Source organism: Streptomyces roseifaciens, from assembly GCF_001445655.1.
GTDB lineage: Bacteria > Actinomycetota > Actinomycetes > Streptomycetales > Streptomycetaceae > Streptomyces > Streptomyces aureoversilis.
The window spans coordinates 170,961-225,876 of record NZ_LNBE01000002.1 but is presented as its reverse complement, the minus strand read 5'-3'; the positions used below and the strand labels follow the sequence as shown (position 1 = coordinate 225,876).

Sequence of the window (54,916 nt, the reverse complement as noted above, 5' to 3'; positions counted from 1 at the left end):
CACACGGGGACGAGGACGGCCGTGAAGCCCACGTCGAGGAGGTTGGTGATGCCTGCCGTGACGATGATCGTGAGCAGCAGGGGTTCGCCGCGCAGGAAGGCGAAGCCTTCGCCGAAACGGCGCCAGTAGCCTGCCGGTTCGCCCGTACCGCCGTCCGTGGGCGCGTCGCCCGACGGCACCGCGAGGCCCATGCCGCGCGGGAGCGCGAGCGCGATCACGAGCGAACCCAGGGCGAAGCAGACGGCGTTGACGACCAGGCCGGCCATCGGGCCGAGCAGCGCCACCAGCACGCCGCCGGCCGCTGGGCCGACCGTGGAGGCGAGGCGCTCGGTGACGCCGGAAAGGCCGGTAGCCCGTTCCAGGGAGACCCGGCTGCGCTCCGCCGCCTCCGGCACCATGATCGCTTTGGCCAGGTCGCCGGGCCCGCGCACGGCGCCGATCACCGCGACGAGGCCGAGCAGCAGCCAGAACGGCAGCAGGTCCAGGGCATGGAGCAGGGGGATCAGCGCGGCAGCGGCGGCGCTGAGGGAGTCGGTCGCCCAGGAGACGACGCGCGGTCCGACGCGGTCAACCAGGGGGCCGGTGAGCATCTTGACCACGACGTACGGGGTCATCTCGCAGAAGGCGACGAGCCCGGTCTGCGCGGCGCTGCCGGTGGTGACGAGCACGAACCACGGCAGGGCGACCGCCGAGACGCGCGTGCCCGTCAGGGAGACGGCCGTTGCCGCGAGGACTCCAGCGAGCGGGCGGACGCTGCGACCTGCGGAGGGGCCGCCGAGGGCTCCGCCCGGGCGTCGGGGGTACGGAAGACGGCCGGATATCCGGCCACGCCGCGGCGCCGGCGGGGTCACGCTCCTTCCCGCCTGTCCGCGCCGGCTCCCGCGCCGCCTTCCGTACGGCCCTCCGCGACTGCAGGGTCGGGCAGGAGGTGCAGGGTGAGCGCGACGGGCTCGCTGTCCGCGGGGGCGTCCGCGCCGGACGCGTACTGCCGGTAGCGCTCGACGACCGCCCGGAGCTCCCCGGTCAGCTCCGCGGCTTCCTGCGGGGTGAGCCGCAGGTTCCAGTCGCTCATGTCGAACGCGTCCCGCCAGGGCTTCGGCAGGGCCGGGTACGCGGCGACGGCCAGCTGGGTGCGGAGGGTGTGGGCGGCCACGACGCCCTGGACGTAGCCGAGCATGGCCTCGGGCTCCTGCTCGGCGAGCTCGTCGTCGTCGATCACCGTGGCCTCGTGGACGGCACGCCACCAGCGCTCGCGGGCATTGCCCAGCGACGCGTCCTCCGCGACGAAGCCCGCGGCGGCGAGCTGCCGGAGGTGGTAACTGGTCGCCCCGGAGGCCAGGCCGAGGCGCTCGGCGAGCCGGGTCGCCGTCGAGGGGCCGTACAGCCGCAGCAGGCCCACGAGTTGCACGCGTACGGGGTGAGCCAGGGCACGCAGGCCCTTGGCGTCGAGAACGACATGGGTCATTCCCCCGACTCTAGACTGCCAAGGTTTCTTTGCAAAGAAACCTTGGCAGTCAAATCTTGGCGGTCCAGGTCTAGGCGTAGGCGCCGAGGGCGATGTCCGCGAAGTTGCGCAGGGAGTCCGTGCCGGGGGCGAAGTAGCCGGTGTGGCCGTGGGCGCCGTGTGTGGGGACGACGCGGGCGCCGAACTCCGCGGACGTGGGGTCGGTGCCGTGGCCGAGGCCGAAGAGGTCGACGTTGGGGACGTTGCCTATCCAGTCCGAGGAGTTGCGCGCGGCGGCCCAGACGCGGGCGCCGGTGTGCAGTCCGGCCACCGAGTCGGCGCGCATGCCGGGGCTGCCGAGCGCCACGAGGTCGGCGGCCTCGGTGCGGTCGACGGACGGGGCGGCCAGGCCGCAGACCACCGAGCCGTAGCTGTGGCAGAACACGGAGGGCGGCGGTGCGGCGGGAGAGGCGGCGGCCGCCGCCAGCCCGGCGAGCAGGCGCTCCAGGCGCACGGCCCCGGCTTGCGCGAGGCGCCCGGTGGCGGCGTCAAGGCCGAGGCCCACGGGCGTGGTGTAGCCGGCCCAGGCGATGACGGCGGTCGGGGTGCCGGGTGCCCTGCGCTCCATCTCGGCCCGCAGGGAGGCGGCCATCCCGGTGGGGGTGCCGTAGCGGTCCTTCGTCCGGTCGAAGGTGCGGAGGTCGATGTCCGAGCCGGGCACGATCACGGCGGTGTGCCGGGCGGCCGCCAGATCGCCGTACACCTCGGCGACCTGGCCGCGGCCGCGCGGGTCGAAGGCCAGGATGCGGCGGCCCGGCGCGAGCAGCCGCTCGCAGCGGTCGGCCCGCTCGCGGGCCTCTTCCCGCGCGGCGCGGGTCAGGCCGGGGTCCGCGGCCCGGGCCTGCATCTTCTCCCGCTCGGCGGCTATCGCCCGGGCGTTGGCCTCGTACCGCAGGGGCACGGGCGCACCGTCGAGGTTGCCGACGACCAGCGCGTGACGGGCCGCCAGGTCCTTGCGCTGGGCCTCGGTGAGACCGGCGAAGAACGCGGCGACCGTACGCGGTGCCGCCGTCGCCGGGTCCGGCAGCTCGCGGTGGAGGGAGTGGTCCGCACGCCAGGCCTCGGCGCCGGCGGGCGGGCCGCTGACCACGGCCTGCTCGTCGCTGACGGCCCAGCCGGCCGTGCCGGCCACGACCGTGGCGGCCAGAGCTGCGGCGATCAGCGTGCGCTTGAAGCGGCCCATGACTGTCTCTCCCTCGTCCCGTTCCGTGACTGAGGGAAAGCTAGAAAGAGGGTGTCCGAACCTGCGTCACCCCAGGGAGCCAACCCTGGGGTGATACCTCAGTAGGGGGTGGGCGAGGGCGCCGTCACCCCCTCGCGGAATCCTCGGGATCCTCGGAGTCCTCGAAGTCCTCGTAGTCGAAGCCCGGTGCGACCACGCACGTCACCAGCACCGGCTCGTCCCCCGCGGGACCGGCCGACTGCCACACGCCGCCGGGCACCAGGAACTGCGGTTGCTCGCCGCGCTCGACGCCGGGTCCGACGACCACTTCGGCGGCATCCTTCCCGTCGGGCGTATCGCCGGAGCCGCCGAGCCGCATCAGCAGTGGGCCGCCGCGGTGCCACAGCCACAGCTCGTCGGAGCGCACGCGGTGCCAGCGGGAGACCTCACCGGGGTGGAGGAGGTAGTAGATGCCGGTGGCGAAGGCCCGCGGGCCGCCGTAGCCGTCGGGGACCGCCTCGCGCGAGGTCCTCCACGTCTCGCGGAACCACCCTCCCTCGACGTGCGGTTGGAGACCGAGGAGCTCGACCAGTTCCGAAGTGCCGGAAGTCCTGTCAGCCATGGGGTCATTCTCGCGCGGACTCGGCCTCGACGCTGTCCGAGGCTATGACCAAAGCCGTACCGATGACGGCGAGGACGATGCTCGCGTACATCTCGTAGCCGTCGAGGAAACCGAGGTAACGCACGACCACCCAGTAGTGGAACCAGCCGGTGAGTCCGTGGACGACGCCGCCCAGCCCCTGCAGGACGAGGATGACGCCGACGCCTTCGAGCAGCTTCTTCATACCCGCCATGCTCCTGCCGCCGCCCCGCCCCGGTCATCGCCCGGAAGGCTGCGCGGCGCCGACCGAAGTAGCAGCCCGCAGGCCCCCGGATCATCCAAGGTCCCGCCTCGTACAACTTTGGTATCGGCCCTCCGTCCGGCGCCTCCGGTCCGCCCGCCGCATCGGTAAATTGGCTGCTCATGGACGTGAAGACCGAGGAGACGGCGGAGGTGCAGCCCCGCACGGCGCGCAGTGTGCGCGACTGGGCGGTCGACATCCTCTGCATCGCCCTCGCCGCCGTGATCGGGATACTGGCCGCCGAGGCGCTGCGCAAGGACCCGGGCGCCTCGCCCGCGCTCCTCTTCTTCGACCAGATCGTGGGCGCCCTGGCCTGCGTCGCGCTGTGGATGCGCCGCCGGTGGCCGGTGCCGCTCGCCGTGGTCCTGGTGGTGGTGAGCACCCCCGTGCCGCCCGCCGCAGGGGCGATGCTGGTGGCGGTGTTCACGGTCGCCGTGCACCGGCCGTTCCGGACCGTGGCCGCCGTGGGAGGGCTCGCGCTGATCAGCGAGCCGCTGCAGGCGGCGATCCGTCCCGACCCGGACCTGCCGTTCCCCGCCGCGACCGCCACGGGCCTGCTGCTGGTCCTCACCGTCATCGGCTGGGGCATGTTCGTCCGGTCCCGGCGCCAGCTGGTCCTGTCGCTGCGCGAGCGCGCCCGGCGGGCCGAGGCGGAGGCGCAGTTGCGGGCTGAGCAGGCCCAGCGCCTGGCCCGCGAGCGCATCGCCCGGGAGATGCACGACGTCCTGGCGCACCGGCTGTCGCTGCTGTGCGTGCACGCGGGGGCGCTGGAGTTCCGTCCGGACGCGCCGCCCGCGGAGGTCGCCCGGGCCGCCGGGGTGATCCGTGACAGTGCGCATCAGGCCCTGGAGGATCTGCGCGAGGTGATCGGGGTGCTGCGCGCCCCCGGCGCGGAGGGCGGAGGGGACCGCCCGCAGCCCACCCTGGCGGCGCTGGAGGAGCTGGTGGAGGAGTCCCGGCAGGCGGGCACGGAGGTGGTGCTCGACCAGCGGGTGGCCGACGCCCCGTCGGTTCCGGAGGCCACGGGCCGCACGGTGTACCGGATCGTGCAGGAGGCGCTGACCAATGCCCGTAAGCACGCCGGAGGGGCGGCGGTGAGGATCACGGTCGAGGGCTCCCCGGAGGCGGGGCTGACGGTCGGGATCACCAATCCGCCGGGGGACGGCAGCGGAGCATCCGTGCCCGGGTCCGGGCAGGGTCTCATCGGGCTGGCCGAGCGCGCCGCCCTCGCCGGCGGCCGGCTCTCGCACGGCCCCACCCCCGACGGCGGCTTCCGCGTCGACGGCTGGCTACCGTGGCGGCCATGAACGCCCCGCAGCCGCCGCACGGCCCCGAGCCCTCGCACTCCCCCGGGGCCCAGGCCCAGCGGTCCCCGGAGGCCCGGCCGATCCGGGTCCTGCTCGTGGACGACGACCCCCTGGTGCGGGCCGGGCTGTCGTTCATGCTGGGCGGCCTGCCCGACATCCGCATCGTCGGAGAGGCCGCCGACGGCTCGGAGGTCACCGCCCTCGTCGACCGGCACGCGCCCGACGTGGTGCTGATGGACATCCGCATGCCGTCGGTCGACGGCCTGGCCGCCACGGAGGAGCTGCGCCGCCGCGAAGGCGCCCCGGAGGTCGTCGTCCTGACGACCTTCCACGCCGACGAGCAGGTGCTGCGGGCCCTGCGCGCCGGAGCGGCGGGCTTCGTCCTCAAGGACACCCCTCCGGCGGAGATCGTCGCGGCGGTGCGCAGGGTCGCCGCCGGCGAGCCGGTCCTCTCCCCCGCCGTCACGCAGCAGCTGATCACCCGGGTCACGGAGCGGGAGCGGGACACCCGGGGCGACCGGGCCCGGGCGCTGCTGGCCGCGCTCAACGACCGGGAGCGGGAGGTCGCGGGCTGTGTCGGGCGCGGGCAGTCGAACGCGGAGATCGCCGGCGCGCTCTATATGAGCGTGGCGACGGTCAAGACGCACGTCTCGCGCATCCTCACCAAGCTGGGCCTCAACAACCGGGTGCAGATCGCCCTGCTCGTCCACGACGCGGGCGGGCCCGGCGCGGAGGCCTGAGGCACTCCCCGCCCGGAGCCCGTCCGTCCGGAACCGGCCCCGGGCGGGCCCGGCGTCCGCCGCGGACCGGTCCCGGGGCCGCCCCGGCACAGCTCCGTGAGCAGCTCCCCGAACGGACCGGACCGGCGCTTTCCATAAGCCGCTCCGCTACCGCCACGCGACCGTCGGTCACCCTGGCACGCCCGTAGGGCGGTGTTGCGCAACCGCCTACGAAACTACATGCGGCCGACGTACGGCTGTTACAAAACAGCGGGGAAACAGCAGGTTGCCGGTCATAGGATCGAACTCATGATCCATGGGCGATTAGTTCTAATCGCCCCTTTGCTTTTCTACCCGCGCATCACGCGCAGGAGAGTGGGGGGAAACCTGTGCCTGGGCACATACCGCGCCGACGTGTACTCCAGGTCGCGGGCGGCGGCATCGTCGTCGGAGCCGGTGCGGTGGGTGCCTGGCAGTGGCTGTCCCCGGAGGCGAAGAAGAAGGCCACGCAGGACGGCGCCCCGGTGCGCCCCGCGAAGGCCACGACGTCCGAGTCGTTCGTCCACGTCATCGCCCACCCCGACGACTCCCTCTACTTCATGAACCCGGAGCTGGAGCAGTCGATCCTCGGCGGCGGCCCCTCCGTGACGGTCTGTCTCACCGGCGGCGAGTCCGACGGCCGCAACGAGCTGTCGGGCGCCCGCGGCTACAAGCGGCTGCCCGAGAAGCGGGGCGAGTTCGTCCGCGCCCGGCTCAACGGCTTCCGCGAGGCGACGGCCCAGATGGCCACCGGCGACTGGCTCAGCCCTTGGACCGTGGAGGCCCTGTCCCTCCTGCCCGGCATCCAGGTCGAGCTGCACACCCTGCGCGCGGCCCCCCAGGTCCAGCTGATCTTCCTGGAGCTGGTCGAGGCCCGCACCCTGCGCAACCCGCGCAAGGAGAGCCTGCGCGGCCTGTGGCTCGAGGCGACCCCGCAGCTGACGACGCTCCGGCCGGCCGGCAGCCCGGTCAGGAGCACCTTCCAGTACGGCCGCAAGCAGCTCATCGACACCCTCGTCGCGATATTCGAGCGCTACCAGCCGACCGTCGTCCGCACCCTGGACCCGAACCCCACGCACCTGCCGAAGCCGCCGGAGTTCCCGAACACCCCGCCCGTCCTGCGCGGCATAGCCAAGTACGACCACCAGGACCACACGACGTCCGCGTTCTTCGCCCAGGCCGCGCTCGCCGAGTACTGGGGCCGCAAGCACGCCCGGCCCACGGCCGTGGACAGCTACGTCGGCTACGAGGTCACCCACCTCCCCAGCAACCTCGACAAGGTCACCACCGACCACAAGCTCAAGTTCCTCGACACCTACGGCTGGGCCGACGGCAAGGACTGCGGCGACACCGCGGGCTGCGGCGACCGCAAGGTGGGCCGTACCTCCGGGACGAAGTACCACGGCTGGTCGAGCAACTGCCGGCACCGCGCGCCCGGCACGATGCGCTGGGTGCAGCCGCTGTCCGACGGCCGCCTCGCGGCGTTCGCGGTCCTCGACGGTGCGGCGCAGTGCTGGACCGAGGCCAAGGCCGGCAGCGGCATCTGGTCCACCCCCACCTCCCTCGGCGGCTCGATGCTGGAGGGCCAGGTGCAGGCGCTGCGCCACTCCGACGGCACCCTGCAGCTGTTCTCCATACGCACGGTGCTGCCCGCGAAGGACACGCCGCACCGGCGCGAGGTCGTCACCGCGCTGCAGAGCGGCGGCGACTCCGGCGGCACCCCGTCGTTCGGCCCCTGGGAGTCGCTGGGCTCGCCCGAGCAGGATCCCGCCCGCTCGATGGAGATGGGCTACCCGGTCGCCGTGGCCGGCACCGACGGCACGGTCCACGTCTTCGTCCGCACCTTCGAGGGCGAGGTGAGCCGGCGCAGCGGCGCCGGCGGCAAGGACTTCTCCGAGTGGGAGACGCTCCCCTCGGCCGACCCCCGGGTGAAGATCGAGGACGGGCTCGACGCGGCCCTCGACAGCCAGGGCCGGATCCACCTCGTCGCCGCCGACACGAAGACCGTGCACCACTGGATGTCGCAGGGCCCCGGCGGCCCGCTGCAGCCGGCCGAGCCGACGAAGCTCCCCGCTGTCACCGGCCCGCTGAGCCTCGCCCCCCTCCCGAGCGGCGGCATGCGCATGGCCGTGCGGCAGCCGAACACCTCCCGGGTGCTCGTCGTCGACCGGATCGGCGACGACAAGGGCTGGCGCGTCTCGGCCCAGTGCGACCCGCTCAGCGGCCACGGCCGCGTCGCCGTCGGACAGGCCGGCAACACCACCGTGCTCACCGACCACGACGGCAAAGGCCGCGTGCGGCTGTCCGCCGGGTCCGGCCGACCGGGTCCGTGGGGCAAGGACGGCATTCCGTTCCGGGGTGTCCCCGGCGTCGCGCTCGACGCCAAGGGCAATGCGGTCGCGGTCGTCGTCATGGGCCTGGACAACAAGCTGAGCAGCGCGCGGCTGCGCGGCTCGGGCAAGGGCGCGTTCACGGACTGGATCGCCCACGACGGGAAGGCGCGGACGAACGTCCAGTCGTAGGACGTCGTACGGGGGCGGGGCGACGTACGGGGGCGGGGCGACGTACAGGGGTGGGGCGACGTACAGGGGTGGGGCGCCCGGTGCCGGCGCCCCGGCAGCGCGGCGGCCCGCCGCGCGACGCCCCGGGCCTATCGCGCGATGTCCTCGGCGAGGACCCGTTCGACGTTCCGCTCGGCCAGCGCCGTGATGGTCACGAACGGGTTCACCCCGATGGAGCCCGGGATCAGCGCCCCGTCGTTCACGTACAGGTGCCGGTACCCGGCGACCCGCCCGTAGGCGTCGGTGGCCCGGCCCAGGACGCAGCCGCCGAGCGGGTGGTAGCAGAAGTCGTCCCCGAAGGCCTTGGGCCGCGGGCCGAAGAGGTCGTAGCGGTAGTCGGTGCCGTTCGCCTTGTTCATCCGGTCGAAGAAGGACTTCGCCGCGGCGACGGCGGGGGCGTTCTGCTCCCGCTCCCAGCGCAGCCGTACGCGGTCCGTGGCGCGGTCGTGGACGAACGTGCCGCGCTCGGGGTTCCTGGTGACGGCCAGGTACATGCTGATCCCGGTCTCGAAGCCCGCGGGCAGCGGGGCGACGTCGGCGAAGACGGGCGCCGCGGGATCGTCCCAGTCGTCGATGCACGTCGCGGCGATGGCCGACTGGCGGGCGCCCGTGGGGTGCAGCAGCGTGTTGGCGCGGCCGGCCATGACGTTGCCGTTCGGCCCCCAGCCCGCGCCGACCTCCGCGCCGAGGTCCGGCAGGGTGCCGGTGTCGCGGGCCCGGACGAGCAGCTCCGTGGAGCCGAGGCTGCCGGCGCCGAGGAAGAGGTAGCGGCAGCCGATCTCCTTGGGGGCGAGCCGCCGCCCCTCCGCGTCGATCGGCTCGGCGGTCAGGACGTACGTGCCGTCCTTCTCGCGGCGGACCTTCGTGACGCGGTGCAGGGTCTCGATGGTGACCTTGCCGGTGCCGAGGGCGGCGGCGAGGTAAGTCTTGTCCAGGCTCTGCTTGCCGTGGTTGTTGCCGTACATGACCTCGGCGGCCAGGGCGGACCTCGGCACCTCGCCCGCGGCCTCGCGCCGCATGTAGGCGAAGTCGTAGACGTTGGGGACGAACCTCGTCCTCATCCCCGCCTTCGTGGCCGCCTCGCGCGCGACCCGGGCGAAGCGGTACCACTCCGTCTGCTCGAACCAGTCCGCGGCCACCTCGTTCGCCCTGAGCATCGCGAGGGCGCGCGGGAAGTGACGGCCGTACATCTCGCCGGCGTCGACCTGCGGGAGCACTTCTTCGAAGTAGGAGCGCCGGGGCGTCGCGGCGATGCCGCCGTTGACGAGCGAGCCGCCGCCCACCCCGCGCCCCACGTACACGCCCATCTGCCCGAAGTTCACGCGGTCGAGGACGCCCGCGTACGGCTGGACCGGGCGGTTGACGACGTCGAGCCAGAGGAAGGAGGCGATCGGCGCCTCGGTGCGGTTCTTGAACCAGGTGGAGCGCCGGTCGGGGTCGAGCATCCCGCAGAAGACCTTGCCGTCCGGCCCGGGCCGGTTCCACAGCTGTCCCGTCTCCAGCATCAGCGTCCCGATGCCGGCCTCCGCCAGCCGCAGCGCGGTGACGGCCGCCCCGTAGCCGGTGCCGACGACCACGGCCGGCACGAAGGCGCCGCTTCCGGCCGGGCCGGGTGCGGACGGCCGCGGTCCGGCCGCAGCCGTGATCGTGGTCGCCCCCGTGAGAGAGGCGGCGCCGAAGGCGGCCCAGCCCAGCAGACGGCGGCGCGAGAGGGAGATGTTTCCGGCGCTGGTGGCGTGATCCGGTCTCTTCGACACCGCACCCAAGGTAGCAGCGCGTCAGAAGGTGACTACAGGGCGTACGTGACCGGGGTGCGGTGAAATGGGGTGGCGGCACGGCGCACGGCGCGTGTTGGATGCCTGTCGTGATCTCTGCCGACTCTTCCGCACAGACCTCCGACTTTCCCGGCCCCGGGCTGCTCGACCGGCTGGAGGGCTATTACGACAGCGTGCCGCGCAGCACCGCCCGGGCCGAGGACTTCGGCCCGCTCACCCTGTTCGTCCGCGAGGGGGACGGCTGGCCGTACTACGCCCGCCCCTCCCGGGGCCCGGCAGGCGCCGGGCCGGTGACCGCCGCCGACGTGCTGCGGGTCCTGGCCCGCCAGCGCGAACTCGGCCTTCCGGAAAGCTTCGAGTGGGTGGCCGAGACGACGCCCGCGCTGCGGGCGGCCGCCGAGGAGGCGGGGCTGACCGTGCACGAGCACCCCCTGATGGTGCTCGAACCGGGCAGCACCACGGCCGTGCCGGCGCTGCCCGAGGGCCTGGCCGTGCGGCTGCTCGGCCCGGAGGACCCCGCGCTGCCGAGCGCGGCGGCCCTCGGCCCGCTCGCCTTCTCCCAGCTCGGCACCGCGGTGGGCACCACGGGCACCGAGGAACTGGCGGCGGCGGAGCGGCGCGCCGCCCGGGACGGCACGGCGGACCGCCTGGCTGCGCGCATCCGCGCGGGCCTGACGGTGGCCGCCGCGGCCGTCCGCGGGGACACGGCCCTGTGTTCGGGCATGCACCAGCCCGTCGGCGCGGTCACCGAACTGGTCGGCATCGGGACGCTGCCCGCCATGCGCCGGCAGGGCCTGGGGCTCGCGGTCACCGCGGCCCTCGTCGCCGACGCGCGGTCGAGGGGCGCGGAGACCGTCTTCCTCTCCGCCGGCGACGACGACGTGGCCCGGATCTACGCCCGGGCCGGCTTCCGCCGCGCGGGCACGGCACTGATCGCCGAGCCCGCCGAGCCGGAGGCACCGCAAGCCTGACCCGAGGCACCGCAGGCCCGAACCGAGGAACCGCAGGCCTGACCCGAGGCGCCGCAAGCCCGAACCGGGACGCCGCAAGCCTGACCCGAGGCACCGCAATCCTGACCCGAGACGCCGCGAGCCCGAACCAGGACGCCGCAAGCCCGAACCAGAACAACCGCAACCGGCTCCCGACGCCGGGTCAGGTCCAGTACAAGCCGCGCGCCCGCGAGGTGGAGACCGTGCCCGGGTCGCGCACGCCCGGCGCGGGCGGGTCGTAGCACGCCTCGAAGCGGACGGTCTCCCCTTCGGAGACGGACCCGTGGTGGGTGAAGTCGACGAAGGACGCGCCCACCGTCGCGATGCGCTCGACGATCGGGCCGTTCCAGCGGGAGCCGTCCGCCCGCTGGTGGTAGAAGCGGCCCTGGAGCGTACTGCCCGCCGGGACGCTCACGGTCAGGAAGACCGTGGCCGTGTACGCCGTCGCGCCGCTGATCAGGGTCTCGCCGTTGACCGAGAGCGTCGTCCACGCGCCGGGGACGAGCGCGGTCTGCGCGTCGGTGTACTCGCCGAGCGTCCGCGGCGCCGCCCCGCCCGGCTTCGGGTCGGCGGGCCTGCTGGAGGCCCGGGCCACGATGGCGGGGAAGACCACGTCGTGGAACTGCCCCACGCGGGCGTCGCCCGGGCAGGCCGTACCGCCCGAGGACCACTGCGGGAACAGGCGGTGGTAGCCGTATCCGGGTTCGTCCCAGGAGCGGCAGACCCGTAACGGCAGGCCGTGGTACTGGTGCAGCCACACCCCGACCTCGACGAGTCTGTCGACCTGCCGGCCGGTCCACGGGTCGGTGTGCTCCAGGTTGGAGGCGGTCTCTATGCTCACCGCACCGCTGCCGTCCGGGCGCAGGTTGGCCCGGTAGTTGGCGTCGGCGCGGGTCTGGGTGCCGATGTACTGCGCGAGGTCGCCTCCGTAGCCGAGGCCGAAGTGCGACTCGAGGTTGGTGCTGTCGCGCCAGAACTCGTAGAGGCGGCGCGCGGTCCACGGCGCGCCGACGCTGTGCAGGATGAACTGGGTGGGACGGATCGCCGGCTGGTCGTCCGACTCCGGCTGGAGCTCCATCTTCGTGGCGCCCGGATACCAGGCCATCACGACTCCTCGGGGCTGGGGGGTGGGGGTGCGCGCCGCACCGCACGGCGACACGCACGTCTGTTCGCGGTATGCCCGTTCCCATGCCGTGCGCCACCGGGAACGAGTGCCTCCGGTGGTGAATGCCCTCCAGGAATCTCTGGAGACTATTGATGCTCTTTGCGGTATTACTTCTGATATGTCACGAAGCTTTGACGACCTGGTGGCCGAGGCCGAGGCCGCCCCCGTGGCCGGCTGGGACTTCTCCTGGCTGGACGGCCGGGCCACCGAGGAGCGTCCCTCCTGGGGCTATCAGCGCACCATGAGCGAGCGCCTGGCCCTCGCGGACGCGGCCCTCGACATCCAGACGGGCGGCGGGGAGGTCCTCGCCGGCGCGCGGAAGCTGCCCCGCACGATGGTGGCCACGGAGTCCTGGCCGCCCAACGTCGCCAAGGCGACGAGGCTGCTGCACCCCCTCGGGGCGGTCGTGGTCGCCGATGCCGACGAGCCTCCCCTGCCCTTCGCCGACGAGGCGTTCGACCTCGTGACCAGCCGTCACCCGGCGACCGTGTGGTGGGAGGAGATCGCCCGGGTGCTGCGGCCGGGCGGCACGTACCTGGCGCAGCACGTGGGCCCGGCCAGCGCCTTCGAGCTGGTCGAGTACTTCCTGGGCCCGCAGCCGGAGGAGGTGCGGCGCAGGCGCCACCCCGACGACGAGCGGCGGGACGCGGAGGCCGCGGGGCTCGGCGTCGTCGACCTGCGCGCCGAGACGCTGCGGATGGAGTTCCGCGACGTCGGCGCGGTGATCTACTTCCTGCGGAAGGTGATCTGGATGGTCCCCGGGTTCACCGTCGGCCAGTACCGCGACCGGCTGCGCGAACTGCACGAACGCATCACGGCCGAAGGCCCCTTCGTCGCCCGCTCGGCGCGCTTCCTCATCGAGGCCCGCAAGCCCGTGTGACCCGCAAGCCCGTGACCCGCAGCCCGTGACCCTCAAGCCCGCAAGCCCGTGACCCGGCGGGAGGCCACGCGGCCTCCCGCCGAGCGCGACCCGCCGCCGCGCCACCCGCATGCCGGTCTCAGGCCGAGGACACCAGATCCAGGTAGCCGTCGTCCCACAGGTCCTCCGTGCCGTCCGGCAGCAGGAGGACCCGGTCCGGGCGCAGCGCCTCGACGGCGCCCTCGTCGTGCGTCACCATCACGAGGGCGCCGGGGTAGGCGCCGACCGCACCGAGCACCTCGTCGCGCGAGGCCGGGTCGAGGTTGTTGGTCGGCTCGTCCAGCAGCAGCACGTTGGCGCCGGAGTGCACCAGGCCGGCCAGGGCCAGCCTGGTCCTCTCGCCTCCGGAGAGCACCCCGGCCGGCTTGTCGGCGTCGTCGCCGCCGAAGAGGAAGGCTCCGAGCACGTGCCGGGCCTCCCCGTCGCTCAGATGGGGAGCGGCCGCGGCCAGGTTCTGCCGCACCGTCAGCGCGGGGTCGAGCGTCTCGTGCTCCTGGGCGAAGTAGCCGAGGCGCAGGCCGTGGCCGTGGACGACGCGGCCGCTGTCGGGGGCCTCGCGCCCGGCGAGGATCTTCAGCAGCGTGGTCTTGCCGGCGCCGTTGAGGCCGAGGACGGCGAGGCGGCTGCCCCGGTCGACGGCGAGGTCGACGCCGCCGAGGACGCTCCGGCCGCCGTAGGCCTTGACGAGGCTGACGGCTCCCAGGGGGGTGCGCCCGCAGGGGGCGGGCTCGGGCAGCCGGATCCGGGCCGTCCGCTCCGTCCGGCGGGCCGGTTCGAGGGCGGCGAGCATCCGGTCGGCGCGGCGGACCATGTTCTTCGCCGCGACGGCGGTCGCGACGTTCGCGCGCATCCGGTCCGCCTGGGTGCGCAGCGCGGCCGCCTTGCGTTCGGCGTTCGCCCGTTCCCGGGTGCGGCGCCGCTCGTCGGCCCCGCGCCGGGCCAGGTACGCGCTCCAGCCGGTGTTGTGGACGTCGACGGTGGCGCGGTGCGCGTCGAGGTGGAAGACGCGGTTGACGGTGTCGGCCAGCAGGCCGGTGTCGTGGCTGATCAGCACCAGTCCGCCTTGGTGGGACGTCAGGAAGGTGCGCAGCCAGGCGGTCGCGTCGGCGTCCAGGTGGTTGGTCGGCTCGTCGAGCAGCAGGGTGCCGTGGCCGGCGAAGAGGATGCGGGCCAGCTCGGCCCGCCGCCGCTGCCCGCCGGACAGGGCGCCCAGCGGTTCGCCCATGCTGCGGGCGGGCAGCCCCACCCCGGCGGCGACGCGGGCGGCCTCGGCCTCGGCGGCGTATCCGCCGCGGGCCTGGAAGTCGGCCTCCGCCCGGGCGTACGCGGCCATGGCCCGCTCCTGGGCGGCCGCGCCGCCGGCCTTCGCCATGGCGTCTTCGGCGGCCCGCAGCGCGCGGACGGCCCGGTCCATGCCGCGGGCGGAGAGGATCCGGTCGGTGAGGAGGGTGGCGGGGTCGGCGGCTTGCGCGTCCTGCGGGAGGTAGCCGAGGGAGCCGGTGACGGTGATGTCTCCGGCGGCGGGCCGGAGCTCGCCGGCCAGGGTCCTCATCAGGGTCGTCTTGCCGGCGCCGTTGCGGCCGACCAGGCCGATGCGGTCGCCGGGGGCGATGTGGAAGGAGACGTCGGACATCAGGAGGCGGGCGCCGGCACGGATGCCGGCACCGCGAACGGTGATCATGGGATTACGCTCCGGAACAGCTCAAGGACACACGGGTGGCGTGGAGTGGGGTCCTTGAGCTAAGAAATGCGGGGCGTAGACATGGGGCCGAGGGTAGCCGCGCGAGCGCGGCGTGCGCATCCGGATTACGTGCGCGCCCGGACCGGCGAACGCCCCGTGCAGCGAGCCCGGATCGCGAAAGCGAAGGAGAGAGGCCCATGCGCATGCGTTCGAGACTCTGGATCCTTCCCGTAATCACCGCCCTGGTGGCGGTCGCGGTGGCACTGCCCGCGCTGTCGCAGCCGTCGGCCCGGCCGGAGGATGCCGCCGCGGTGGCCGCCGGCCCCGGCCGAGGGACCCCTCCCCGGCCGGAGGCGACCGACGTGGTGCTGGCCGTGCACGGCGGCGCCGGTACGGCGTTGCGGCGGGAGGACACCGACGCCCGTACGGAGAAGGCCTACCGCGACGGGCTGGCCGACGCCCTGCGCGCCGGCCGGAAGGTTCTGCGGGACGGCGGCGGCAGCGTGGCCGCGGTCGAGGCGGCCGTGCGGTCGCTGGAGGACAACGCCCTGTTCAACGCGGGCAAGGGCGCGGTGTTCACCGAGGACGCGGGGCACGAGCTGGACGCGTCGGTCATGCGCGGCTCGGACCTGGCGGCCGGTGCCGTGGCCGGCGTGCGCCACGTGCGCAACCCCGTCTCCGCCGCCCGCCTCGTGATGGAGCGCACGCCGCACGTGCTGCTGGCGGGCGAGGGCGCCGACAGCTTCGCCGTGCGCAACGGCCTGCCGGCGGTCACCCAGGACTACTACTGGACGCAGGCGCGTTGGGACAGCCTCATGAAGGCCAAGGAGCAGAGCAGGGGCGGAACTTCGCCGTCCGCGAGCGGGAAAGCCGTCGATGGGAGGGCCGTCGGCAGCAAGGCCGTCGGCGAGTCCGCGATGGGTACGGTCGGCGCCGTGGCCGTCGACCGCAAGCACGACCTCGCCGCCGCGACCTCCACGGGCGGGATGACCAACAAGATGGCCGGCCGCGTGGGCGACTCCCCTCTCGTGGGAGCAGGGACGTACGCGAAGAACGGAACGGTGGCGGCCAGCGCGACCGGGCACGGCGAGGTGTTCATCCGCGGTGCCGCCACGTCCACCATCTCGCACCTGATCGAGTTCGGAGGCAGGGACGTGGCCGCGGCCGCCCACGAAGTGGTGCACGAGCGGCTCACCCGGCTGGGCGGCACGGGCGGCGTGATCGCACTCGGCCCCGACGGGGTGCTCGCCGCCCCGCACAGCAGCGAGGGCATGCTCTACGGCTATCTGACGGCCGACGGCGAGATCGTCACGAGGGTGTTCCCCGACGAGTCGCGCACCGGCCGGTGACGGCTCACCGCGCGTACGGGTACATGGGCAGGCACTCAGGGGACCGCCGCACCGCCCGCACCGCCGGATCGGGTGCCCCCGGCGGGGAACGGGGCTGCGGTCAGCGGGCGGGGGACGGCGTGGTGGTGGCCGCCGCGGTGACGTCGGAGACCAGTTCCACCATGTCCGGCCCGTACGCGTCCGAGTTCACGACCTTCAGCAGGAGGCAGAACGTGCCGTCGAGCCCGTAACGGTGGGCGAGCCGTCTGTGGTGCCGGGCCAGGTACCCTATGGCCGCCTGGTTGGTGACGCTGCGCTGGCCGGAGGCGAGGAAGACCGGCCGGCTGCCGCCGGGCCCGGTCAGCCGGGCGAGCAGGACGTACTCGGTCTTCCCCTTGTCCACCCGGTACGTCTCGCCGCCGACGGTGAGCGCGCCCTCCTCCGGCCCGCCGTGGCCGGTGGCCACCGCAACGCCGGGCAGCAGCGAGCGCAGGTGGGCCTCGGTGCGCCGGTTCGACACGGGAGCACCGACGCAGAACTCGGTGCGCACGCCGATCCCCTGGCGGGCGGCGTCGTGCACCACGATGTCCGCGTGCGCCCCGCACTCCTTGATCAGCGCGGATATCTCCAGCAGCGCGAAGGCGTCGTGCCGCGCGACGCCCCAGCCGGTCGCGGTCGGGTCCTGGTTGACCACGAGCAGGCACTCCGAGCCCGCCGGCAGGCCGAAGAAGATCTGCTTGCGCCGGAGTTGGCGCCGCCACAGCAGGGTCCTGACGAACCAGCCCGCGGCGGCGCTGATCCCGCTGACGACCAGTCCCAGCACGATGTTGCGCACGTCGTCGTTCATGAGCGGGCAGCCTACGGGCCCGGGCCGGGTCGGTCGACGGCCCTACGGCCACAGCCCGAGGCGCCTGGAAGCCCGTGCGGGTAGCGTCCGGGCATGAAGATCGAATCGAAGCCGGCCGGGCAGGACGGGCAGACCCCGGAGGCGGCACGGGACCCGCGGACGCCCGGGATCCGCAGCGGAGCGCAGCGCAAGCGGGACGTCCTGGAGCGGCTGGGGCGGGAGCTGGACATCTGGGTCGCCTCGGCCGGCGCCGACGGGGTGCCGTGCCTGGTGCCGCTGTGGTTCCTGTGGGACGGGGAGGCGATCTGGATGTCGACCCGGCCGGCCAACCCGACGGGCCGCAACCTGCGCGACGGCGGCCGGGCCCGGCTCGCCCTCGGGCACACGCGCGACGTCGTCCTGATCGACGGCGACGTCGAGACGTACGGCACGCACGAGGTGCCGGCCGCGGCGGCCGACGCGTTCGCCCGGAACTCGGGCTGGGACCCCCGCAAGGAGGGCGGCGCGTACGCCTACTTCAAGGTGGTGCCGCGCGCCGTGCAGGCGTGGCACGAGGAACCCGAGCTCCGTGGCCGCCATTTGATGCGCGACGGCGAGTGGCTCGTCTGAGCGGCGGGCGGAGGCGGGCCCGCCCGGGGGACGGACGGCGGCCGGCGCCGGAGGGCGCGGCCGCGCGGTCCGGCGGATCTCCTGCCGGCCGCCCGGCGCGCCCGCCCCCACGGATGTGCGTCCCTACGCCGCGGTGCGGTCCTCTCCGGGAGCCGCGCGGTCCGGGCCGGGAGCGAACCGCGTGCTCCCCAGGACCTCGGCGCCGGCCGGGCCCGAACCGAGGGCGCTCAGCCGGGCCCTGGCGTCGACGGCGTACACGTCGACGTACTCCTGCTCCGACAGCTTCAGGATCGCGTACATGATCTCGTCGGTGACCGCGCGCAGCACGTGCCGCTGGTCCGCCATGCCCGCGTAGCGGGAGAAGTCCAGGGGTTCGCCGAAGCGGACCGTGACGGGCACCAGGCGCGGCAGCCGCCGCCCCGCGGGCTGGGCCTCGAACGTGCCGATCATCGCGCACGGCACGACGGGCGCGCCGGAGCGGATGGCCATCTCGGCGACGCCGACCTTGCCCTTGTACAGCCGTCCGTCGTGCGAGCGCGTGCCCTCGGGGAAGATGCCGAGGAGTTCGCCGCGGCCGAGCACCTTCACGCCCTCCTCGACGGCGGCCTGGCCCGCGCCGCGGCCGGAGCGGTCGACGGGTATCGCGCCGAGGCCGCGGAAGAAGGCGGCGGCGAGCCTGCCCTTGATGCCGCGGCCGGTGAAGTACTCCTGCTTGGCGAGGAAGCTGATCCGGCGCCGGAGGGTCACGCCCATCAGGAACTGGTCGGTGAACGACTGGTGGTTGCCCGCGACGATCGCCGCGCCGTGCTGCGGGACCCGTCCCAGCCCCTCCACCCTCGGCCGGAAGAGCCACCGCAGCAGCGGGACCAGCACCACGGCCTTGAACGCGCAATAGAACATGCAAACGCCCTTCTCCCAGAGACCCCCGCGCCCGGGCACGCTACTCGCGGGTATGGATCAGCGGGAGAAGGCCGATTGAGCCAGACCGTGGCCGGTTGGTTACGGACGGCGTCCGTACAGGACGCCCCACTGCAGCCGTCCGCGGCGCGCGGCGTCCACCCATACGGGCAGGTTCTCCTGCAGGTGGCCGAGGTAGGCGGCGCCGATGCGCCCGCCGAGCTCCGCCGCGCGCGCCGCCGTCTCCTCGGTCAGCCGAACATAATGGTTGACCAGTTGGCCGCTGTGGTCGTCGAATCCGACGCCGGACAGGCCGAGGCGGGCGAGCCGGTCGCGGTAGAAGGACACGGTGGCCAGGGCGTCCACGCCCAGGCGGGAGACGGCCGGGCGCAGCGCCTCCGCGGGGGCGTCCTCGGCGGCCATCAGGTCGGTGAAGGCCAGCACGCCCCCGGGCTTGAGCACGCGGGCCGCCTCGCTCAGCACCTTCGGCCGGTCATTGCTGTGGCAGAAGGCCTCCAGGGAGCACACGGCGTCGAAGTGGCCGTCGGGGAACGGTATGTCGTGGAAGGACCCGGTGACGACCTCGACGAGACCGGCGAGGCCGCGCTCGGCGTTGACGGCGCGGTGCCGCTCGTTCTGGGCGGCGCTGAGGTTGAGGGCGACGACGCGGCAGCCGAAGCGCTCGGCGAGCCGGCGGGCGGTCCCTCCGTATCCGGAACCGAGGTCGATGACGGTGCCGCCGGGGCCGAGGCCGCCGGCGAGCCGGTCCGCGACCCGCTCGACGGTACGGCGGGAGGCCTCGGCTATCGGCTCGCCGGGGCGGGTGTAGATGCCGGTGTGGATGTCCTCGCCGCCCCAGACCGCGTCGTAGAAGGCGTCCACGTCGCCGGAGTCGTAGTAGCTGCGCGTCGCTTCCTCGTTCGCTTCCTGGCTCGTTTCCTTGTGCACAGGTGCTCCTCTCGTCCGCAGGACCGGTCGGGATCAGCCTCACCTCCGCACGGCGGTGAACACAGGGACGAACCAGCCATGATCGGGCCGCGTCGCCTGTAGGCGGGCGAGGACCTCCCGGCCACGCGGAGGAGCCGGCCGAGGAGTGCACGCGGCACCCCTTGGCCGAGGGACGCCCGTGCGCCTAGTGCGCGGCCGCGCCCGCCCGCAGCTTCTCCAGGACGCGTTCGCGCAGGAGCTCGTACTCCTCGCGGAGGCGCTTGATCTCGGGCGGGCGCGGTATGACCAGGCCGCCGGTGACGATCTCTTCGGGGGAGAACTGCTCGCGGGTGAGGTCGATCTCCACGCCCTCGCCGAGCCGGTTCCACCAGTGGAAGTCGGTCTGCACGCCGTCGACGCGGACCTCGCCCCGGATGAGCTCACCGCCCAGCAGGTCGTTGAGGACCATCGCGGTGACGCCGCATTGATCGCGCGCCGGATTGTCCGGGGTCCAGCGAGACCGGTACTCGGGGGTGCACGTGTCGGCGCCCCAGCTGCTGCGGACGGCGCGCTCGACGTCGGTGAGAAGCCACGGTTCCATGCTGCGCATCCTGGCAGTGACCACTGACAATCCCGGAGAGCCTGCGAACCGACGCCTGCCGGCGCCCACGACGTACAGTCCTCCGTGGCCCGCAGCGGCCGGAACCAGCCGATGGGAAAAGGGATCCATGACGAGCACGTGGAACAAGGCGCTCGACGTCGCCGGCGTCCATGACCGGCAACTGCGCGACGACTACACGCGGCAGCGCGACCTCGTCGCACGCTACCGGCGCCACGCCTACGCGGCGGTCCGGCTGCTGCTGCCCGGCGCGACCGTCCCGCACGTCATCGCCATGACCGCGTTCATGCACCACACGGACAACGTGCTCGACAGCGGCAGCACCCTGGCCGAGCGCGCCTCCGCCTACGCCGTGTGGGAGAAGGACGTACGCGAGGCCCTGGCCGGCGGGCGCGCGGACCATCCGGTGATCCGGCCGGTGCTCCACACCGTCGCCGCCCGGCCCGGGCTCACCGGAGCGGTCGAGGACTTCCTGAAGGCCGCGCCGGCCGATCTCGACTTCACCGGGTTCGCGACGGAAGGCGCCTACCAGGACTACGTCGACGCCTACTCGCTGCCGGCGTTCATGCTCGTCGCCGGCCTGCTCGACCCGGGCACCGACCCCGGCGCGTACCGCGCGGCCTGCCGTTCGTACATCGACGGCAGCCAGCGCCTGGACTTCGTCAACGACCTCGCCGAGGACCTGGAGGGCGGGCGCCTGGCCCTCCCCCGGGAGACCCTGGAGCAGCACGGCGTCTCCCGCGGCGACCTGGAGTCGGCACGCGACACCCCGGCCGTACGGGTGCTCCTGGCCGGTCAGTTGCGCCGCGCGCGCCACGACCTGCTGGCCGCCCGCCGCCTGGCCGGCCTCACCTCACCGGTGGACCGTCCGTTCGTGCGGGCGATGGTTGAGCTGGAGGTGCTCACTGCGGACGCCGCGGCGGCGAAGGGCTGCGGCCTGCTGCGGGGGCCGGCGCGCCCTTCGGCCGGTCCCGCGCTGCGGATGTTCCTCCGGGAGTTCGGCCGTGCGCTGGCCGCCCGGCGCCGCGCCCTCTGAGGGCGTTCCGAGCATCGCCGGTGGCCACTTGGGAGCTTCTTGACCGGGATTCACCCGTAGCAGCGATCACCCGTTGGTGTTCGGGCTGCGGCCGCCGCGCGCGGCCACCTAGGGTGCTTGCACGTGACCGGCTGACGGACGAATCGAGGACACGTGGACGAGGAAGAGGACCGGAGGCTGCGGGCGATCGCACCGGAGATCTCGCACACCACCATCGGGCTGATGCGCACCATCGTCGGCCTCGAACCGGCGGAACGGGTGCCCGAAGAAGCGCTCAAGGTGGCGGACCGGGTGCTCGCCAAGCACGGTACGGACGGGCTGCGGGTGCTCGTCATGAGCCTGTCGGGGTGGATGGCGGTCGGCATCGAGAACGTCGCGCACCTGAAGGGCCAGACGAACGAGGCCATCATCGACGACATCGAACTGACCTGTCTGGAGGCCAACCCCGACGGCTGAGGCGGACCGGCCGAGTGGTCAACGTCTCGCCCGCCGCGGGGAAGCCGCCCCCTACTGTGGAGTACGTCGGCGTGACGCCCCCGGGAGGACACCATGACCAGCTCGGTCGAGCACCGCTTCGTCGAGGTCAACGGAGTAACGCTGCACATCGCCGAGCAGGGGCGCGGGCCCCTGGTCGTCCTGCTGCACGGCTTCCCGGAGTGCTGGTACTCCTGGCGGCACCAGTTCGGGCCGCTGGCCGGAGCCGGGTACCGGGTCGTCGCCGTCGATCAGCGCGGGTATGCGCGCAGCGAACAGCCGGACGACACCGGCGCGTACAGCCTGCTGCACCTCGCCGGTGACGTGATCGCCCTGATCCACGCCCTCGGCGAGGAGAGCGCGGTCGTCGTCGGGCACGACTGGGGCGCGCCGGTCGCCTGGACCACGGCGCTGCTGCGGCCCGACGTCGTCCGCGGCGTGGCCGGCCTGAGCGTGCCGCCGCAGCCGCACGGCCCGGCGGCCCCGCTGCCGGCGCTGCGCTCCGTGTTCGGCGACGGCTTCTACCAGCTCTACTTCCAGGAACCCGGCGTCGCCGACGCGGAGTTGGCGCGGGATCCGGCGACGTCGTTCCGCCGGATCCTGTTCAGCGGCTCGGGTGACAGCCCGCAGACCGACCCGCCGCGCCCGTGGGTCGTCCCGGCCGGCCGCACGCTCCTGGACACGATGGCGGAGCCCGAGGAGCTGCCGGGCTGGTTCACCGATGAGGACGTGGACGTCTTCGTGCGCGAGTTCTCCGCGCACGGCGACCGCGCCTTCACCGGCGGCCTGAACTGGTACCGCAACCTCGACCGGAACTGGGAGCTCCTCGCGCCCTTCCACGGCCTCCGCATCGAGGTGCCCGCGCTGTACGTCGGGGGCGACCGCGACCCTGTCCGGGCCTTCCCCGGCATGGAGCGGCTGCTGGCGTCCCTGGAGGAGACGGTGCCGGGGCTGCGCCGCAGCGTGACCCTGCCGGGCTGCGGTCACTGGACGCAGCAGGAGCGGCCGGAGGAAGTCAACGCCGAGCTCCTCGAGTTCCTGTCGTCCCTGAACGCGTAGCCGGGAGGCCCCTGCCATGAGTGACACGATGCTCGCCGGAAGACTCGACCTGCGCTCCGGCGCGTTCGCCGTCGAGGAGATACCCGTCCCCCGGCCGGGGCCGGGGCAGGTCCGCGTCAAGGTCGAGGCCGCCGGCATCTGCCTGTCCGACGTGCACCTCATCGACGGCAGCCTCAAGCCCGTCCGCACACAGGCCGACAAGATCACGCTCGGCCACGAGACCGCCGGCGTCGTCGACGCCCTGGGCCCCGGCGTGCCGGCGGAGTGGACCGTGGGCCGCCGCGTCCTGCTGCAGGCGGGCGAGCGCTGCGGCACCTGCCGTTCCTGCGAGCGCTTCACCGCGCCGTGCCTGCGCCTGCTGACCCGCGGAGTGGACTACGACGGCGGCTGGGCCGAGTACGCCCTGGCCGGTCACCACACGCTGGTCGCCCTCCCCGACGACCTGCCGTTCGAGCAGGCCGCGATCATCCCGGACGCCGTCTCCACGCCGTGGTCCGCGATCACCCTGACGGGCCGGGCCCGCGCCGCCCGCCCGGCGGGAGTGTGGGGCACGGGCGGCCTCGGCGCGCACGCCGTGCAGCTGCTGCGCCTCGTCGGGGCCGCGCCGGTCATCGCCGTCGACCCCCTGGAGGCGGCCCGGCGGCGGGCGCTCGACTTCGGCGCCGACCTCGCCCTCGACCCCGCCGACCCCGGCCTGCGCGCGCGCATCCTGGCGGCGACCGACGGCCACGGGCTGGACCTCGCGCTCGACACTGCCGGGGTGCCCGCCGTGCGCGAGCAGGCCGCCGGCTGTCTGGCGGCGGACGGCCGCCTGGTCCTCGTCGGCCTCGGCCCCGGGCCGCTGACGGTCGGCAACAGCATCGCCTTCAGCGTCCGGCACCAGCAGATCCTCGGGCACTACGGCTCGGAGCCCGGGCACGTCGACGAACTGGTCACCCTCGCCCGCCTGGGCCGCCTCGACCTCGGCCGCTCCATCAGCGGCACGCTGCCGCTGGCGGAGGCCGCCGCCGGGGTCGAGCGGCTCCGCAAGAAGGAGGGCGACCCGATCCGGCTGGTCCTCACCCCGTGATGCCGACCCTCACTTGGTGACGGCGGCCTTCCGCGAGCGCCTGGCCCGCACCAGGAGCACCGCGGCGGCCGCAGCCACGACGACGGCCGCGCAGGCGCCGACGACGAGGCCCGTACGGGAGGAGGACGCGGGGGCCTGCGCGGTCTCCTCGGCCTCCGTGGGCACCGCTTCCCGCCGGGCGGCCGCCGGGCCGGCCGGCGCGGACCGCTCCGACGCGGTGGCGCTCCCGGCCGGAGCAGGACCGTGCCCGGCCTCCGCGGTCCCGGCCGCGACCGTGACCGTCCCCTCCCCGTGGCCGAGGTCCGGGAAGCCGCAGTGGACGACGACCTTCCACGTGCCCTCCGGCAGGGTCTCGCGGGTGGTGTAGGCCCCCTTCCCGCCCTCGGCGGCCACGAGCTGCCACGGGCCCGCGGTGCGCCCGTCCGGGCCGGTGGCCGTCAGGGTGCCGGCGACGGGCTCGTCCACGGGGTCGCCGTCGTTCTCCCAGGTCGCCACGGTCCGTACGTGGCCGCCCCGCTGCTCGCCGCCGACGGCGAAGTGGATGGTGTCGCCGTGCGCGGCGGCCGTTCCGGGCGTGCCCAGGACGAGCAGGGCGGCGGCGCATCCGAGCGCCGGGGCCAGGGTGGTGGGGCGCAGCTTCATCGTGACGGTTCCTCAGGGGGTGTCGGGAGGGGCGGGGCAGAAGGGGCCGGCGACCGCCGGTGGGGGGGGAAGAAGAAGCAGCGGTCGCCGGCCCGGTTCAATGGGCGGCCGTCAGGAGGCGGCGGCCTTCGACAGGGTCCAGCTCTGGTATCCCTGGTCGTTCTTCTGCTGGAGTTCGAGCAGGCGGCCGCCGTAGTACGAGCGCTTGCTGATGCCCAGTACCAGGGACGAGCCCTCGGGCTGCAGGACGTACGACCCGCCGCCTGCGGCGTTCAGCCGCCACTTCTGCGCGGCGGTGTCCCGGCAGGGCTGCTGGGCCACGTACTGGCCGGCCACAGGCCTGTCTCCGCCGCCCAGCTGGAGGCACTTGCCGCTCTGGACCGACTTCACGCGCAGAGCGCCGCCGCCGGCGTTCTCGAAGGACCACTGCTGGTTGGCGTAGCCGTGGCGCTGGTAGGCGATGGCGACGGTGCCGTCCGCCGCGGAGCCGCCCCACAGGTCGAGGGCCTCGCCGGTGAGGCCGTTGACCATCACGTACGCGGTGCCCGGCCGGGTCGTGGAGCCGCCGTCGGTGGAGAGGGTGCGGAAGGACGCGGCGCGGCCCGGTGCGGAGGCCTTGCCGTCGGCGCCGCGCGCGGCGAGGGCGACCTTGTAGGAGGTGCCGGGGGCCAGGCCCGTGAGGCGGACGACGGCGTCCTTCACGTCGGCCGTCCTCTTCCCGTTGACCAGCAGGTCGTAGCCGGTGGCCGAGGGAACCTTCGGCCAGCTGACGACGGCCGAGTTCGGGGTGATCTGGCTGACCTGGGCGTCGGGCCCGGCCGCCGGCGGCCGCGTCGGGTCGGGGGTGCGGGTCGGCGTGGGGCCGGGGTCGGGGTTCGTGCTGCCCCCGCCCGCCATCAGGAAGCGGTTGTTGGCGATGTTCCAGTGGGTGGCCAGGTAGCTGCCGGGCTTGGGCGAGGTGTGGAAGTAGTCGTCGTGGCCGCAGTCCAGCCGCTGGTCCCCCGTGCGCTCGGGGCACAGGACCTGCATCTTGGGGTAGTGCGGGGCGTCCGAGTAGCACATGATGTCCCACTCGTCGACGCAGTGCGCGGCCCTGCTGGTGTGCGGGGCGCTGTTGTTGACGGCGCCGAGGTTGTGGCCCAGTTCGTGGGCGGGGGTGCTGCCGCCCCAGCAGCCGGAGTCCGTACGGCCGTAGGACGGGCCGAAGTTGCTGAGGTTGTCCTGGCCGGGCCGCTCGTCGCCGTTGAAGGTGCCGATGCCGCAGTAGACCTGGGCGTCGGCGAAGACCATGTACTTGCGGTCGCGGCGGTTGAAGCCCTTGGCGGCCAGGGCGTTGTTCATGGCCCCGAACTCCTGCAGGTCGCCCGCGGAGACCTCGACGTTCAGGACGGAGGCGGTGCAGTCGGCCTCGGTGACGTAGCGGACGTGCCGCTCGCCGCCGGTCTCCTTGGCGCTGGCGTTGTAGATGACGTCGGTCTCGGCCGCCCACTGCTTGAAGGAGGCGGCGTACTGGCCGAACCGGTCGCGCCCGGGTGCGTGGACGTACAGGACCTGGACGCGGTTGCCGCTCGAACCGTCGCCCTCGCAGACGACCTTGGAGCCGGAGCCCGCCTGCGGGTTCGCGGGCGTGCCCGGGCCCGTGGCGGCGGCCGCCGCCACGCCGCCCTTGCGGGCGTCGACCACGGACGGCGCTCCGCCGAGGGCCTCGGAGGCCGAGGGTGCCTGGGCGCCGTCACCGGTCAGGGAGGAGGGGGCGGCCGTCTTCCCCGCCACGGGCGGGGTGTCCTTGGTGATGTCGACGCCCTTGGGCGGGGCGTCGGGGCCGTGGGTGCACAGGCCGGCCCGCGAGACGCTGTAGACGCCGACGCAGCGGTCGCCCTTGGGGGCGGGCTTGAGGCCGTCGTAGACGAGACCGCGTTGCTTGTCGGCGCGGGGGGTCGAGGTGAGGGGGGCGGGCGGCTTCTTTTGCACCGGCTGCGCGGCGGGGGCGTTCGCCGCCTCCGGCTGCGGGCCCGGGGTGGAGGTGGCGGATCCGGTGCTCAGGACGCCGAAGGCGATTCCGGCGGCCGCGGCGGCTGCGGCCGCCGTGAGTATCACGCGGCGACCGGTTCTGCTGCGGCGGTGGGAGTGTTTGCGCGGCAAAGGAGTTCCTATCGGTGGGGGTTACGGAACGGCCGGGCGGGGCGCTGGCCGGCCCGGCGGAGGGGGGTGGCTCGGGGCGGCGCTCAGCGCGCCGCGAAGACCTGCATCCAGCGCGGGCCGTCGTAGGCGAAGGAGACGCCGACGCCCAGCTCCGTGTAGGCGCAATTGAGGATGGTCCGGCGGTGCCCGGGGTCGTTCATCCACACGGACACGACGGCGGAGGCGCTGCTCTGCCCGGTGGCGGCGTTCACCCCGTACGAGCTCCAGTGGTGGCCGGGCACGGCCGCCCGGCGGGCGAAGGCGGACCACTGGCCGGCGGGGGTGCGCGAGGCGGTGTCGCCGGTGTGGCGCTGGGCGACGGCCACGAGCTCGGCGCTGAAGTGCACGGGCCCGCATCCGGCCTTGGCGCGTTCGGTGTTGACGATGCGGACGACCTCCTGGGCGGGGCCCGCGCCCGGGGCGGCCGGCGGCGGTGTCCGCCGGGGCGTGGCTCCGGCTCCGGCTCCGGTTCCGGCGGGGGGCGCGCTCGGGGCGGTCTGCTTCTCGGCGGCGGGCCTGGAGGGGCTCTTGGCCGCGGCGGGGGTCGCGACGGGTGCCGGGGCCGGCGGTACGGCGGGGGCGGAGGCGCGCACGGGGGCGCGGCCGTCGGTGTCGGAGCGGGCGACGGCCGTGGCGTCGGTGCGGTCCGGTCCGGCCGGCGCGGGGTCGCCGGCGGTGACCGGGACGACCTGGACCGGGGCGCCGGGGGTCTGCGGACGGGCGCTCTCGGGCGCGGCGTTGAAGAGGTGCGGGCCGCCCAGCGTGCCGCCCACGACGACGGCCACGACACCGGCGGCGACGACGGCCCGGCGCGCCAGGCGCCCCAAGTCGGCGGGGGTGCCCGGCGCCTGCTCCCCGGGTGGTGCCGCCTCCCCAGACGGCTCCGGGGCCCCGGCGGAGGCGCTGCCGGGAGCGGTGGCGGGAGTAGTGGCGGGAGTGTTGGCGGCGCAGGCCGTCATGGGGCCGCCGGGGACCGCTCCGCTCACCCGGGCGAGCAGGGCGGCGCCGACGGGGACGAGCCCGAGGCCGGCCAGCAGCCCTTCCGCGGGCACGAGCGCGGACCAGTGCCCGCCGCACTCCGCGCAGCCGCGCGCGTGCCGGGCGATGCGCTTGCGCCACAGCGGGCTCGGCGCGCCGTCCCAGTCGCCGATGACGTCCGTGAGTTCGGGGCAGCGCGGGTCCGTGGCGAGCGCGCGGACGACGACGCGGGCGGTCTCCAGCTGGCCCTTGGTGCGCTGGACCCGGACGGCGGTGTACTGCGGCGAGCGGCCCAGGGCCGCGGCGACCTCGGCGCGGCTCAGCTCGCCCGCGGCCTCCTGCCACCACAGGGCCATGACGACCTGGTCGTCGCCGTCGAGCCAGCGCGTGGCCTGCGCGGCCTGTCTGCGCTGTCCCTGCAGACCGAGGCGGATGATCGACCACTCGACGAAGTCGGGCTCGGGGGCGGCGGCTTCGCCGACCTCCTGCAGGCCGCCGGACGGCGCGTCCTTGCGGTCCTTGAGCTCCTTGCGCCAGTGGCTGCGTATCTGGTTCATGGTGATCGCGACGAGCCACGAGCGGAACCCTTCGGGGTCCCGCAGGGCGTGCAGGCCGCCGACCATCCGGATCATGGTCTCCTGCACGACGTCGTCGACGTCCGCGTGCCCGTTCAGGGCGCGGCCGACGATGTTGTAGACCAACGGAAGGCAGGCTGCGACCAGCTGGTCCTGCGCGGCGTCGTCCCCGCCGCGCGCCGCCTCGACCACACCGGCCGTGCTGTCCAAGTTCACGTTCCGCCCACCTCTTTCCGCTCCACCGCATCGGCGGTCTTACGCATGGGAGACCTGGGGGCGCGATGCGGATAACAGAAAAATCTGTGGTTCGGCGGAATCTTTTTTGCCGGGGTGGGTATGACGGGTGCTCAAACCCCGGCGGCGACGAGTTCGGCCTCGAAGCCGTCCTCGTTCTCCAGGTACGCGGCGTAGTGGTCGGGCCCGCCGGCGAACGGGTGCCTGCCGGAGAACATCAGCTGCCAGCCGTGCTCCGGGGCCTCTTCCACGAGCGCGTCGACGGCAGCCCGGCTCTCCACGGGGAAGGCGACGTGGTTCATGCCCGGCCGGCATCGCTCGTGGGTGCCGGCCGCGAGCGCGGGCGACTGCTCGACGACGAGGTAGAAGGCGCCGAGCCGCCAGCTGCGGCCGTTCTCCCAGTGCTGGTGGGGTGTGTAGCCCAGGGCGCCGAGCAGCCAGCCGAAGCTCTTCTCGGCGCGCTGCAGGTCGGGCACCCACAGTTCGAGATGGTGAAGCACGCCCCACGCCCCCCGGCGGTCAGGTGGTCGGTCCGGCCGGGCCGGGGCTCACCGGATCGGCACGTCGGAGATCGTACGGGCGATCACCAGCCGCTGGATCTCGCTCGTGCCCTCAAAAATGGTGTAAATGGCCGCATCCCGGTGCATCCGTTCCACCGGATACTCGCGCGTGTAGCCGTTCCCGCCGAGGATCTGCATGGCCTGGGCCGTGACGGCCTTCGCCGTCTCGCCCGCGAACAGCTTGGACATCGAGCCCTCCGCCGCGGTGAAGGGCTTGCCCGCGCTGGCCATCCAGGACGCGCGCCACACCAGCAGCCGGGCCGCGTCGATGCGGGTGCGCATGTCCGCGAGCTGGAAGGCGACGCCCTGGTTGTCGATGACGGGCCGGCCGAACTGGTGGCGCGTCTGGGCGTAGTCGAGCGCCACCTCGTACGCGGCGCGGGCGATGCCGACGGCCTGGGCGCCGACCGTGGGGCGGGAGGCCTCGAAGGTGGCCATGGCGGCGTTGTGCGTACGGGCACCGCCGGTGCGCACGCGCTCGCGGGCGCGGGCCAGGCGCTCGTCCAGCTTGTCCTTGCCGCCGAGGAGGCAGTGGCCGGGCAGGCGGACGCCGTCGAGGACGACCTCGGCGGTGTGCGAGGCGCGGATGCCGTGCTTCTTGAACTTCTGCCCCTGGGAGAGCCCCGGGGTGCCCGGCGGGACGACGAAGGAGGCGTGGCCGCGCGCGCCCAGCCCGGGGTCGACGACCGCGACGACGACGTGCACGTTCGCGATGCCGCCGTTCGTCGCCCAGGTCTTCGTCCCGTCGAGGACCCATTCGTCCTTGGCCTCGTCGTAGACGGCGCGGGTGCGCATGGCCGAGACGTCCGAGCCCGCGTCCGGCTCGGAGGAGCAGAAGGCGGCGATCTTCACGTCGTCGGCGTCGCCGTACATCTGCGGGAGCCAGGTGCCGATCTGCTCCTCGGTGCCGTTGGTGAGGACGCCGATGGCGGCGAGCCCGGTCCCGGTGATGGCGAGGCCGAGGCCGGCGTCGCCCCAGAAGAGCTCCTCCATGGCCATGGGGACGCCGAGGCCGGTGGGGTCGAAGAACTGCTGGGCGTAGAAGTCGAGCGAGTACAGCCCGATGCGGGCGGCCTCCTGGACGACCGGCCACGGGAACTCCTCGCGCTCGTCCCACTCGGCGGCGGCCGGGCGCATCACCTCGGCCGCGAAGCCGTGGATCCAGTCGCGCACCCCCCGCTGGTCCTCGTTGAGCTCCATCGTGAATTCGGCCATGGCCTCTCCCACCCCTGCGGAAAACCCTTACTCGCGGTAACATGAGTATGTTACCGACCGGTAGTAGTGTCAACCGTCCCGCCTCCCGGATTCGCTGGGTGGAGCGGGTGTTACGTTGCGCAGGCGTCAGGAATCACAGGGGCGGGGAGGCAGGTCATATGGAAACCAGTCAGCGGGAGGACCAGCAGCATGCGGCGGAGCGGCGCCGCAAGGAGCTGCTCGAGGCGGCGGACCGGGTGGTGCTGCGCGAGGGGCCCGGTGCGTCGATGAACGCCATCGCGGCCGAGGCGGGCATCACCAAGCCCATCCTCTACCGGCACTTCGGCGACAAGGGCGGGCTCTACCGCGCCCTGGCGGCCCGGCACACCGACGCGCTGCTCGTGGGGCTGCGGGCCGCGCTGGACGCCCCCGCCGAGCGCCGCGACCGCGTCGAGCGGACGCTCGACAGCTACCTCGCGGCCATAGAGGCCCGGCCGCAGGTCTACCGCTTCCTGATGCACCCCGCCGACGAGGGCCACCCCTCCGAGCAGGGCTTCGACGTCGGGCGGCACTCCGCTCCCCTGCTGCGGCGGATGGGCGAGGAGCTCGCCCAGGTCATATCGGAGCGCGTCGACCTCGGTCCCGACAGCGACGAGCTGTCGCGCGCCTGGGGCCACGGCATCGTCGGCATGATGCACGCCGCCGGCGACTGGTGGCTGCGCGAGCGCCCCTTCCCCCGGGAGCACCTGGTGCGCCACCTCGCGGACCTGCTGTGGGGACGGCTCGCCTCCTCGGGCGACCTGCCGGGCGGCCCGGGCTTCTGACGCGTGCCGCGGCCGGCCGCCCGTACGCCCTACGCCGTACGGGCCGGCTCCGGCTGCGCCTCCGTGCGCCCCGCCCACGGCGCACGGCGTACGGCCCGCAGCGCCCGGCGGCGGCGCAGCCCCGTCACGTGGTCGAGGTAGAGCCCGCCGTCGAGGTGGTCGCACTCGTGCTGCAGGCAGCGGGCGAAGAAGCCGGTGCCGGTCACGCGCGCCGGGGCGCCGTCCACGGTGAAGCCCTCGACGACGGCGCGGTCGAAGCGCGGCGTGCCCGCCTCGATGCCGGGGACGGACAGGCAGCCCTCCGGCCCGCGGACGGTGACGCCGTCGGCCTCGACGAGCCGGGGGTTGACCAGGTGGCCCAGGTGGCGGCGGTCCTCGTCGTCCGGGCAGTCGTAGACGAAGACGCGCAGCGGGACGCCGATCTGGTTGGCCGCGAGGCCCACGCCGGCGGCGGCGTACATCGTCGCGAACATGTCCTCGACGAGCTGCGCGAGGTCGCCGTCGAAGTCCGTGACGTCCTCGCAGGGGGTGCCGAGCCCCGGGTCGCCGAGCAGCCGCATGGGCCGTACGCGTCCGGAAGAGCCGGGGATGGAGCCGTTTCGCATGGGTCAACCCTACGTTCCGTGGGCGGCGGGTTCGGGCCTGCGGCCGGATCTCGATAGGCTGATCCCCGACCGGAGCCTCCTGGCTGGCGATTCGGCGCGGAGGGGGCGTTCCACCACCGGCGGACCAGGGAACAGGCCCGGCGCCCAACAAGGAGGATCTAGGACGATGGCAGGCAACTCGGGGCCACTGTCGCCGCGGGCCAAGCTGGCCGTGACGGCGGGCAAGGCGGCTGCGGCGGTGTCGCGGGCCGCAGGCCGTGGCAGCGGATCGGTGATCGGCGGCAAGGTCGCGCTCAAGCTCGACCCCGACCTGCTGGCCCGGCTGGCGACCCACCTGGACGTGGTCCTGGTGTCGGCCACCAACGGCAAGACGACCACGACCCGGCTGATCGCCGAGGCGCTGCGCGCCAGCGGACCGGTCGTGTCCAACGCGCTGGGCGCGAACATGCCCGCGGGCATCACCTCCGCCCTGGCGGGCGGCTCGGACGCGCGCTACGGCGTGATCGAGGTGGACGAGAAGTACCTGGCGGGTGTCGCCCGGGACGTCTCCCCCAAGGCCATAGCGCTGCTGAACCTCTCGCGCGACCAGCTCGACCGGGCCGCGGAGACGCGCATGCTCGCCGAGAAGTGGCGTGAGGGCCTGGCGGGCAGCAAGGCGGTCATCATCGCCAACGCCGACGACCCGCTGATCGTGTGGGCGGCCTCCTCGTCGCCGAATGTGGTGTGGGTGGCGGCCGGCCAGGAGTGGAAGGACGACGCCTGGTCCTGCCCGTCGTGCGGCGGCGTGATGCAGCGCCCCGGCGACGACTGGTTCTGCGGCGAGTGCGGCTTCCGCCGGCCGACCCCCAGCTGGGCGCTGTCGGGCGACTACGTCCTCGACCCGCACGGTTCGGCCTGGCCGATCCACCTGCAGCTGCCGGGCAGGGCCAACAAGGCCAACGCCACCACCTCCGCGGCCGTCGCGGCCACCTTCGGCGTCCCGCCGCAGGTCGCCCTGGAGCGGATGTACCAGGTGCAGGCGGTCGCGGGCCGGTTCGACGTGGTGCAGTTCCTCGGCCGCGACATCCGGCTGCTGCTGGCCAAGAACCCGGCCGGCTGGCTGGAGACCTTCTCGCTGATCGACGGGCCGCCGGCGCCGGTGATCCTCGCGGTCAACGCCCGCGGCGCGGACGGCACCGACACCTCGTGGCTGTGGGACGTGGACTACCCGCGCCTCGCCGGTCACCCGATCTTCGTCATCGGCGACCGCAAGCTGGACCTGGCCGTCCGGCTGGAGGTCGCGGGCCTGGACTTCCGCGTCTGCGAGACCGTGGACGAGGCCGTGCAGCAGTGCCCGCCCGGCAAGATCGAGCTGATCGCCAACTACACCGCCTTCCAGGACGTCCGCCGCCGCGTCGGCAACTGACCCCCGCAAGCACTGAAGGATTGTGAGCATGAGCCAGAACAGTCTGCGTGTGGTGTGGGTCTACCCCGACCTGCTCAGCACCTACGGCGACCAGGGCAACGTCCTGGTCCTGGAGCGGCGGGCGCGCCAGCGCCGGCTGGATGTCCAGCGCGTCGACATCCGGTCCGACCAGCCCATCCCGACCTCCGGGGACATCTACCTGATCGGCGGCGGTGAGGACCGCCCGCAGCGGCTCGCGGCCGAGCGGCTGCGCCGCGACGGCGGCCTGAACCGGGCCGTCGCCAACGGTGCGATCGTCTTCTCGGTCTGCGCCGGCTACCAGATCCTGGGCCACGAGTTCATCAACGACCTGGGCCAGCGCGAGCAGGGCCTCGGCCTGCTCGACGTCATCAGCACCCGCGGCGAGGGCGAGCGCTGCGTCGGCGACGTCCTCGCGGACATCGACGAGCCGCTGGGCCTGCCGCCGCTGACGGGCTTCGAGAACCACCAGGGCATCACCCACCTCGGCCCGACGGCCCGCCCGTTCGCCCGCGTGCGCTACGGCAACGGCAACGGCACGGGCGACGGCTTCGAGGGTGCGTACAACGACACCGTCTTCGGTACGTACATGCACGGCCCGGTGATGGCCCGCAACCCGCACATCTCGGACATGCTGATCAAGCTGGCGCTGGACGTCAACGCCCTGCCGCCGGTGGACGACCGCTGGTACGAGGCGCTGCGCGCCGAGCGCATCGCGGCGGCGACCCAGTCGGCGTAGCCCTGCCGACCGCATGACGGACGGTCGTGTCCCCCGCCACCTACCGCTAGTAAGGTGGCGGGGACGCAACCGGACGACGGGGTCCGGTCTCCCGCCCTGTTGCGAAGGTTTCCCCCTGTCATGCGCATTGGTGTACTCACCTCCGGAGGCGACTGCCCCGGTCTGAACGCCGTCATCAGGTCCGTCGTGCACCGCGCGGTCGTCGACCACGGCGACGAGGTCATCGGCTTCCACGACGGCTGGAAGGGCCTCCTCGAAGGCGACCACCGCAGGCTCGACCTGGACGCCGTGGCCGGCATCCTGGCCACCGGCGGCACCATCCTCGGCTCCTCGCGGGTCCAGCCCGCGCAGCTGCGGGACGGTGTCGAGCGGGCCAAGGGCCACGTGGCCGACCTCGGTCTGGACGCCGTCATCCCCATCGGCGGCGAGGGGACCCTCAAGGCCGCCCGCCTGCTGTCGGACGCCGGCCTGCCGATCGTCGGCGTGCCCAAGACCATCGACAACGACATCGCCTCGACGGACGTCACGTTCGGCTTCGACACGGCCGTGGGCGTGGCGACCGAGGCGCTGGACCGGCTGAAGACCACCGCCGAGTCGCACCAGCGGGTGCTGATCGTGGAGGTCATGGGCCGGCACACCGGCTGGATCGCCCTGCACTCGGGCATGGCCGCCGGCGCGCATGCCATCGTCGTGCCCGAGCGGCCCTTCGACATCGACGAGCTGACCGAGGTCGTCGGCCGGCGCTTCGAGGCCGGCAAGCGCTTCGCGATCGTCGTCGTCGCCGAGGGCGCCAAGCCACGCGAGGGCTCCATGGCCTTCGAGACGGGCGCCACGGACGTCTACGGGCACGAGCGGTTCGCCGGGGTGGCCCGGCAGCTCTCCGACGAGCTGGAGCGGCGCCTGGGCAAGGAGGCCCGCCCGGTGATACTCGGCCACGTGCAGCGCGGCGGCACGCCCACCGCGTACGACCGCGTCCTCGCGACCCGGTTCGGCTGGCACGCGGTCGAGGCGGTGCACCACGGGACGTTCGGCATGATGACGGCCCTGCGCGGCACGGACATCACGCTGGTGCCGCTGGCGGAGGCCGTGGAGCGGCTCAAGACCGTGCCGCAGGAGCGGTACACCGAGGTCGAGTGCGTGCTCTGAGTCCTTTTGCCCGGTGTCTCCCGCCTTCCGGCGGGGCGCCCCCGGCCGCGGGCGCGGCCCGGGGCGCCTCTACTCTGGTCCCGGCGCATCGGTGCGAAATGGGAGAGAGCGGATGGATCACAGCGGGCACGGCATGATGCACATGGACATGCCGCCGTTCACGCTGGAACGGGGTCTGCAGTTCAGTGGCGATCCATTCTTCATGATCGGCTGTCTGCTGGCCCTGGCCCTCTACGGCTGGGCGGTGGTCCGGCTGCGGCGGCGCGGAGACGCCTGGCCGGTCGGCCGGACCGTCGCGTTCGTCCTCGGCGTGCTGACCGTGTGGCTGGTGATGTGCACCAAGCTCAACGACTACGGCATGGTCATGTTCAGCGTGCACATGGTGCAGCACATGGTCATCAGCATGCTGTCGCCGATCCTGATCCTGCTCGGCGCCCCGGTGACCCTGACGCTGCGGGCGCTGCCGGCGGCCGGGCGCGGCCGCAAGGGCCCGCGCGAGTGGCTGGTCGCCCTGCTCCACAGCCGCTACATGCGCGTCATCACGCACCCGGTGTTCACGATCCCGCTGTTCATCGCGAGCCTGTACGCGCTGTACTTCACCCCGCTCTTCGACTTCCTGATGGAGTCCAGGACGGGCCACATCGCGATGATGGTGCACTTCCTCGCCGTGGGCCTGGTGTTCTTCTGGCCGATCATGGGCGTGGACCCGGGCCCGCACCGGCCGGGCTACGTGATGCGGATGCTGGAGCTGTTCGCGGGCATGCCCTTCCACGCCTTCTTCGGCATCGCGCTGATGATGGCCTCGGAGCCGATGATCGGCACGTACATGCACCCGCCGGCCTCGCTGGGCATCGACGCGCTGGAGGACCAGCAGGCGGGCGGCGGCATCGCCTGGGCGTTCAGCGAGATCCCGTCGGTCGTGGTGCTGCTCGCGCTGGCCTACCAGTGGTACCGCTCCGAGCAGCGGCAGGCGCGGCGCTCGGACCGGGCCGCGGACCGCAACGGCGACAAGGAGCTGGAGGCCTACAACGCCTACCTCGCCTCGCTGCGCTCGCGGGAGACCTGACGGGCGGGCGTACGCGGGAGGCGTGCGCGCAAGCTCTGGCGGCAGGGGCCGCGGCCGGGAGACCATGGACTCCAGGCCGCGGCCCCTTTCGCGCGTCGGCGCGCTCCCGGGCCGCCGTGAGGAGGTGCGGGGATGCCCGGATCGACGAAGGCGATGGCGGGGCTGACGGTGGGGGGCCTCGTCGTGGTGACGGCGTACACCGTGACCATCGGCAGCAACGGCTGGCTGTGGTTCGCGTGGGTGATGCTGACGCTGCTGACGATAGGGACGCTCGTGGCCCGGGGGACGTGAGCGAAGGCCCGGGCAGGCCGGAAGCGGATCAGAAGGGTCAGAAGCGGAAGACCGGCCCGGTCGCCACGTCGAGCGCGCAGGGGTTGGGGAAGGTCTTGTGCCACACGACGGGGCGCCCGTTCCAGTCGCCCTCGGCGGTCGCGGTCACGGGGTCGTACTCCCGCGTGCACTGGTGCCCGGCTCCGGTCACCCGGCCGGGGTCGCCCTTCGCGCGGTGCAGCGTCGTGCACGCCTCCGTGGCGTGGGGGTGGTGGCCTCCGGCGTCCGGGCAGCTCAGCTGGACCCCGCGGATCCAGGTGTTCTGCGCGCCGGAGACGGTGAGGAAGAACCGCCCGTCGGTGCCGTCCGCGCCGCCGGAAGGGCCCTGCAGCTCGTCCGCCGCGGCGGGCGGGGAGGCCAGGGCGAGGAGCGCGGCGGTGGTCGCCGCGGCGGCCACGGCGGTACGGGGAAGGGACATCGGTGCCTCCTGGGGCGCGGGGGTGCCCGGGCCCAAGGCCATCGCGCGCGGACCGCGCCGGGCAAGCTGCCACACCGTGCCGTCGCCCGGGTGGCGGCGGCAGGTCACCCGGCCGGTCCTCCGGCGCCGCGGGGTCGGGGCGGCAGGGCGCTGACGGCGGGTCGGCGCGGGACGGCCGGGCGTGGGCAGGGCCACCGTACCGCCCGTAACGCCCTTGCCAGGGCCCTGTGATGCCGGGGGTACGGGGGAACACACGGCGGACGGGGGCGCGTTGGAGTGCAGCACGGTGCGAGGGCGCATGGGGCTCCCGTGACCTGCAGCGGCCTTGCCGAGGCGGCGTGGGGCCGGCGCGTCACCGCTGCCCGGTCAGGCACGGGCCGCCCCGCACCGCCGCCAGCCACTCCGCCCGCAGCCGCTCGTAGGCCCGGCGCTCCTCGCCGTTGAGCATCCGGCCGCGGCGCTCCGCCAGGAACGCGCGGATCGCGTCGTTGATCTCCTCGGGCGACCGGGTGAGGTCCGGGGTGGCGGGCATGAGCACAGGCTACGAGGAGCGGGCGGCCAAAACACCGAGAACCGTCGAGGTTCGCAGAATGCTCATCAAATGGTCATCCAGCCTGATACGTCCCCGATGCCCCTCCGTGCTCGCCGGGGCCCGCCGGGGCCCTGCCGACGCGGACGCAGCGGCGCCCCGGTCCACGGGGGACCGGGGCGCCGTGTGGTGCGGTGGAACCCTTACGCCTTCTTCGCCGGGGCGGGCTTCGGCGGCTCCGGGATGGCGTGCGGGGCGCACGTCACGTCCTTCGCGTCGAGCTTGCCCTCGATGAGGTAGGCGTCGAGCTTCGCGTTGATGCAGGGGTTGGCCTCACCGGTGACGCCGTGCGAGCCGGCGCCCTTCTCGGTGATCAGGCGGGAGCCCTTGAACCGCTTGTGCAGCTCCACGGCGCCCGCGTACGGGGTGGCCGCGTCGCGCTCGCTCTGGAGGATCAGGGTCTGCGGCAGGCCCTTGTGCGTGGTGACCTCGATGGGCGTGCCCTGCGGGCCCTTCCACGTGGCGCACGGGAGGTTCATCCAGGCGTTGGCCCAGGTCATGAAGGGGGCCTCGCGGTGGATGCGGGTGTTGTCGCGGTCCCACTTCTTCCAGCTGGTGGGCCACTTGGCGTCGGCGCACTCGACCGCCGTGTAGACGGCGTTGCCGTTCTCCTTGGAGATGTTGCCCGCGGTGTCGGACAGGTCGGGGCCCGCGCCCTCGACCAGCGGCTTCTCGTCACCGGCGACGTACTTGCTCCAGGTCTCGGCGACCGGGACCCACGAGGAGTCGTAGTACGCCGCGTCCTGGAAGAAGGTGGTCAGCTCGGCCGGGCCGACGACCCCGCCGATGGGCTTCTTCTTGGCGGTGGCCCGGAGCTTCTCCCAGTTCTTCTGGACCTGGGCCCGGGTGGCGCCCAGGTGGAAGGTGGAGTCGTACTTGGCGACCCAGTCCTCCCAGTCCTTGAAGCGGGCCTCGAAGGCGACGTCCTGCTCCAGGTTGGCCTGGTACCAGATGTTGTCCTGGGCCGGGTTGACGACGCTGTCGACGACGAGGCGGCGGACGTGGGTCGGGAACAGGGTGCCGTAGACGGCGCCGAGGTAGGTGCCGTAGGAGACGCCCAGGTAGTTGAGCTTCTTCTCGCCGAGGGCGGCTCGGACGACGTCGATGTCGCGCGCGGTGTTCGCCGTGGTGAGGTACGGCAGCAGCTTGCCGCTGCGCTCGGCACAGCCGTCGGCGTACTGACGGGCGAGCTTGCGCTGGGCGAGCTTGTCGGCCTCGTTCGCGGGCACCGGGTCGGGCTTGGGCGCCGCGACGAACTTCTGCGGGTCGACGCAGGAGATCGGGGCGGAGTGGCCGACGCCGCGCGGGTCGAAGCCCACGAAGTCGTACGCCTTCGCCGTCTTCGCCCAGAGCGGGGCCTTGGTGGTGATGCGGCGCGGGAACCTCATGCCGGAGCCGCCGGGGCCGCCGGGGTTGTAGAGGAGGGCGCCCTGGCGCTCGTCGGCGGTACCGGTCGAACGGGCCCGGTCCACTGCGATCTTGATGGTGGGCCCGTCCGGCTTGGCGTAGTCGACGGGGACCGTGACGTAACCGCACTGGATGGGCTTCTCGAGGCCCCAGGAGGCAGGACAGTCCTGCCACTTGATGCCCGCCTTGGCCGCGCGCTCGGCGGCCGTCTTCACACCGCGGGCCTCTGCGGCCCCGCCCGGCACGCGCTCGCTGGCGCCGGCGGCCGGGGCGGTCAGGAACCCGGCCACCAGCGCGCCGGTCACCAGGGTGCCGGCCGCGCCGAGTATTGACGTGTGTCTCACGTAGGAATCCCCCTGCTGGGTACGCCGCTTGGAGCGGCGGAGATCGCAATGCTGCAGGGGGATCCTTTCGTCTCCCATCCCACAAAGGACAGGTCGTACGAGTGTTCTTTACTAATCCGTAAGAATGATGAAACACAGGGTGATGCGTGTGGCGGCATTCATCACCGGCACACCACATCGCCCGTATCGCCCTATCTGCCGACATCCATCCCCAAGAGCCCGGTTTCGAGCAGCGTTCGCACTTGCAGGCCGTCCGGGGCCACGGCGCTCACCAGCGCGGCCGGACCGGCCAGCGGGGCGACGACGGCCGTCGGGCCCAGCACCCGCGGCGCGACGGGGGCCGGACCGAAGGCCGGGTCCACCACGAGGAGTTGGCCGGCCGCCCGGTGACCACCCAGGACCGCCCCGCCGTCCCAGCCGGGCACGCCCGGACCGTACGACAACTCCTGGTCGTAGAGCGGGCGTCCGCCGCGCCGGACGGTCAGACGGGCCGTCAGCCGTCCCGGCCGCTCCCCCGCGCGCCCCAGGATCTGCTCCTCGCGGAACACCAGCCTGGCCGTGGGGGCGAGTTCGATGCGCGTGGTCATCCGCAGCTCGCCGCCGCGCGCGGAGATCAGTGGCTCGGGGAGCCAGCGCAGCTCGGCGCCCTCGCCGACGCGAATGTATACGTCGTAGGTCGCCGGCGCGCCCGTGCGGCCGGGCAGGGCGATCGTGGCGGCCGTGGTGGAGAAGTGCACCACGGCGCCGTCCTCCACCTCGGCGGACAGCGTGAGGGCGTCGCCGCCCAGCGGCGCGCTCATCGCGCCGACCAGGCACACCCGCGCCTCGGCCCCCGGCGAGCGCAGCCGCCGCAGGGCGAACGGGCCGCCGCCGTCGAGGACGGGCAGGGCGGTGCCGCCCCTGCCGTCCGCGACGGCCACGATCCGGGCGGAGGCCACCAGCCCGGCCCCTTGCGGCGGCGCGGGGGCGGCGGCGAGAGCGGTCACGAGGACGCGGTCCAGGCGGCGAGCTGTGCGCGCACCCACGTCGTGACCGGCTCCACGCCGCCCTCCGTGACGAGGGACGTGAAGACGGCCGGGAGTTCGCCCCGCTGCGCCTTGGCGTCGCGGGCCATCCCCTCCAGGTCGACGCCGACGTACGGGGCGAGGTCGGTCTTGTTGACGACGAGCAGGTCGGCGGTGGTGATGCCGGGGCCGCCCTTGCGCGGGATGTCGTCGCCGCCCGCGACGTCGATGACGAAGATCTGCGCGTCCACCAGGCCCTTGGAGAACGTGGCGGTGAGGTTGTCGCCCCCGGACTCGACCAGGACGAGGTCGAGCGGCCCGGCCCCCGAGGAGGAGAACACGGCCTCGAGGTCCTCCACGGCCTCCAGGTTGGCGGAGATGTCGTCGCGGATGGCGGTGTGCGGGCAGGCGCCGGTCTCGACGGCGGTGATCCGCTCCGCCGGCAGGACGGCGTTGCGCAGCAGGAACTCGGCGTCCTCGCGGGTGTAGATGTCGTTGGTGACGACGGCGATGGACAACTCCTCGCGCAGGGCGCGGCAGAGCGCGGCGACGGTCGCGGTCTTGCCGGAGCCGACGGGCCCGCCGAGGCCGATCCGCAGGGCCCGGCGCGTCCCGTCGGGGCGGACGGGCGAGGCGGCGCTGTAGGTGTGGCGGTGGGGGTAGGTCTCGGGGTGGTCGAGGTGCATGGTCCCCTCCTGGGGGGTTCGTTCGTACGGGTGTCGGTGGTTCAGCTCGCGAAGAGCCGTACGGGCCAGGCCGCGTGGAGCTCCGCGCCGATGTCGAGCAGCGGGGCCGAGCAGGCGGGCAGGGCGTCCGGGCCCTCGGCGGCCGCGCGGTGCGCGGCCGCGGTGGCGGCGGCCGCCACCGCGTCGAGCTCCGGCGCCAGCCGGGCCAGTACCGCCGTCGCCACGAACGGGTCGAGGCTCAGCAGGCGTACGACCGCGGTGGCCGGACCGCTGACCGACTCGTAGACGGCGGCGTAGGCGGCGTCCAGCGGGCCGAGCCCGGCGGACCGGGCCGCGAGGCCGAGGACGACCGGCTGGTGGGCGCCGCGCGGGCGGGCCGCGGCGAGGGCGTCGAGCTCCGCCGAGGGCCAGGCGGCGCGGGCGGCGCGCATCATCTGCCGGCCCAGGCGGCGGGCGGCGGTGCGCAGGGCGGGTACGGGGGTGCGGGCGTCCGCGGCGTCGTCGAGGGCGAGCGGGTCGAGGCCGGCCGCGGCCGCGGCGGCGAGGGCGGCCGCGGTGAGCCCGGCGGTGTGCAGCCGGCCCCGGCAGAACTCCTCCAGGGTCCGGCCGTCGGTGATCCGCCCGGCCTTGACGGCGGCCTCGGCGCCGCCGGAGTGGGCGTGGCCGCCCGCGGGGAAGCGTCCGTCGGCGAGGACGAGGAGGGCGGCGGGGCCGGCCGCCCTCCTCGCGGTGCGGGCCGGCCCCGCGCCTGCGACGGTCTCTGTCGTCGTGCTCATCAGAACAGGAAGTAACGCTGGGCCATCGGCAGTTCCGCCGCCGGCCGGGGTTCGATCACTTCTCCGTCGACGGTGACCGTGAACGTGTCGGGGTCGACCTCCACCCTCGGCCGGGCGTCGTTGTTGCGCATGTCCGCCTTGGTGACGCCGCGCGTGGAGCGTATGGGGACGAAGCGCTTGCCGAGGCCCAGACGTTCGGGGAGGCCGTCGTCCATGGCCCACTGGGTGACGAAGTTGAGGGAGTTGGCGGCCGGGGCGCGGCCGTGGGCGCCGAACATGGGGCGCGGCAGGACCGGCTGCGGGGTGGGGATGGAGGCGTTGGCGTCGCCCATCTGCGCGTAGGCGATCTGGCCGCCCTTGATGACGAGCTGCGGCCGTACGCCGAAGAAGGCGGGGTCCCACAGCACGAGGTCCGCGAGCTTGCCCGGCTCCACGGAGCCGATCTCGTGGTCGAGGCCCTGTGCGACGGCCGGGTTGATGGTGTATTTGGCGACGTAGCGCCGGGCTCGCGCGTTGTCGGCCGGTCCGTCGCCGGGCAGGGTGCCGCGGCGTCTCTTCATCACGTGCGCGGTCTGCCAGGTGCGCAGCACGACCTCCCCGATGCGGCCCATCGCCTGGGAGTCGGAGGAGATGATCGAGATCGCCCCGAGGTCGTGCAGGACGTCCTCGGCGGCGATGGTGCCCGGCCGGATGCGGGATTCGGCGAAGGCGAGGTCCTCGGGGACGCCCGGGTTGAGGTGGTGACAGACCATCAGCATGTCGAGGTGTTCGTCGACGGTGTTGACGGTGTGCGGCCGGGTGGGGTTGGTGGAGCTGGGCAGGACGTTGGCCTCGGAGACGACGGTGATGATGTCGGGGGCGTGCCCGCCGCCGGCGCCTTCGGTGTGGTAGGCGTGGATGGAACGGCCGGCGATGGCCGCGAGGGTGTCCCCGACGAAGCCGGCCTCGTTGAGGGTGTCGGTGTGGATGGCGAGCTGGGCGCCGCTCTCCTCGCACACGGCCAGGCAGGCGTCGATGACGGCGGGGGTCGCCCCCCAGTCCTCGTGGATCTTGAAGCCGACGGCGCCGGCCCGCAGCTGGGCGCGCATCGAGTCGTACGAGACGGTGTTGCCCTTGCCCAGCAGGCCGATGTTGACGGGGTAGCCCTCCATGGCCTCGAACATCCGGGCAAGGTGCCAGGCTCCGGGGGTGATGGTGGTGGCCTTGCTGCCCTCGGCCGGCCCGGTGCCGCCGCCGAGCAGGGTGGTGACGCCGGAGGCGAGGGCCTCGTCCGCGGCCTGGGGGCAGATGAAGTGGACGTGGGCGTCGACGGCCCCGGCGGTGAGGATCTTGCCGTTGCCGGCGATGACCTCGGTCTCGGGGCCGATGACGAGGTCGGGGTGGACGCCGTCCATGGTGTCGGGGTTGCCGGCCTTGCCGACGCCGGTGATCCGGCCGTCGCGGATGCCGATGTCGGCCTTGACGACGCCCCAGTGGTCGAGGACGAGGGCCCCGGTGATGACGGTGTCGGGGGCCCCGTCCGCCCGGGTCGCGCGGGACTGGCCCATCGACTCGCGGATGACCTTGCCGCCGCCGAAGACGGCCTCGTCGCCGGCGTGCCCGGGCCCGCCGCTGCGGTCCTCCTCGATCTCGACGACGAGGTCGGTGTCGGCGAGGCGGACGCGGTCGCCGACGGTCGGCCCGTAGAGGCCGGCGTAGGCGACGCGGCTGAGTTCAGTCATCGAGCGGTCCCCCGCACTCGCCGCGCAGGCCCTCGACGATGCGCTTGCCGCCGATGGGGACGAGGTCGACCTGGAGGGGGATGCCGGGCTCGAAGCGGACGGCGGTGCCGGCGGCGATGTCGAGGCGCTTGCCGCGGGCCGCCGCGCGGTCGAAGTCGAGGCCGGGGTTGGCCTCGGCGAAGTGGTAGTGCGAGCCGACCTGCACCGGGCGGTCGGCGGCGTTGAGCACGGTGAGCCGGGTGCGGTGCAGCCCCTGGTTGAGGGCCACGGGCTCGGCGGCGTACAGGATTTCTCCGGGGATCATCGCGGGTCCTCCCCGTCAGCAGATCGGTTCGTGAACGGTGACGAGCTTGGTGCCGTCGGGGAAGGTGGCCTCGACCTGGACGTCGTGGAGCATCTCGGGGATGCCCTCCATGACGTCGTCGCGGGTGAGCACCCTGCGCCCGGAGGACATCAGCTCGGCGACGGTGCGGCCGTCCCGGGCGCCTTCGAGGACGTGGACCGTGATCAGGGCCACCGCCTCGGGGTGGTTGAGGAGCAGGCCGCGGGCCTTGCGCTTGGCGGCCACGTCGGCGGCCACGTGCAGGAGCAGTCGTTCCTGCTCGCGCGGGGAGAGTTGCATGCGTCCCACCTCACTGTCGTCCCAGGTGTCCCGGATGGACGCACCGGGACGCCACCCGAGTTCAACACGGTGTTGACCTGGGGTTCTCCGGCCGGTGGCCAGTGATTGCAGATTAGGGCGGAACCTTTTCCAACGCGTTAACTGACTCTTTGCACTGCCATGGCCACGGGTCCGGGCGCCATCTGTCGTCTGCATCTACTGGATCTTCTGGGCCGGATCATGGCCGTCCGTCCGCACGACACGTACCGCCGGCTACGGGCGGCGCAGACCATGGTCGTCGCGGTGGTGCGACGGCGCCGCGGCTCGCATGCCCGTACGAAAGGGGCGAACGGAAGGTGCGAGCGGGTCATGCCGACGCGGACGATACGGGTCCCCGGCGCAGAGCGCCGGGGGCGAAGGGATCTCCGCGCCATGTGCGCCGGAGGGCCTGGGGTCCGCACCCGAATAAACCCCGGTCCCCTCCATGGAGGATCACGGCGTAGACGGGGCGCGGTGATCTATTTGGCGCGGGCGGCCGGATTGCTCGCGGGCCGGTACGAACCGCCGCAGGCCAGCGGCTCAGCCGGCTTGCGCGCACACCATCAAATCACCCCGCGTCCACCGGAATTGCCCAGAAGTGATCAGGCTCACATACCCCTGGTTCCGCTCGGAATCGGCACGGCGGCTGCGCCAAGATCCCTCCGACGACAAGACCCCGCCACCCCGGCGGGGCGGTCCCGGTGGACGCCGAACCCTGCCGCCGCCGGGATGCCGGGTCGACTTCAGGGCAACGGCAGGGATGGAGGACCCAAGAGTGGTGGGACGACCAAGAGTAGTGCGGTCGGCCCTTGGGGTGAAGCCGTTGACAGCGGCCGGGCAACCTTCGCCTGCCCGAACCCGACAGGTCATCCTTCACAGGCGGCTGACGAAGGGTTAGCGCATGGGCGCGCACAAACGTCCGTCAAAGCTGTCCAGGGCCGGTGCCGCATCGGCCCTCACTCTCGCCGCCGTCGGGGCCACCGTGCTGGTTCCGGGCGGCGCGGCAGAGGCGGAGGCGTCGACCGTCTCCACCCAGGCACTGCGGATCGCGGCCTCGAAGCAGGGCTCCCCCTACCAGTGGGGAGCGACCGGACCCTCCCGGTTCGACTGCTCGGGCCTGACGCTCTACTCCTTCAAGCGGGCCGGGAAGTCCCTGCCCCGCACCGCCGCCCAGCAGTACAACAGCACCCGCCACATCCCCCGCTCCGCACGCGAACGCGGCGACCTCGTCTTCTTCGTCTCGGGGCGCGGGATCTACCACGTGGGGATATACAACGGGGACGGCCGCATCTGGCACGCACCCAAGACGGGCGCGGTCGTCCGCCTGGAGCGGATCTGGACCAACAGCGTCCTCTACGGCCGGGTCGGCTGACCCGGCGTCACCGGACCGCCCGGAGACCCCGGAAGGCCGCCCGGTGACACGACTCACCGCAACTCCCCGCACGAGGGCCCGAAGCGGCCCGAGGCCCCCCGCACCGCGTGCGGGGGGCCTGGCCGGCCGGAGGGGAGTTCAGCGCTCTGCGCTGACCGGCACGGTCCAGGGGAGGGAGATCCACACCGTCTTGCCGCCGTCGGAGGTCGGCGTGCAGAACAGCCGCCCGCCGTGCTCCGCGGTGAGACAGCGGATGATCACCATGCCGCGCCCGTTGTCCTGCTGGACCGCGGCGGGCAGCCGCCGGGGGAAGCGCGGGTGGCTGTCGGTGACGCCGATGCGCAGATGCTGATCGCGGTCGAGGCGGACGTCCACGGTGAAGGTGGGCGACTGTCCCCGGGTGTGCTGCACGGCGTTGGTCGCGAGCTCGGAGACGATCAGGCGCACGGTCTCGGAGGTGTCGGTCCCGCCCGGAAGCCCCCAGTCCGCCAGCACCTCCGCGACGTAGCGGCGCGCCGTGGAGACCGAGGCGGGGGCGCTCGGCAGCGTGACGGTGGCTTCTTGGTGGTCTGCCATGGCGGTGGCCCTTTCAGCCGAGGTCCCGCCGAGACCGGACTCCGGTGCACTGCCGCGGAAAATCGGGAAGCGTGCCGAAAGTCGTGGGGGGCATGAGCGGCCTCGGACGGCTCTGCGCGACAGACTGCCACTGATAACGCCTGTGATGGGAGCGATCCCCCAACATATGCATATATCTGTCGCCCGAAGCAGTGAACTCTACGACGAGCGACCGGATTCACGCGGCACACTGGGCTATTGACACTGACGTATGACAGCGACAGTGACCCAGGGGAGGGCCAATGCGGTACGGACCGGCGGTACGCCGCCGCAAGCTGGGGGCGGAGCTGCGCCGCCAGCGCGAACTGGCCGGGCTGACGAGCCTGGAGGCCGCGCGCGCGGTGGGCTGGCACCAGTCGAAGGTCAGCCGGATCGAGACGGGCAGCAGTGGCGTGAAACCTGCGGACGTCGCCCGGCTGCTGGACGCCTACGGGGTCACCGACGCCGAGCTGCGCGCGCTGCTGGGGGCGCTGTGCGGCGCGGGGTCCCCCGAACCGGGCGAGGGTGCGGGGGCCCGGCGCGGCTGGTGGTACGCCTACCGCGACCGGCTGCCGCCCGCCTATCTCGACTTCATCAGCCTGGAGTCGGAGGCCTTGCGGTTAAGCACCCTGGAGACCACCGTGGTGCCCGGCCTGCTGCAGACGCCGGACTACGCCCGCGCCGTGACCCGCGCGGCCCTCGGCGACCCCGCGCCGGAGCAGGTCGAGGAGCTGGTGCGGGTGCGCCTGGCGCGCCAGGCGGTGCTCCGGGGCGAGCAGCCGCTGGAGGTGTGCGCCGTGCTGGACGAGGCCGTACTGCGGCATGAGGTCGGCGGACCGGAGGTCATGGCCGGGCAGTTGCGGCACCTGGTGGAGACGGGATCACTGGGGCACGTGCGGCTGCACGTCCTGCCCTTCTCCAGTGGCGGCCATATCGGCATCACCGGGCCTTTTGTTATTTTCTCATTTCCGCGCATTGCTGATCTGGACGTGGTTGTTCTCGACCACTTGACGAGTAGCCTCTACCTGGAGCGGAAAGAAGACCTCCGGGCGTACGGCGCGGCCTTCGCGACACTGCGCGCACACGCCCTCTCGCACGAGAAATCGCTGGAATTCATCGCCGGGATCAACGACGGCGCGTAAGGAGGCACCATGTCCGCAATGCCTCGGTACGTACCCCACCGTTCCACCCCTGCAGCGCTTTCCCTGCTCCGCGAGGCTCCATGGCGGCGCAGCAGTCACAGCACCGGATACAACAACTGCGTCGAGACGGCCGGACCGCTCCCCGGCCACCTCCTCGCCGTGCGCGACTCCAAGCGGACGGGCGGTCCCGCGCTCCTCTTCCGCTCCGCCGCGTGGTCCTGCTTCGTCGAGGGGCTGCGCGACGGCGGGATCGACCCGCTCTGACCCGGTAGGACCCTTTCCTTCAGGTCTCTCTCGGCTCTCTCAGATCTCTCAGGTCTCTCAGCTCCCTGCTTCTGCTCCCTCAGGCGGCCGGCGCGGTCCGTACGATCGCGTCGGCCGCGGCCGTCACCTGCCGGTCCGACAGATCGGCCCGGGCGGTCAGCCGCAGCCGTGAGACGCCGTCCGGCACGGACGGCGGCCGGAAGCAGCCGACCGCGATACCCGCCTCCCGGCAGTCCGCCGCCCACCGCACCGCCGCCTCCGGCGAGGGGGCCCGTACGGAGACCACCGCCGCGTCGGGCCGTACCGCCACGAAGCCCGCCGCCACCACCCTGCGGTGCAGTTCGGCGGCGATCCCCCGGACCCGCTGCGCCCGCTGCGGCTCACGGCGCAGCACCGTGAGGGCCGCCAGCGCGGCGCCGGCCGCCGCCGGTGCGAGGCCGGTGTCGAAGATGAACGTGCGGGCGTTGCTCACCAGGTGCCTGATCACCCGCTCCGGGCCCAGCACCGCACCGCCCTGGCTGCCCAGCGCCTTCGACAGCGTCACCGTGGCGACGACGTCCGGGTCGCCCGCCAGTCCCGCCGCGTGCACCGCGCCCCGGCCGCCCTCGCCGAGGACGCCGAGCCCGTGCGCGTCGTCCACGAGCAGGGCCGCGCCGTGTTCGCGGCACGCCCGGGCGAGCGCGGGCAGCGGGGCGGCGTCGCCGTCGACGGAGAAGACGGAGTCGGTGACGGCGAGCGCGGGGCCGTCGTGTGCCGCGAGGGCCTTGCGGACGGCGTCCGGGTCGGAGTGCGGCACGACCGCCTTCTCGGCGCGGGCCAGCCGGCAGCCGTCGATCAGGGAGGCGTGGTTGCCCTCGTCGGAGACGAGCAGGGCCGCACCGCCGGCGCCGCCGGGCCCGGCGAGTGCGGTGACGGCGGCGAGGTTGGCCGCGTAGCCGGAGGAGAACACGAGCGCGGCCTCGAAGCCGCAGAAGGCGGCGAGCTCCTCCTCCAGCCGGGCGTGCAGGGCGGTGCTGCCGGTGACCAGACGGGAGCCCGTCGCCCCGGCGCCCCACCGGCGGGCCGCCTCGGCGGCGGCCTCGGTGACCTCCGGGTGGCGGGTGAGGCCCAGGTAGTCGTTGCCCGCCAGGTCGGTCAGCGGCGAGTCGGCGGGGCGGGGCCGCAGGGTCCGTACGAGCCCGGCCGCCAGGCGCCGCTCGTGGTGCGCGTCGATCCAGGCGAAGGGGTCCCGGAGGGCGGACCGGGGCGAGTCCTGAGGCATGCGGCCGTCCTTCGCGTTCCAGGGGGCTGGGGGCCGGTTCTGTGGAGCCCGGATAGAACCTCTGTAGAACGTAGCGGGCGTCACACCTGGTCAGGGTGTGGCAATACACACACATCAATCCGCCGGAGTTGTGCGATCCCTACCTTGGCCCGGGGTACGGCCGTGAGCGAGGATCACCGCCATGGACCTGCTGAACACGCTGGTGGACAAGGGGCTGCGGCGCGAGCCGCCGACCCGCGAAGAGGCGCTCGCCGTGCTGGCGACGTCCGACGACGACCTGCTCGACGTGGTGGCCGCGGCGGGCAAGGTGCGCCGCAGGTGGTTCGGGCGCCGGGTGAAGCTCAACTACCTGGTCAACCTCAAGTCCGGGCTCTGCCCCGAGGACTGCTCGTACTGCTCGCAGCGGCTCGGTTCCAAGGCCGGGATCCTCAAGTACACCTGGCTCAAGCCGGAGGACGCCTCCAAGGCCGCCGCGGCGGGTGTCGCCGGCGGGGCGAAGCGGGTCTGCCTGGTCGCCAGCGGCCGCGGGCCCACGGACCGGGACATCGACCGGGTCTCCAGGACCATCGAGGCGATCAAGGAGCAGAACGAGGACGTCGAGGTGTGCGCCTGCCTCGGACTGCTCTCCGCGGGCCAGGCCGAGCGGCTGCGCGCCGCCGGCGCCGACGCGTACAACCACAACCTCAACACCTCCGAAGCCACCTACGGCGACATCACCACCACCCACACCTACGCCGACCGCGTCGACACCGTGCAGCAGGCGCAGGCCGCGGGCATGTCCGCCTGCTCCGGGCTGATCGCGGGCATGGGCGAGAGCGACGAGGACCTCGTCGACGTCGTCTTCTCGCTGCGCGCGCTGGACCCCGACTCGGTGCCCGTCAACTTCCTCATCCCCTTCGAGGGCACGCCGCTGGCCAAGGAGTGGAACCTCACGCCGCAGCGGGCGCTGCGCATCCTCGCGATGGTGCGGTTCGTCTGCCCGGACGTCGAGGTGCGGCTGGCCGGCGGGCGCGAGGTGCACCTGCGCTCGATGCAGCCGCTCGCCCTGCACCTGGCCAACTCGATCTTCCTCGGCGACTACCTCACCAGTGAGGGCCAGGAGGGCAAGGCCGACCTGGACATGATCGCGGACGCCGGCTTCGAGGTGGAGGGCGCGGGCACGACGACGCTGCCGGCGCACCGGGCGGACGTCGCCGCCGCGGAGGCCGCCGGCTCCGGCTGCGGCGGCGGTTCGTGCGGGCCCTGCGGGGACGGCGGCGCCCCGGCCGCGGCGGCGGCCCCCGAGGCCGGGGCCGAGGTTGCGCCCGAGGCCGCCACCGGCCAGGAGGCCCGTACGGACCTGGTCGCCGTGCGGCGCCGCGGCGCGGGGACGGACCTGCCCCCCAATGCCTGAGCCGCTCACCCCCGGCGAGCTCCTCGCCCTCGACCGGCAGCACGTGTGGCACCCCTACGGCCCGATGCCCGGCCGCCAGGAGCCGCTGCTCGTGGAGTCCGCGTCGGGAGTGCGGCTGCGGCTCGCCGAACCGGTCGACGGCGTGCACGAGTTGATCGACGGGATGTCGTCGTGGTGGTCCGCCGTCCACGGCTACAACCACCCCGTCCTCAACGAGGCCGCGCGCGAGCAGCTCGGGCGGATGAGTCACGTGATGTTCGGCGGGCTCACCCACGAGCCCGCCGTGCGGCTGGCCGCCCGGCTCGTGGAGATCACTCCGGAGGGGCTGGAGCACGTCTTCCTCTCCGACTCCGGGTCGGTGTCGGTCGAGGTCGCCGTCAAGATGTGCCTGCAGTACTGGCGCTCGGCCGGACGGCCCGAGAAGCGGCGGCTGATGACCTGGCGCGGCGGCTACCACGGGGACACGTGGCAGCCGATGGCCGTGTGCGACCCCGACGGCGGGATGCACGAGCTGTGGTCCGGGGCGCTCCCGAAGCACGTCTTCGCGGACGCGCCGCCGGCCCTCTCGTCCGGCCCGGAGGCCGTCGCCGCGTACGCGGCGCACCTGCGCGAGACGATCGCGGCCCACGCCCACGAACTCGCGGCGGTCATCGTCGAACCGGTGGTGCAGGGCGCGGGCGGGATGCGCTTCCACGATCCCGTCTTCCTGCGGGTCCTGCGGGAAGCGTGCGACGAGCACGACGTGCTCCTCGTCCTCGACGAGATCGCCACCGGGTTCGGCCGCACGGGGCGGCTCTTCGCCGCGGAGCACGCGGGCATCACCCCCGACGTGATGTGCCTCGGCAAGGCGCTCACCGGCGGATACCTGAGCATGGCGGCGACGCTGTGCACGTCGCGGGTCGCCGACGGCATCTCGCGCGGCGAGGTGCCGGTGCTCGCGCACGGGCCGACGTTCATGGGCAACCCGCTCGCCGCGGCCGTGGCGAACGCGTCGATCGACCTGCTGCTGGAACAGGACTGGCAGACGGAGGTCAAGCGCATCGAGACCGGGCTGCGCGACGGGCTCGCCGGGGCGGCCTCGCTGCCGGGCGTCCGGGACGTCCGGGTCCTCGGCGCGATCGGCGTCGTCCAGCTCGACCACGAGGCGGACGTCGCGGCGGCGACGCGGGCGGTGGTCCGCGAGGGCGTGTGGCTGCGCCCGTTCCGGGACCTGCTGTACGTGATGCCGCCGTACGTCACGAGCGACGAGGATCTGGCCCGGGTGTGCACGGCGGTGCGCGCGGCGGCCGGGGTCGCCTGACGGCGAGCACGCGTCGTTCCACGGTTCGCCTGCGGCGGCTCCCTGTCCCATGGGGCGGCCGGGCGACCGGAACAGAGGAACAGCGGCCGACGGCGCCGGCCTCGGGCACGCCGACGAGGCCGGTGCGCCCGCCCTGGTCGTGACCGCGTGCTCCCTTCCGCCGCCGCGGCGCGCAGCCGCACTCCTGGTGTCCGGTGGTGCCCGGTCGCCCGGTCAAGTCCTCGGCAAAGCCTCAGTGATCACGAACGGAGACACCGAACACCATGGCAGTACTGGTCGTCACAGGCACCGGGACCGAGATCGGCAAGACCGTGGTCACCGCTGCCGTCGCGGCGGCGGCGCGGGCCGCGGGCCGTTCCGTCGCCGTGCTCAAGCCCGCCCAGACCGGTGTCGCCCCCGGCGAGCCCGGTGACGTCGCCGAGGTGCGGCGGCTCGCGGGGAGCGGGGTGACCGGGGAGGAGCTCGCCCGGTTCCCGGAGCCGCTCGCGCCGGGTACGGCGGCGGCCCGGGCCGGTCTGGCCCCCGTGCGCCCCCCGCAGATCGCGGAGGCGGCCTCGCGGCTGGCGGAGAGCCACGACCTCGTCCTCGTCGAGGGCGCCGGCGGTCTCCTCGTCCGCCTGGACGAGGAGGGCGCGACCCTCGCGGACGCGGCCCGGCTGCTGGACGCCCCGGTCCTGGTGGTCGCGCAGGCCGGCCTCGGCACGCTGAACGTCACCGAGCTCACCGCGGAGGCCCTGCGCGCGCGCAGCCTGCGCTGCGCAGGCGTAGTGATCGGCAGCTGGCCGGCCGCCCCGGACCTGGCGATGCGCTGCAACCTCGCCGACCTGCCGGAGGCGGCCGGCGCCCCGCTGCTGGGCGCGGTTCCGGAGCGCGCAAGCGCCCTCGCGCCGGAGGCGTTCCGCGCGGCGGCCCCCGGCTGGCTGGCGCCGGAGCTGTCCGGCACGTGGGACGCGGCCGGCTTCACGGCGGCTCATCGCTGACCCCGCCCTCCCCGGCCGCCCCACGCACCCCTCCCGCCCCAACTGCCGTGACCGCAGCGGACATTGCGGCGCGCCGACGGTGCGGGCCGGTCCGGCCGGGGAACAATCGCGGTAGCCGTCGTCCCCGGAAAGGGGTGTGCCATGCTGCCACTTCGGAGCACCAGGTTGCCGCACGACGCCGTGCACCATCCTGTCTTCGCGCGCTTCTACGCCAAGGTGAGCCCGATCATCGACGAGCGGGCGGGGATCGGGGAGCACCGGCGCGAGCTGCTGGCCGGCCTGTCGGGGCGGGTGATCGAGATCGGCGCGGGCAACGGCCTGAACTTCCCTTACTACCCGGCGACGGTCTCGGAGGTCGTGGCGATCGAGCCCGAGCGCGGGCTGCGCAGGATCGCGCTGGAGGCGGCGGTCCGGGCGGGCGTCCCGGTGGACGTGGTGCCGGGCGCGGCCGAGGCGCTGCCGGTGAAGAGCGAGGCGTTCGACGCGGCGGTGACCTCGCTGGTGCTGTGCTCCGTCCGGGATGTGCGGCGTGCGCTGGCGGAGCTGCGGCGGGTCCTCCGGCCGGGTGGTGAGCTGCGGTTCTTCGAGCACGGGCGGGCGGAGGGCCTGGCGCTCGCGGTCACCCAGCGGGCGCTGGACCGCACGGTCTGGCCGGTGCTGTTCGGCGGGTGTCACACGGCGCGGGATCCGCTGGCGGCGATCGAGGCGGCGGGGTTCGAGCTGGGGGCGTTCAGCCGGCTGCGGGTGCCGCAGAGCCGGGTGCCGACCCCGGCCTCCCCGTGCGTGCTGGGGGTGGCCAGACGACCGGCGGCCCCGCCGGAGGCGGCCGGCGCGGTCGACGGGCACGCGTGACCGCCGCGCCGCCGCCCGCACCCCGGCCGGGCACTCCCCGGACCTGAGCGAGGCGTCGGCCCTGGAGGCGTTCGCACCAGTCGCACCAGTGATCGAGGAACTCCGGTAGGGCGTACACTCCCCCGATTACCCCGGAGCTCCGTCCGGATCATTGCTTTGCCCATCCTTTACCATGGATGGGCAAAGGCCCCGTTCAACGTGAAAGGTGTGAGCGTCCGCCCATGGGCGAGCCTCCCAGTAGTCCCCGCGGTCGACATCGCGCGGTCCCCGCCCCTTCGTCCGACCATGGGACGGAGGTGAACCGATGACCGAGGTAGTCCTGCTGGTGGTCGCCCTGCTGCTGACGCTGGCCTGTGCCGTCTTCGTCGCGGCGGAGTTCTCGCTGACCACGGTGGAGCGCGCCGACCTCGAGCGCGCCGCCGAGAAGGGCGAGCGCGGCGCGGCCGGCGCCGTCGAGGCCGTGCGCAGCCTCACCTTCCAGCTCTCCGGCGCCCAGCTCGGCATCACCGTGACCGGCCTGATCATCGGCATGATCTCCAAGCCGTCCATCGCGGCGCTGCTCACGGGCCCGATGAAGGCCGTGGGCCTCGGCTCCGCCGCCGCGTCCTCGACCGCCCTGGTGCTGGCCACGGTGCTGTCCACCGTCGTGCTGATGGTGGTCGGCGAGCTGGTCCCGAAGAACTGGGCGATCTCGCGCCCGCTGCCGGTGGCGAAGCGGGTCGCGGGCCCGCAGCGCGCGTTCTCCGCCGCCTTCCGCCCGCTGATCCGGCACCTGAACAACACCGCCAACCGCACCCTGCACCGGATGGGCCTGGAGCCCGCCGAGGAGCTGGCCTCCGCGCGCGGCCCGCAGGAGCTCGCTGCCCTCGCCCGGCACTCCGCCAAGGAGGGCGCCCTGGAGGCGGACACCGCCGAGCTGTTCGTACGCACCCTGAACCTGGCCGGACTGACGGCGGAGAACGTGATGACGCCCCGCGTCCAGGTCACCGCCCTCGACGCCCAGGCCAACGCCGAGGACGTCGCGAACGCGACCCGTGCGACCGGCCTGTCCCGCTTCCCCGTCTACCGCGGAAGCCTCGACACCGTCATCGGCGTCGCGCACATCAAGGACGTGCTGGCCATACCCGCCGACCGCCGCCCCCGCCACCCCGTCACCTCGATCCTGCGCGAGCCGCTGCTCGTGCCGGAGTCGCTGACCGTGGACCGGCTCCTGGACCGGCTGTCCGGCAAGCGCACCATGGCCGTCGTCATCGACGAGTACGGCGGCACCGCCGGCGTCGTCACCCTGGAGGACATCGTGGAGGAGGTCGTCGGCGAGGTCCGCGACGAGCACGACCCCCACGAGGTGCCCGACATCGCCCCCGCCGGCTCGGACGCCGGCGGCCGGCCGCTGTACGACGCGGACGGCGCGGCGCGCACCGACCAGCTGGAGATCATCGGGCTGCGGGCGCCGGACGGCCCCTACGAGACGCTGGCCGGCCTCGTGGCCACCGAGCTCGGCCGCATCCCCCTCAGGGGCGACACCGTGGAGGTCGCGGGCTGGCGCATCGACGTCGTCGACGCGGCCGGCCACCGTGCGGCCCGCGTGCGCCTGACCGGTCCGCCCGCGGACGCCGGCAGCGGCGCCCAGGTGCCCGAGGAGGCCGGCCGATGACCTTCGTGCAACTGCTCATCGGCCTGGGGACGCTCGTCGTCAACGCCTTCTTCGTGGGCGCCGAGTTCGCCCTCATCTCGGTGCGCCGCAGCCAGATCGAGCCGTACGCCGACCGGGGCGACCGGCGCGCCCGCAGCGTCATGTGGGGCCTGCGGCACATCTCGGCGCTGATGGCCGCGGCCCAGCTCGGCATCACGCTGTGCACGCTGGTCCTGGGTGTGGTCGCCGAGCCCGCGATCGCGCACCTGCTGGAGCCGGTCTTCAACGCGCTCGGCGTGCCGCACGGCCTGATCCACCCCGTGTCGTTCGTCATCGCGCTGGCCGTGGCGACGTACCTGCACATGCTGTTCGGCGAGATGGTGCCCAAGAACATCGCGCTCGCCGAGCCGGTGCGCAGCGCCCTGCTGCTCGGCCCGCCGCTGGTCGCCCTGGCG

At 73.6% G+C, this 54,916-nt stretch carries 55 protein-coding genes and 1 riboswitch (2 of these 56 only partly in view); of the genes, 26 read left to right on the top strand and 29 right to left on the bottom strand.

The genetic code is table 11. The features are described from left to right. The 5 genes from AS857_RS02870 to AS857_RS02850 form a co-directional block, all read right to left on the bottom strand. Positions 1-821, bottom strand: partial view of an MFS transporter gene (locus AS857_RS02870; RefSeq protein ID WP_058042065.1) — the 5' portion only. It extends 529 nt beyond the left edge of the window; 821 of the gene's 1,350 nt are visible here — the first part of the coding sequence; the start codon lies at positions 819-821; its stop codon lies off the left edge, out of view. A gap of 26 nt (positions 822-847) precedes the next feature. Beyond that, entirely contained in the window at positions 848-1,465 is a 618-nt protein-coding gene (locus tag AS857_RS02865) for an ArsR/SmtB family transcription factor (protein ID WP_058041505.1), read from the bottom strand. A gap of 70 nt (positions 1,466-1,535) precedes the next feature. Beyond that, entirely contained in the window at positions 1,536-2,687 is a 1,152-nt protein-coding gene (locus AS857_RS02860; protein WP_058041504.1) for an alpha/beta hydrolase, read from the bottom strand. A 124-nt stretch (positions 2,688-2,811) separates the two neighbouring features. Beyond that, positions 2,812-3,288 carry a cupin domain-containing protein gene (locus tag AS857_RS02855; protein ID WP_058041503.1) on the bottom strand — a complete coding sequence of 159 codons (477 nt, stop codon included), beginning with the start codon at positions 3,286-3,288 and terminating at the stop codon, positions 2,812-2,814. 4 nt (positions 3,289-3,292) lie between these two features. Then, on the bottom strand, positions 3,293-3,511 hold the full coding sequence (locus AS857_RS02850; RefSeq protein ID WP_058041502.1) for a hypothetical protein: 219 nt from the start codon (positions 3,509-3,511) through the stop codon (positions 3,293-3,295). Between the two features lie 179 nt (positions 3,512-3,690). Between AS857_RS02850 and AS857_RS02845 the strand changes: the two genes are divergently transcribed. The 3 genes from AS857_RS02845 (at position 3,691) to AS857_RS02835 (ending at position 8,155) form a co-directional block, all read left to right on the top strand. Further along, entirely contained in the window at positions 3,691-4,875 is a 1,185-nt protein-coding gene (locus AS857_RS02845; RefSeq protein ID WP_058041501.1) for a sensor histidine kinase, read from the top strand. Next, a complete protein-coding gene (locus AS857_RS02840; RefSeq protein WP_079110108.1) occupies positions 4,872-5,615 on the top strand; it encodes a response regulator in 744 nt (247 codons plus the stop codon). The genes AS857_RS02845 and AS857_RS02840 overlap by 4 nt, the downstream gene beginning before the upstream one ends. A gap of 368 nt (positions 5,616-5,983) precedes the next feature. Then, the gene (locus AS857_RS02835; protein ID WP_058041500.1) at positions 5,984-8,155 is read left to right on the top strand and encodes a PIG-L family deacetylase; all 2,172 of its coding nucleotides are present in this window, start codon (positions 5,984-5,986) and stop codon (positions 8,153-8,155) included. 128 nt (positions 8,156-8,283) lie between these two features. Here the strand turns inward: AS857_RS02835 and AS857_RS02830 are convergent, their stop codons facing one another. Further along, positions 8,284-9,951: a GMC oxidoreductase gene (locus tag AS857_RS02830; RefSeq protein WP_245699558.1), complete on the bottom strand. Its 1,668-nt coding sequence runs from the start codon at positions 9,949-9,951 to the stop codon at positions 8,284-8,286. A gap of 107 nt (positions 9,952-10,058) precedes the next feature. Between AS857_RS02830 and AS857_RS02825 the strand changes: the two genes are divergently transcribed. Then, positions 10,059-10,940, top strand: a complete 882-nt coding sequence (locus AS857_RS02825; protein ID WP_338058240.1) for a GNAT family N-acetyltransferase — start codon at positions 10,059-10,061, stop codon at positions 10,938-10,940. A gap of 181 nt (positions 10,941-11,121) precedes the next feature. Here AS857_RS02825 and AS857_RS38510 read toward each other — a convergent pair whose 3' ends face one another. Next, the gene (locus AS857_RS38510) at positions 11,122-12,063 is read right to left on the bottom strand and encodes an N-acetylmuramoyl-L-alanine amidase (RefSeq protein WP_107105491.1); all 942 of its coding nucleotides are present in this window, start codon (positions 12,061-12,063) and stop codon (positions 11,122-11,124) included. Between the two features lie 178 nt (positions 12,064-12,241). On the opposite strand from AS857_RS38510, the gene AS857_RS02815 reads away from it, so the two are divergent. Continuing rightward, a complete protein-coding gene (locus tag AS857_RS02815) occupies positions 12,242-13,003 on the top strand; it encodes a class I SAM-dependent methyltransferase (RefSeq protein WP_058041498.1) in 762 nt (253 codons plus the stop codon). 118 nt (positions 13,004-13,121) lie between these two features. On the opposite strand, the gene AS857_RS02810 is transcribed toward AS857_RS02815, so the two are convergent. Beyond that, positions 13,122-14,723: an ABC-F family ATP-binding cassette domain-containing protein gene (locus AS857_RS02810; RefSeq protein WP_058041497.1), complete on the bottom strand. Its 1,602-nt coding sequence runs from the start codon at positions 14,721-14,723 to the stop codon at positions 13,122-13,124. A gap of 203 nt (positions 14,724-14,926) precedes the next feature. Between AS857_RS02810 and AS857_RS02805 the strand changes: the two genes are divergently transcribed. Next, the gene (locus AS857_RS02805; protein WP_245699557.1) at positions 14,927-16,072 is read left to right on the top strand and encodes an isoaspartyl peptidase/L-asparaginase family protein; all 1,146 of its coding nucleotides are present in this window, start codon (positions 14,927-14,929) and stop codon (positions 16,070-16,072) included. A 100-nt stretch (positions 16,073-16,172) separates the two neighbouring features. Here AS857_RS02805 and AS857_RS02800 read toward each other — a convergent pair whose 3' ends face one another. Continuing rightward, positions 16,173-16,898, bottom strand: coding sequence for a hypothetical protein (locus tag AS857_RS02800; protein ID WP_058041495.1), 726 nt, complete (start codon positions 16,896-16,898; stop codon positions 16,173-16,175). A 93-nt stretch (positions 16,899-16,991) separates the two neighbouring features. On the opposite strand from AS857_RS02800, the gene AS857_RS02795 reads away from it, so the two are divergent. Then, on the top strand, positions 16,992-17,507 hold the full coding sequence (locus tag AS857_RS02795) for a pyridoxamine 5'-phosphate oxidase family protein (protein WP_058041494.1): 516 nt from the start codon (positions 16,992-16,994) through the stop codon (positions 17,505-17,507). Positions 17,508-17,630: 123 nt separating this feature from the next. On the opposite strand, the gene AS857_RS02790 is transcribed toward AS857_RS02795, so the two are convergent. The 3 genes from AS857_RS02790 to AS857_RS02780 form a co-directional block, all read right to left on the bottom strand. Further along, positions 17,631-18,407 (bottom strand): lysophospholipid acyltransferase family protein, encoded by a 777-nt coding sequence (locus AS857_RS02790; protein ID WP_079110012.1) that lies wholly within the window; start codon positions 18,405-18,407, stop codon positions 17,631-17,633. A gap of 99 nt (positions 18,408-18,506) precedes the next feature. After that, positions 18,507-19,352 carry an SAM-dependent methyltransferase gene (locus AS857_RS02785; protein WP_058041493.1) on the bottom strand — a complete coding sequence of 282 codons (846 nt, stop codon included), beginning with the start codon at positions 19,350-19,352 and terminating at the stop codon, positions 18,507-18,509. Positions 19,353-19,536: 184 nt separating this feature from the next. Continuing rightward, positions 19,537-19,932 carry a YunG family protein gene (locus AS857_RS02780; RefSeq protein ID WP_058041492.1) on the bottom strand — a complete coding sequence of 132 codons (396 nt, stop codon included), beginning with the start codon at positions 19,930-19,932 and terminating at the stop codon, positions 19,537-19,539. A 127-nt stretch (positions 19,933-20,059) separates the two neighbouring features. Here AS857_RS02780 and AS857_RS02775 point away from each other — a divergent pair, with 127 nt between their 5' ends. From AS857_RS02775 to AS857_RS02760, 4 genes are all read left to right on the top strand, one after another. Continuing rightward, a complete protein-coding gene (locus AS857_RS02775) occupies positions 20,060-20,986 on the top strand; it encodes a phytoene/squalene synthase family protein (RefSeq protein ID WP_058041491.1) in 927 nt (308 codons plus the stop codon). Positions 20,987-21,139: 153 nt separating this feature from the next. Next, positions 21,140-21,442 carry a hypothetical protein gene (locus tag AS857_RS02770; RefSeq protein ID WP_058041490.1) on the top strand — a complete coding sequence of 101 codons (303 nt, stop codon included), beginning with the start codon at positions 21,140-21,142 and terminating at the stop codon, positions 21,440-21,442. 93 nt (positions 21,443-21,535) lie between these two features. Further along, positions 21,536-22,519: an alpha/beta fold hydrolase gene (locus AS857_RS02765; protein WP_058041489.1), complete on the top strand. Its 984-nt coding sequence runs from the start codon at positions 21,536-21,538 to the stop codon at positions 22,517-22,519. Between the two features lie 16 nt (positions 22,520-22,535). After that, a complete protein-coding gene (locus AS857_RS02760; RefSeq protein WP_058041488.1) occupies positions 22,536-23,588 on the top strand; it encodes a zinc-binding dehydrogenase in 1,053 nt (350 codons plus the stop codon). Between the two features lie 9 nt (positions 23,589-23,597). Here the strand turns inward: AS857_RS02760 and AS857_RS02755 are convergent, their stop codons facing one another. The 5 genes from AS857_RS02755 to AS857_RS02735 form a co-directional block, all read right to left on the bottom strand. Continuing rightward, positions 23,598-24,230, bottom strand: a complete 633-nt coding sequence (locus AS857_RS02755; RefSeq protein WP_058041487.1) for a hypothetical protein — start codon at positions 24,228-24,230, stop codon at positions 23,598-23,600. 111 nt (positions 24,231-24,341) lie between these two features. Continuing rightward, positions 24,342-26,327 carry an RICIN domain-containing protein gene (locus AS857_RS02750; protein WP_245699556.1) on the bottom strand — a complete coding sequence of 662 codons (1,986 nt, stop codon included), beginning with the start codon at positions 26,325-26,327 and terminating at the stop codon, positions 24,342-24,344. A 128-nt stretch (positions 26,328-26,455) separates the two neighbouring features. Then, positions 26,456-28,180 carry a sigma-70 family RNA polymerase sigma factor gene (locus AS857_RS02745; RefSeq protein WP_063804145.1) on the bottom strand — a complete coding sequence of 575 codons (1,725 nt, stop codon included), beginning with the start codon at positions 28,178-28,180 and terminating at the stop codon, positions 26,456-26,458. A gap of 131 nt (positions 28,181-28,311) precedes the next feature. Beyond that, positions 28,312-28,698, bottom strand: coding sequence for a VOC family protein (locus AS857_RS02740; RefSeq protein ID WP_058041485.1), 387 nt, complete (start codon positions 28,696-28,698; stop codon positions 28,312-28,314). 48 nt (positions 28,699-28,746) lie between these two features. After that, a complete protein-coding gene (locus AS857_RS02735; RefSeq protein WP_058041484.1) occupies positions 28,747-29,973 on the bottom strand; it encodes an acyl-CoA dehydrogenase family protein in 1,227 nt (408 codons plus the stop codon). 158 nt (positions 29,974-30,131) lie between these two features. On the opposite strand from AS857_RS02735, the gene AS857_RS02730 reads away from it, so the two are divergent. Continuing rightward, complete coding sequence (locus tag AS857_RS02730) at positions 30,132-30,776, top strand: TetR/AcrR family transcriptional regulator (protein WP_058041483.1); 645 nt, start codon at positions 30,132-30,134, stop codon at positions 30,774-30,776. A 29-nt stretch (positions 30,777-30,805) separates the two neighbouring features. Here AS857_RS02730 and def read toward each other — a convergent pair whose 3' ends face one another. Then, positions 30,806-31,381 (bottom strand): peptide deformylase, encoded by a 576-nt coding sequence (gene def / locus AS857_RS02725; protein ID WP_058041482.1) that lies wholly within the window; start codon positions 31,379-31,381, stop codon positions 30,806-30,808. A gap of 166 nt (positions 31,382-31,547) precedes the next feature. Between def and AS857_RS02720 the strand changes: the two genes are divergently transcribed. The 5 genes from AS857_RS02720 to AS857_RS40275 all read left to right on the top strand — a co-directional run bounded on the left by AS857_RS02720 (position 31,548) and on the right by AS857_RS40275 (position 36,046). Then, positions 31,548-32,786, top strand: a complete 1,239-nt coding sequence (locus tag AS857_RS02720) for a MurT ligase domain-containing protein (RefSeq protein WP_058041481.1) — start codon at positions 31,548-31,550, stop codon at positions 32,784-32,786. Positions 32,787-32,814: 28 nt separating this feature from the next. Beyond that, the gene (locus tag AS857_RS02715) at positions 32,815-33,543 is read left to right on the top strand and encodes a type 1 glutamine amidotransferase (RefSeq protein ID WP_058041480.1); all 729 of its coding nucleotides are present in this window, start codon (positions 32,815-32,817) and stop codon (positions 33,541-33,543) included. A gap of 120 nt (positions 33,544-33,663) precedes the next feature. Continuing rightward, positions 33,664-34,689 (top strand): 6-phosphofructokinase, encoded by a 1,026-nt coding sequence (locus AS857_RS02710; protein WP_058041479.1) that lies wholly within the window; start codon positions 33,664-33,666, stop codon positions 34,687-34,689. Positions 34,690-34,801: 112 nt separating this feature from the next. Continuing rightward, entirely contained in the window at positions 34,802-35,755 is a 954-nt protein-coding gene (locus AS857_RS02705; protein ID WP_058041478.1) for a cytochrome c oxidase assembly protein, read from the top strand. A gap of 132 nt (positions 35,756-35,887) precedes the next feature. Further along, entirely contained in the window at positions 35,888-36,046 is a 159-nt protein-coding gene (locus tag AS857_RS40275; protein ID WP_173864717.1) for a hypothetical protein, read from the top strand. 37 nt (positions 36,047-36,083) lie between these two features. Here the strand turns inward: AS857_RS40275 and AS857_RS02700 are convergent, their stop codons facing one another. The 9 genes from AS857_RS02700 to AS857_RS02660 form a co-directional block, all read right to left on the bottom strand. Continuing rightward, positions 36,084-36,503, bottom strand: coding sequence for an SSI family serine proteinase inhibitor (locus AS857_RS02700; protein ID WP_058041477.1), 420 nt, complete (start codon positions 36,501-36,503; stop codon positions 36,084-36,086). A gap of 352 nt (positions 36,504-36,855) precedes the next feature. Then, entirely contained in the window at positions 36,856-37,035 is a 180-nt protein-coding gene (locus tag AS857_RS02695; RefSeq protein WP_079110107.1) for a hypothetical protein, read from the bottom strand. Between the two features lie 200 nt (positions 37,036-37,235). After that, entirely contained in the window at positions 37,236-38,843 is a 1,608-nt protein-coding gene (locus AS857_RS02690; RefSeq protein ID WP_245699555.1) for an alpha/beta hydrolase, read from the bottom strand. A 191-nt stretch (positions 38,844-39,034) separates the two neighbouring features. Then, positions 39,035-39,868: an urease accessory protein UreD gene (locus AS857_RS02685; protein ID WP_079110010.1), complete on the bottom strand. Its 834-nt coding sequence runs from the start codon at positions 39,866-39,868 to the stop codon at positions 39,035-39,037. Then, positions 39,826-40,533 carry an urease accessory protein UreG gene (gene ureG / locus AS857_RS02680; RefSeq protein ID WP_058041475.1) on the bottom strand — a complete coding sequence of 236 codons (708 nt, stop codon included), beginning with the start codon at positions 40,531-40,533 and terminating at the stop codon, positions 39,826-39,828. Before ureG ends, AS857_RS02685 begins: the two co-directional genes overlap by 43 nt. 41 nt (positions 40,534-40,574) lie before the next feature. After that, entirely contained in the window at positions 40,575-41,309 is a 735-nt protein-coding gene (locus AS857_RS02675; protein WP_058041474.1) for an urease accessory protein UreF, read from the bottom strand. After that, positions 41,309-43,030: an urease subunit alpha gene (locus AS857_RS02670; protein ID WP_058041473.1), complete on the bottom strand. Its 1,722-nt coding sequence runs from the start codon at positions 43,028-43,030 to the stop codon at positions 41,309-41,311. Before AS857_RS02670 ends, AS857_RS02675 begins: the two co-directional genes overlap by 1 nt. Beyond that, positions 43,023-43,334 carry an urease subunit beta gene (locus tag AS857_RS02665; RefSeq protein WP_058041472.1) on the bottom strand — a complete coding sequence of 104 codons (312 nt, stop codon included), beginning with the start codon at positions 43,332-43,334 and terminating at the stop codon, positions 43,023-43,025. The genes AS857_RS02670 and AS857_RS02665 overlap by 8 nt, the downstream gene beginning before the upstream one ends. Before the next feature lie 15 nt (positions 43,335-43,349). Continuing rightward, positions 43,350-43,652, bottom strand: coding sequence for an urease subunit gamma (locus AS857_RS02660; RefSeq protein WP_058041471.1), 303 nt, complete (start codon positions 43,650-43,652; stop codon positions 43,350-43,352). Between the two features lie 723 nt (positions 43,653-44,375). After that, a riboswitch (cyclic di-AMP (ydaO/yuaA leader) is annotated at positions 44,376-44,567 on the top strand. A 4-nt stretch (positions 44,568-44,571) separates the two neighbouring features. Here AS857_RS02660 and AS857_RS02655 point away from each other — a divergent pair. After that, on the top strand, positions 44,572-45,042 hold the full coding sequence (locus AS857_RS02655; RefSeq protein WP_058041470.1) for a C40 family peptidase: 471 nt from the start codon (positions 44,572-44,574) through the stop codon (positions 45,040-45,042). A gap of 138 nt (positions 45,043-45,180) precedes the next feature. Here the strand turns inward: AS857_RS02655 and AS857_RS02650 are convergent, their stop codons facing one another. Then, entirely contained in the window at positions 45,181-45,618 is a 438-nt protein-coding gene (locus AS857_RS02650; RefSeq protein WP_058041469.1) for an ATP-binding protein, read from the bottom strand. 281 nt (positions 45,619-45,899) lie between these two features. Here AS857_RS02650 and AS857_RS02645 point away from each other — a divergent pair, with 281 nt between their 5' ends. Then, positions 45,900-46,778: a helix-turn-helix domain-containing protein gene (locus AS857_RS02645; RefSeq protein WP_058041468.1), complete on the top strand. Its 879-nt coding sequence runs from the start codon at positions 45,900-45,902 to the stop codon at positions 46,776-46,778. Between the two features lie 9 nt (positions 46,779-46,787). Continuing rightward, positions 46,788-47,042, top strand: coding sequence for a DUF397 domain-containing protein (locus tag AS857_RS02640; protein WP_058041467.1), 255 nt, complete (start codon positions 46,788-46,790; stop codon positions 47,040-47,042). A 79-nt stretch (positions 47,043-47,121) separates the two neighbouring features. Here AS857_RS02640 and AS857_RS02635 read toward each other — a convergent pair whose 3' ends face one another. Beyond that, positions 47,122-48,303, bottom strand: a complete 1,182-nt coding sequence (locus AS857_RS02635; RefSeq protein ID WP_058041466.1) for an 8-amino-7-oxononanoate synthase — start codon at positions 48,301-48,303, stop codon at positions 47,122-47,124. A gap of 181 nt (positions 48,304-48,484) precedes the next feature. Here AS857_RS02635 and bioB point away from each other — a divergent pair, with 181 nt between their 5' ends. The 6 genes from bioB to AS857_RS02605 form a co-directional block, all read left to right on the top strand. After that, entirely contained in the window at positions 48,485-49,696 is a 1,212-nt protein-coding gene (bioB, locus tag AS857_RS02630; protein WP_058041465.1) for a biotin synthase BioB, read from the top strand. Continuing rightward, a complete protein-coding gene (locus AS857_RS02625) occupies positions 49,689-50,996 on the top strand; it encodes an adenosylmethionine--8-amino-7-oxononanoate transaminase (RefSeq protein ID WP_058041464.1) in 1,308 nt (435 codons plus the stop codon). The genes bioB and AS857_RS02625 overlap by 8 nt, the downstream gene beginning before the upstream one ends. A 263-nt stretch (positions 50,997-51,259) precedes the next feature. Then, on the top strand, positions 51,260-51,976 hold the full coding sequence (bioD, locus tag AS857_RS02620; protein ID WP_058041463.1) for a dethiobiotin synthase: 717 nt from the start codon (positions 51,260-51,262) through the stop codon (positions 51,974-51,976). A gap of 144 nt (positions 51,977-52,120) precedes the next feature. Continuing rightward, positions 52,121-52,828: a class I SAM-dependent methyltransferase gene (locus AS857_RS02615; RefSeq protein WP_058042059.1), complete on the top strand. Its 708-nt coding sequence runs from the start codon at positions 52,121-52,123 to the stop codon at positions 52,826-52,828. Between the two features lie 304 nt (positions 52,829-53,132). Beyond that, positions 53,133-54,482: a hemolysin family protein gene (locus AS857_RS02610; RefSeq protein ID WP_058041462.1), complete on the top strand. Its 1,350-nt coding sequence runs from the start codon at positions 53,133-53,135 to the stop codon at positions 54,480-54,482. Continuing rightward, positions 54,479-54,916, top strand: partial view of a hemolysin family protein gene (locus tag AS857_RS02605; protein WP_058041461.1) — the start only. 579 nt of this gene lie beyond the right edge of the window; only the first 438 of its 1,017 coding nucleotides appear in the window; the start codon lies at positions 54,479-54,481; its stop codon lies off the right edge, out of view. Before AS857_RS02610 ends, AS857_RS02605 begins: the two co-directional genes overlap by 4 nt.

Coding starts and splice junctions, on each gene's coding strand:
- AS857_RS02865 (WP_058041505.1), bottom strand. CDS start 1,465: ATGACCCATGTCGTTCTCGACGCCAAGGGCCTGCGTGCCCTGGCTCAC.
- AS857_RS02860 (WP_058041504.1), bottom strand. CDS start 2,687: ATGGGCCGCTTCAAGCGCACGCTGATCGCCGCAGCTCTGGCCGCCACG.
- AS857_RS02855 (WP_058041503.1), bottom strand. CDS start 3,288: ATGGCTGACAGGACTTCCGGCACTTCGGAACTGGTCGAGCTCCTCGGT.
- AS857_RS02850 (WP_058041502.1), bottom strand. CDS start 3,511: ATGAAGAAGCTGCTCGAAGGCGTCGGCGTCATCCTCGTCCTGCAGGGG.
- AS857_RS02845 (WP_058041501.1), top strand. CDS start 3,691: ATGGACGTGAAGACCGAGGAGACGGCGGAGGTGCAGCCCCGCACGGCG.
- AS857_RS02840 (WP_079110108.1), top strand. CDS start 4,872: ATGAACGCCCCGCAGCCGCCGCACGGCCCCGAGCCCTCGCACTCCCCC.
- AS857_RS38510 (WP_107105491.1), bottom strand. CDS start 12,063: ATGGCCTGGTATCCGGGCGCCACGAAGATGGAGCTCCAGCCGGAGTCG.
- AS857_RS02815 (WP_058041498.1), top strand. CDS start 12,242: ATGTCACGAAGCTTTGACGACCTGGTGGCCGAGGCCGAGGCCGCCCCC.
- AS857_RS02810 (WP_058041497.1), bottom strand. CDS start 14,723: ATGATCACCGTTCGCGGTGCCGGCATCCGTGCCGGCGCCCGCCTCCTG.
- AS857_RS02805 (WP_245699557.1), top strand. CDS start 14,927: ATGCGTTCGAGACTCTGGATCCTTCCCGTAATCACCGCCCTGGTGGCG.
- AS857_RS02800 (WP_058041495.1), bottom strand. CDS start 16,898: ATGAACGACGACGTGCGCAACATCGTGCTGGGACTGGTCGTCAGCGGG.
- AS857_RS02795 (WP_058041494.1), top strand. CDS start 16,992: ATGAAGATCGAATCGAAGCCGGCCGGGCAGGACGGGCAGACCCCGGAG.
- AS857_RS02790 (WP_079110012.1), bottom strand. CDS start 18,407: ATGTTCTATTGCGCGTTCAAGGCCGTGGTGCTGGTCCCGCTGCTGCGG.
- AS857_RS02780 (WP_058041492.1), bottom strand. CDS start 19,932: ATGGAACCGTGGCTTCTCACCGACGTCGAGCGCGCCGTCCGCAGCAGC.
- AS857_RS02775 (WP_058041491.1), top strand. CDS start 20,060: ATGACGAGCACGTGGAACAAGGCGCTCGACGTCGCCGGCGTCCATGAC.
- AS857_RS02765 (WP_058041489.1), top strand. CDS start 21,536: ATGACCAGCTCGGTCGAGCACCGCTTCGTCGAGGTCAACGGAGTAACG.
- AS857_RS02760 (WP_058041488.1), top strand. CDS start 22,536: ATGAGTGACACGATGCTCGCCGGAAGACTCGACCTGCGCTCCGGCGCG.
- AS857_RS02755 (WP_058041487.1), bottom strand. CDS start 24,230: ATGAAGCTGCGCCCCACCACCCTGGCCCCGGCGCTCGGATGCGCCGCC.
- AS857_RS02735 (WP_058041484.1), bottom strand. CDS start 29,973: ATGGCCGAATTCACGATGGAGCTCAACGAGGACCAGCGGGGGGTGCGC.
- AS857_RS02730 (WP_058041483.1), top strand. CDS start 30,132: ATGGAAACCAGTCAGCGGGAGGACCAGCAGCATGCGGCGGAGCGGCGC.
- def (WP_058041482.1), bottom strand. CDS start 31,381: ATGCGAAACGGCTCCATCCCCGGCTCTTCCGGACGCGTACGGCCCATG.
- AS857_RS02720 (WP_058041481.1), top strand. CDS start 31,548: ATGGCAGGCAACTCGGGGCCACTGTCGCCGCGGGCCAAGCTGGCCGTG.
- AS857_RS02715 (WP_058041480.1), top strand. CDS start 32,815: ATGAGCCAGAACAGTCTGCGTGTGGTGTGGGTCTACCCCGACCTGCTC.
- AS857_RS02710 (WP_058041479.1), top strand. CDS start 33,664: ATGCGCATTGGTGTACTCACCTCCGGAGGCGACTGCCCCGGTCTGAAC.
- AS857_RS02705 (WP_058041478.1), top strand. CDS start 34,802: ATGGATCACAGCGGGCACGGCATGATGCACATGGACATGCCGCCGTTC.
- AS857_RS40275 (WP_173864717.1), top strand. CDS start 35,888: ATGCCCGGATCGACGAAGGCGATGGCGGGGCTGACGGTGGGGGGCCTC.
- AS857_RS02700 (WP_058041477.1), bottom strand. CDS start 36,503: ATGTCCCTTCCCCGTACCGCCGTGGCCGCCGCGGCGACCACCGCCGCG.
- AS857_RS02695 (WP_079110107.1), bottom strand. CDS start 37,035: ATGCCCGCCACCCCGGACCTCACCCGGTCGCCCGAGGAGATCAACGAC.
- ureG (WP_058041475.1), bottom strand. CDS start 40,533: ATGCACCTCGACCACCCCGAGACCTACCCCCACCGCCACACCTACAGC.
- AS857_RS02675 (WP_058041474.1), bottom strand. CDS start 41,309: ATGAGCACGACGACAGAGACCGTCGCAGGCGCGGGGCCGGCCCGCACC.
- AS857_RS02670 (WP_058041473.1), bottom strand. CDS start 43,030: ATGACTGAACTCAGCCGCGTCGCCTACGCCGGCCTCTACGGGCCGACC.
- AS857_RS02665 (WP_058041472.1), bottom strand. CDS start 43,334: ATGATCCCCGGAGAAATCCTGTACGCCGCCGAGCCCGTGGCCCTCAAC.
- AS857_RS02660 (WP_058041471.1), bottom strand. CDS start 43,652: ATGCAACTCTCCCCGCGCGAGCAGGAACGACTGCTCCTGCACGTGGCC.
- AS857_RS02655 (WP_058041470.1), top strand. CDS start 44,572: ATGGGCGCGCACAAACGTCCGTCAAAGCTGTCCAGGGCCGGTGCCGCA.
- AS857_RS02650 (WP_058041469.1), bottom strand. CDS start 45,618: ATGGCAGACCACCAAGAAGCCACCGTCACGCTGCCGAGCGCCCCCGCC.
- AS857_RS02645 (WP_058041468.1), top strand. CDS start 45,900: ATGCGGTACGGACCGGCGGTACGCCGCCGCAAGCTGGGGGCGGAGCTG.
- AS857_RS02640 (WP_058041467.1), top strand. CDS start 46,788: ATGTCCGCAATGCCTCGGTACGTACCCCACCGTTCCACCCCTGCAGCG.
- AS857_RS02635 (WP_058041466.1), bottom strand. CDS start 48,303: ATGCCTCAGGACTCGCCCCGGTCCGCCCTCCGGGACCCCTTCGCCTGG.
- bioB (WP_058041465.1), top strand. CDS start 48,485: ATGGACCTGCTGAACACGCTGGTGGACAAGGGGCTGCGGCGCGAGCCG.
- AS857_RS02625 (WP_058041464.1), top strand. CDS start 49,689: ATGCCTGAGCCGCTCACCCCCGGCGAGCTCCTCGCCCTCGACCGGCAG.
- bioD (WP_058041463.1), top strand. CDS start 51,260: ATGGCAGTACTGGTCGTCACAGGCACCGGGACCGAGATCGGCAAGACC.
- AS857_RS02610 (WP_058041462.1), top strand. CDS start 53,133: ATGACCGAGGTAGTCCTGCTGGTGGTCGCCCTGCTGCTGACGCTGGCC.